Raw genomic sequence first — 57,671 nt, 5'->3', positions numbered from 1 at the left:
ATGCGCGCCACGGGAGCCTATCAGGTCCAGGAACACGGCCAACAGATCGCCATCTCCAACGCCGACGGCGTCGCAACATTCACGGCGTCGAAGGGTGGGGTGTATGAGGTGAAGGGCGTTTGAGCATACGATTCGGCCCCCCCTGCCCCCCAATCCTGGAGGAGGAGAAGATGCCCCCCGGCCCCCACAAGGGGTGTAAACCATAACAACGTTTGCGTGGCAAAGATTTGTCACGTGGACGGATATGAGCTTTTACCCCTTTGGGGGCCAGGGGGATTCTTGATTCCTCCCCCAGGATTGGGGGCAGGGGGCCGTTCCTGCTCTCCCCAGGATTAGGCAGGGGCCAAACTGCATGAGTATCCATCAATAAACCAGCCAGATTCGCACTTGTGGGCCGCAGGAGGCGGTGATATACTTGTGAGAGTACTTATCATACACTCCCAACGAAAACCCAGAGGAAAGAACTTATGTCAACACATCGTCAACAAGGCTTTACGCTCATCGAACTGCTCGTAGTCATAGCAATCATTGCAATCCTTGCTGCGATCCTCTTCCCCGTTTTCGCCAAAGCGCGGGAAAAGGCGCGTCAGGCGTCCTGCGCCTCCAATCTCAAGCAGATCGGTCTGGCGATGATGCAGTACATTCAGGACAACGACGAAAACTATCCATTCGGCGGCACGACCACGATCGAGGGCCGTCAAGTTAACATGTTCTACGGCCTGTATCCGTACACTAAGAGCGTCGGTGTGTTCGCCTGCCCGAGCAACCCCCTGAACCAGTCGGCCATCGGCTACGGCAACCGGGGTCAGATCCCCGATGACCTCCCGGTTATCCCGGCGTCTTACTCCACGCCCTACCAGCTCTTCAGCGGTTCGTTTGGCGCCCCGCACTCCATCGCGTGGCTCCAGGAGCCGGCGGCGAAGATCATGGTTGCCGAATGCCGCCAAGCCGCCAGCTTGAACGAGACCAACCTAGCGTGGGATGACTGGAACGGCACGCAGTTCCAGATCCAGGGCTTTGCGGGCCACACCGGCGCGATGAACGCCCTGTTCTGCGACGGCCATGTGAAGAGCGTGCGCCCGGAGAGCACCGCCGGCGCGAACGGCGTCCCAAGCATGTGGGGCAAATTCGGCGATACCCCCACCGACTCAACCTGCGCCGCCGGCGTCGCGTCCAGCGACGAGTTCAACTGCAACGGCTACTCCGCCGGCGCCACCAAAGCCCTCGCGCTTCTGAGCGCCAAATACAAATAGCGCGCGTCCCCACACGCAGTCAGCGCCCCATCGCCGTCTCCTTGGAGTTTGGCGGTGGGGCGCTTTGTCATTCCCTATTCCGTTCTATCCTATCCGGCTCGGCGGCGGGGGCCATGTTTGTGTCGCGATCGGACGCTTGGGATCTTCCCCTCGTCGGTAGGAGCGGGCGGCTTCCAGGAACTCGTCCATGAGCGATGGATCGCCAAAGGAAGCCTTGGGAATGATGAAGCCCTGCGTGGGCGCCCACATGAACACCAGATAGTTCTGGCTTTGCGTGATTTCCGTCAGCGAACTCCATGGCGTATTTGTCGTGAACCGAAGTTCTCGGATTGCAATCGCTTCCGAACTTATCGTGACGGCGAAGTCTCCGATGGCGCCTGGACTGTTCTTGATCGACGAAATCATGCCTGCTCGCTCAAAGCCCCTCACTAAGCCAGCCCAGCATTGCGCCGAAATGAAAATGATCCCGAGTGATTTGCCCAATGGGCAATGCGCGATGGCGAGGATAATGGCGACCACGACGGGGAAAAAAATCACGAGACCATGGAAGCGCTGATACCAAGGCAATCGCGAAAGCAAAATTTTATGGAATTTGAGATAGTCGTCTAACTCTAACCGATAATTGTGCGTCATGAAGCGGCCTTACAATCTCCTTCGATCCGGCGGCGGGGGCCACGCGGTGGTTCCGGGAGTGTCAATATGGTCCGTGTGCGTTCCCGCCTGATATGCCAGCGCCGTATTGAAAAACGCGCGTGCGTGCTCCTCGTCTGCAAACGCTGTCTTGGGAATCACGAAGCTGCGGAGCGGAAGCAGCATAAAGATGAGGTGCCGAGGACTTTGCGTCACGTCAGTCATCTTCTCCCAGCGGGCGCTGATCGCGTAAGTCGGATTTTGAAAGCGAAATTCCTCTGGCGTGATGGAAATCGTGCAGACCCCCGTCATATCGGTCGCATAGCCGTTTTTGAATCCCTGGTAGATGACATTCGTCTGGAGCAAATACGAAATCGCTCCGACAACAGCGACGATGGGGATCGCGAACAATAGGGGGATTTGATCGAAAAAGCAAACGCCAGCGGCGATCAGCGGCATGAGACTACGCCGAACGATACGAATAAACTTCCAGCGGGGGCTGCGATTGACGAGATAAGTATTGATCTGAAGGTAATCCTTGATCTCCACGCGAAAGGCTTGTTCCATGTTGTGATGGTACCTGATATATGTGGCGGGCTAGGGGATAAACCTACGTGCGCCGAGACCCTGTGAGGAAGTAGAAGTAGACTTCCAGCACGCCGAACACGACCCAGGCGGTCCCGAAGATCCAGGGGGTGAGCAGGGCGAATTTGAGGCTGCGGACGTGGATCTCGTCGATCTGGGGATCGACGATCTGGCGCTGGAAGCGGGCGAAGAGGTTCTGGTTGATGGCGCGCAGCCAGTTGTAGGGCCGACCACGCACGACGTAGTAATCGTCGAGGGCGTCTTCGTGCGAGTCGGCGGAGGATAGGGCGGCGCATTTGTCGCGCCAGAGTCGAATGACGTCCATGGCGCTTGTGACGCCTTGATAGGCGAGCACGGATGTCGCCAGGCCAATGGCGCCGAGGATCAAGGGAAACACCAGACGAAAGAGGTGGCCGTGCGGCGTGGAGTTCGCCAGAGCGAGCACCGTGGCCGAGACGAGGAACGATTGGGAGGTGACATAGGCGTTCACGCGGTTGGAAAGCAGCGCCCATTCGCGCGCATCTTCATCGCGATAAAATTTCAGCTTGGCGATCTTCGAGTTCAGCGTCGAAACCTGCTGCACGTGATCCAGCCGCGCCGCCAGAGCGCTGACCTGTTCTTCGATTGTCTTCTGCTCGGGCGGACTTTCGCTCAAGAGTCGACTCTCCTGCGCTGCGGCGCCGGCGGCCAGTCGTCTGCCGTTGGAGCGTTTGGGCTGGCGATTCCATTTTGATAGGAACGGGCCGTCTCTAGAAAAGCGCGGGCGTGTTCGGCGTCGCGGAAGGAGCGTTTGGGGATCATGCAGCCGGCGTTGGCAGAGATCAGAAATATCAAATAACGGGAATTCTCCGTGATTTGAATGATCTTTTCCCAGCGAAACTGCGTCTCATACGCCGAGTTGGTCTCGATCAGCATCGTCGGCGTGATGGTCGTGGTGAACAGGCCCAGCGTACCGGGGCGCTGCTTTACGGAGAGGACCATAACTACTAACAGGACAAACACCAAAGCGCATAAGATAACCAGCGAGAACATCGCCCAGATGGCAAGCGCGCGCGGCAGCGGCGCATGGGTGTGGGTAAGCGCCGGGATAATGAGCGGCGCCGGCATGAGCAAAATCACCAGCAGCCAGAAAGCAATCTTCAGCGGCTTCTGTTGGAAATAGTAAACATAGAACGCAAGGTAATCCTTGAGATCCATGCGATAGGTTTGCTCCATGATATCATGTTACCTGATTTATCCATGCGCCGGGGCGGCGGAGGCCAGGCGGTGGATGTGGGCGCGTCACTCAGCATTCCGTTCTGGTAGGCGCGGGCGGTTTCCAGGAACTCGTGGGCATGTTCGGCGTCGCGGAAGGCGGCTTTGGGGATCATGCTCCCGTAAGCCGGACTGTATAAAAACACCAGCTGATGCTCGGACTCCGTGATCTCGATAATTTTCTCCCAGCGAGTGCGCATCTCGTGGATTGGACCTTCGATGCTCAGTCGGGTTGGGTCGATCACGGCGGTGAACAAGCCTCTCGCCCCGATGGTGAGCTTGAGCTGGTTCGACATCGTTTTACGGAAGGCCCAGAGAAGATACGGGATCCAGAGCGCGGCGGCAAGAGCGGTGAAGAGAAGGATGGCTTCCCAGGGAAGCCGCAGCAAGCTGGTGGCGACCGCGACGAGTCCTGGGGCGACGAGCATCAACAGATATCGCTGATGTGAGTATTTTGGGTTGCGTTTGCGCAGAAACGCCTGGAACTGAAGGTAGTCATTCACCTCCAGCGTATACGTCTGTTCCATATCTCTCGACACTGCCCTATTCCAAGTATGACTGATAATTGTTAAACGATCGCCTTCCTATGCCCACAGCTAAAGCAGTGGTCTAATCAGGGGTAAGGCGGCTGAAGCCGACTGCTGGATTTCGGATTGTGGCGAATGCCCATCTTCTCCGATCCTTATCTGGCAGCCTGCTTAAGCTGGCTTCCCTCTGATTAGACCACTGCTTTAGCTGTGGGAAGCGAGCGAGAAAGGCTATTCCTTCATGTGCATGTTCGGAAGATCGGCGGAACAGAATCCCCACTTGCCGCCCGTCGAGGGCGTCAGCAGGTTCCATTTGCCGGCAAGGAACAGCATAAATTCCGTCCAATTCGTGTCGAAGTGCCAGTAGCGCATCAGGCAGTCATGATCGCCGCTGGAGTACCACTTCTCCTGTGCATCTTTGTTTTGCTTCTTGGTGAGGTTGTTGTGACTGGCGTAATCGAGGTACTGATCCAGGCCGTGGTGCCGGCCGCCGGTCGCGTGGCCGAGCTCATGGGCCGCGCTGAACAGGATGAGCCGGTCCACCAGCGCCGGCTTGCGGGCCTGCATGGTCGCTTCGGCCTCGGCGACATCGATATGACCGTCGGTACAGCCCTGCTGCGCGTCGGGGAACAGGCTCTCCATCGGCGTGTTGGCCGGGAGAACACCAGCCCAATCATCGATTTCATGCGTGATCGCAGGCCGGGAAATGGCGATGCAGTCGGTCGTCATGGGACACTGCGGTCGAGCTTCGTCACTGCCGGCGACCGGGCGGGTAAACGCGGTCTTGTCGGGGAGGTGCAGGTCCATCATCCACACGGCGGCCTGCGGAGTGCTGTAAGGCGTAGTGTTGAAGTTAATCCAGCGTGGATTGAACGTTCCTCCGATATCTTTCAGCCGCGCTCGCTGATGAACGTAGTAGACATCGACGCCCGAAGCGTTCGCGTATAAGTCAGCGCCCTGACGGTAAATTTCCCGGTCATCTCCGGTGGGGAAGACGAACAGCTTGCGCTTTTCCTGGCCCAGCCGCTGGAATGTCTCGCTGTGATCCGGATTGTCGATCAAAAACCCCCGGTATTCTTCGTAAAGCGAAAAGCCGTCGCCGGGCGTTTTCCAGCCGGCGGGTTTATCTTCTTCATCCCAGTTTGCTCCCAGCTTACGGTCGAAGATGCCTTTCTCGATTTCGTATTGGTCGGCGATGTTGTTGAAATCGTCGTCGAGCGGGATCGACAGAAACGTGTCCGTGTTTCGTACGCACTTCGAATCCAGGCCCAGCGTCTCGCACTTCGCGTCGATCTTGCCGTAGGCGCCGGTGTCGCGGGCGCACACATTCACTGTCGCCTCCCGCGCGGTAGCGCTGGTGGTTTTGACATGCTGCTCGTCCACGCGGACAATGCCGGGGGGCTGATCGGCCGGAAAGAACAGGCCCTTTTTTGCGGGACTGTCGGCCGGGAAGTCCATGCAGACGCCCTTCTGATCGCTGACATCATGCAGATAGATGTCGATCAGGCCGCCGATCTGAGTGTTCGGCTGCGTCAGACCGCCGTCGCTCTTTGCGGTCGGCGGTTTCGAGGCGTCGTGCATCACAATATGCACTGCGAGAGGTTTGGGATCGCCAAACAGCTCCGGATGGCTCGTGTCGGTGGCGTCCGGCATCGGCTCCCAGGCTTCGTAGAGCCGTTTGTTGACGGGTTCGATGAGAATATCCATCGGCTTGGGACGAAGCGTGATGGAAATGGAGCTTTGGGCGCTGTAAGTCATTCCGCCGACCGACAAGTTCGAGGCATTCTCATTGCCCGTGATCGTGGCCGTCGCTCCCGATTTGATGGCGGCGACGAGCGCCCGGTAAGACAATGTCATCTTCGGGATGGGAGTGGATTTGCCTGGGCCTAGCAGGACGTTTTCAGCGGCAAACGGCACGGAGAGACCACCGCCGCTTCCGCCGGGGTCGTTAGAAGTCACGCTGCGGTCCTTATCATACGTGGTGGTTGTCCCCTTCGCCACGCCGCCGCCGCCGCCCGATGGGTAAAGTAAGTCACTCTTGCCCGTGGTCACCAGCTGCATGCTGAAGATACCCTGAGTAAGCGTTCCCTTCGAATCCGAGCCGTTTCCCTTGTTATCCTTCGAGCGAAAATGGTACGATCCGCCGCCGGCCTTGGCGATCGTCGCGCCGCTGGCGGCCGCGAGCGGCTCGAACCGGAACGAGGAGACCTCGGCGTTGGGGTCCATCATGGTCGCCCAGTAATCGCCTGTTCCGTTCAGCCTTGGGTACAGCATCGCCCTGGCTGTGTAATTCGTCTGATATTCTTCGCTGCTATTCTCACTATGCCCGCTGTAATTGGCGGAGACATGGATCGTGCAGGGGATTCCTTCCTGCTCGCCCCGCTGCGCCGCCGCCTGGCTGCCGGGCGCCGTTCGTGTGGGAGGCCGGTACTGCGATCCGTTGCCCACCTGGCCATTCACCTTCTCCACAAGCTTTTGCGACCAGGCTTGCAGCTTCGCGATATCCGCTCCTGTCGGCCGCTTGCCAGCCTGGACCTTGCGCATGATCGCCGCGATCTCCGGAGGCGTGCCCGGCGGGACATTCGAATCCACGCGCCCGTCGGCGCGTCCGATCGAGGGGCAAAGCGCGGCGCAAACGGCGGCGAGGGAAATGGCGGTGAGGATTGCGTGGAAAGAGCGTCGTGTGCGACTGCCGTTCATAGAGTTCTCCGATAACAACGTTGAGTAGTGCGGCCGGCGCGCCGGTCGGCGGGATAGGGGAGAACATAAACCGATATCCACGAGTTTGGCGACAGAATCCGCAAATAAGTTCCCTCGTGCTATTTATAGTGGTTTATGTGGATAATATTACAAAAATATCGTTCACTTGTTTAATCTCAGCAAAATGGTTTTCGCAGCGGTGATATTGCGCCGCCTGCAAAATTCAATCATCCGTGGTAAAGGAGTGTAACAATGGCGGCCAGGAAAAAACGTGGCGTGAATACGGGAAATTCGGGAGATGCAAACGCGACTTCGACGGAGCCGGAAGGCGCCGCTTCGGACACTCCCGAAGTCGGCGTCGTGAAACCTCAAGGCCGCCTTGGCGGAGCAACACGCGCGCGCGGCCGGCACAACCGCGGCGGCATTTCCGAGACGAATCAGCCCACCGGCAATCCGAATACAGCCGATGGATCGAAGCGATGAACGCGCTTTCTCATTCGACTCACCGCCTTGGGAGCGAGCAGAAGTAGAAAGAAAGACAATCTTTTGTTCCTAATCGAAACGTTTGCTCCTTGGCGTTATCGTACCTGATTTATCTCATGCGGCGCGGCGGCGGAGGCCAGGCGCTGGCGGCGGGCTCAGGCGCATCCAGCAGCATTCCGTTTTGGTAGGCGCGCGCGGTTTCTATGAAGACATGGGCGTGTTCGGCGTCTTGAAAGGCGCCGATCGGAACGATGTAATAGCCGTAGCTCCCCATGACGAAAATCAAATGCTTGTCGCTTTGCAGCAATTCACTGAACTTTTCCCAGCGGACGCGCATCTCGAACATCGAGTGTTCGACGCAAACCCGCTCGGGTGAGATCGCAATCGTGTTGACGCCTTTGTAAGCGACGGAGGCCTTCTTCAGCGCCATCCGACCGACCCCTCTGAGAAAGAAGAGCCAGCCGATTTCGAGCGCGATAAGAATGGAGGCATACATCCAGAACGGCAAGTGCAAGGGGTAGAGCTCGACACCTGTCAGCCCCGGGATGAGCACCCATCGAATGATGAAGAACCGGATCGGAGTCGGGGTGCGCTTGACGAGGAATGCGTTGACCTCCACAAAATCCTTCATCTCAAGACGGTATGTCTGCTCCATCGAAGCGTGTTTCATGTCCAACCAGTATAACACACTTGGCGATTCCACACAAAACGCGCCGGTGCGCCCGTTTTGTTGCCGGCGAAAATAATTGCAATTTTCTAATGACTTGGCGCCCATTATGCATTATTATGGATGGATCACCGTCGACCACCCACCTACCCACTTGTTCTTTGGTAACGCGATGTCGATTGTATGCTTCCTATACTCTAAACTCTGCCCAGGAAACGATATGCAATCAAAGAAAAATACGAGCGCTGCGCTGGCGTTCGCCTTAATGGCCGGCGTCGGCGCTCTGACCGCCGCGCCGTCCCACGCGGCCACCACCATATACGTGCTGCCCGACATCGGGACGTTTCCGTATCGGACCGAGGGCAACCTGGCCGCGAAATATTCGGGCGACGGCTTTGTCAATTACTACGGCGATGTGGCCGGCATTCAGGAATTCTCCCATGAGTTTTCGATCAACTACGATTACTCCAAGGTGAGCGTCCAGGTCGACATCTCCGGCCTCGCCGGCCAGAATATCAACAACGCCAGCGTCAGCTTCGATCTGCTGGAAGGCTACACCGGAGTGAAGACCATCGGCGTCACGTCCTTCGCGGACCCGACCGGCCAGCTCGGTTACGACTTCTTCAGCACGCCGCCGGTTCTCGGAACGACCTCCTTCACAACGACCGGCAATCTAGGCTCGCAGTCCGGCGACATCACCGCGCTGCTGCAATCGGCTGTCGCGAACGGCGATCAATACTTCGCCTTCCAGCTGGCCGATATCAACCCGTTCGAAGCCTACCAGTACACCGTCGACTACCACAGCGCCGGCGAACCGGGTTACCCCAACGACACCTATCTCTTCGACGCTCCGAAGCTGCGCCTGACGGTCAACTCCGCCCCCGCCGTCCCCGAACCCAGCGGCTACGCCGCCTTCGCCATCGGCGCCCTCGCCCTCGGCAGCCTCCTCCTGCGCCGCCGCCGCGCGACCACGCTCTAAAACACAAAACCCCGGAGACCTTGGGGAAGGTCTCCGGGGGCGTCCCACAGCTGGAAGGCTGTGGGCTAAGCTGAGGCAAAACCAGCTAAAGCAGGTTAGGATCAGGATAACGAGGGCGTTACCGTAGTCCAGGAGTCTGCTTTAGCTGACTTCGCCCCAGCATAGCCTACAGCCTTCCAGCTGTAGGGACAGGGCGGCTTCCGTCTCCGTACAGATTCCCCTTTACAACCCCATTCCCCCCGAAACCTCAATCCTCTGGGCGTTCACCCATCGGTTATCCTCACTCAATAACGAGGCGACCATTGGGCCGATGTCGTCGGGCAGGCCGGCGCGGCCGAGGGCGGTGTGACTGGCGACGAGCTTGTTGATTTCAGGGTTGTCGCGGACCATGCCGCCGCTGAAGTCGGTGGCGATGGCGCCGGGGGCGACGGTGTTGACGGCGATGCGGCGCGGGCCGAGTTCCGCCGCCAGGAAGCGTGTCAAGACCTCGACGGCGCCCTTCATGGAGGCGTAGGCGGAGCTTCCCGGATACGACATGCGGGTGAGGCCGCTGGAGATGTTGACGATCCGACCGCCGTCGTTGATCACGGGCAGGAGTTTCTGCGTCAGGAAGAAGACGCCTTTGAAGTGGACATTATAGACGGTGTCCAGCTCTTCTTCGGTCGTCTGATCGAAGGCGTTGTGGAGCGATGTGCCGGCGTTGTTGACGAGATAGTCGAACCGGGCGGCGTCCATTTCTGTCAGCGCCTCGCGCACGCTGTCGACAAACAGGTCGAAGGCGGCGATGTCGCCCGTATCGAGGCGAAGTGAGACGGCTTTGCGGCCCGCTTCGGCGGCGAGGGCGGTGACTTTTTCGGCTTCCGCCAGATTTGAGTGGTAGGTAAAGATGGTGTCGACGCCGCGCTGGGCGAGGCTCAGAACGATATTGCGGCCGATGCCGCGGCTGCCTCCCGTGACAATCGCGATCTTATTTTGTGTGGACATTGCTTACTCCTGGCGATGTTTTGCTGGAGTTATCGTACCTCTGGCTCACCGGGAGAGCGGGCGCCCGATCTCGCCCATTTTCTGCCTATTCCTGCTCGGGCGATGGTTTTGCCGGGCTGGAAAGGTATGGTAAGTGGAAGAAGGGAGACGCCAAGATGTCCGATGCATTGCGGGAAGCCGTCACGCGTTATACCGACGCCCAGCCAGGGGCGAGCCCGTTCATCACGCCCGTTCCGGGCTTGACGATCCTTCGGTCCAATGAGGAAAAGCTGCCGAGCCATCTGATCTTCAAGCCCGCGCTCTGCCTCGTTGTGCAGGGCGCGAAGTGGACGATATTTGGAGACACGCGGTTTGACTACCGGGCGGGGCAGGCGCTGGTGGTCAGCGTGGAAATGCCGGCCTTCAGCCGAATCGCCCAGGCCAGCCCAGACGAACCATATCTCGGCGTCATTATCCAGTTTGATCTGGCCATCATGCGTGAAGTCCTAGAGGCGCTGAATACACCGCTGAAGACGAGCGCCGAACTTGGAATGGGGGTGTTCGTGCGGGACATCGACGGTCCCCTGGCGGACTGCGCACTGCGCATGGTTCGGCTGCTCGGCGAGCCGGAGGCCATCCCGATCCTTACGTCTTCGATCATGCGCGAGATCTGTTACCGGCTGCTGACCGGCCCAAACGGCGCCGAAGTCGCCCGGATCGCGCTGGGGAACGGCCACGCGCAGGATATTATTCGCGCGATCCATGAACTGCGTGGCCGCTTCGCGGAAACTGTCCGTATTGAAGACCTGGCGCTCACGGCGCAAATGAGCCCATCGGCGTTCCATCGGCAGTTCAAAACGCTGACGTCGATGACGCCGCTGCAGTACCAGAAACAGATGCGCCTGCTCGAAGCGCGCCGCCTGATGGTGACCGACGCCGCCAATGTCGATAACGCTTCCTATCAAGTTGGCTATGAAAGCTCATCGCAGTTCAGCCGCGAATACGCCCGGATGTTCGGCGCGCCGCCCCGGCGCGACATCGCCCGATTGCGGGCGATCGCGGACGACTGGGAACGCTCTTTCACTTAAGCCGCCGCCTCCGTAATCGCGAGGGAGACGCAGTTTCGGCCTTGCGCTTTGGCGGCGTAAAGGCCGGCGTCGGCTGTCTGGATCAGGACTTTGGCGTCGCCGAATGTAGCGCGCTGGGTGGCGACGCCGAAGCTGGCGGTGATTTTTCGATGCGGGAATGACGCTGCGGCGATACGCCGGCGGAAACGCTCGGCGAGGGCGAATACGCCCTCCGCGTCGGTCCGCGGCGCCAGAACCACGAACTCCTCGCCGCCGTAGCGCGCCACGCAGTCGATGTCGCGCGCGCCTTCCATCAGCAATATTCCCACTTGCTTCAGCACCTCGTCGCCGGCGGGATGCCCGTAGGCGTCATTGTAATTCTTAAAGTAATCGATGTCCAGGAAGATCAGCGACAGCGGCGCCCCGTGGCGCTGCGCTCCCCGCCACTCGTGTTCCAGCGCTTCCTGAAAGGCGCGGTGGTTCTTCAGGCCCGTCAGGCCGTCCGTCGTCGCCAGGCTTTCCAGACGGGCGTTGGCGCGCGCCAGCTCATCGTTCTGCGCTTCCAATTCCGCCTGCGCGTCCTGAAGCTCGGCGTTCTGGCTCATTACCTCACGCCGCATCAACTCCAGTTCCTGTTCCACTTGCTTGCTCTCGGTAATGTCGATGGCGATCCCCGTCAAGCGCCATTGGGTGGGCGAGACATGTTCGACCGCAACCGTCTCCGTCAGCCAGCGGATGTCTCCCGTCCGCGTCCGCACTCGAAACTCTTGTGAGTACCCCGGAAGTCCGCCATACAATGCATTCGAGCAATTGACGTGGCAGATCTCGCTGTCTTCCGGCGGCCGGGCGCAGGTGATGGCCGTGCTGAAGTCCTGATTGTCATCCACAGCGATCGGAAGCCAACTGAGCGCCGCCTCGGCATAATCCGACCGGAAGCGCCAGTCGTTGGCGAACCCCGGCTCCGTTTCCGCCACGTCCGCATGCCAGATCAGCCAGCGTCCGCTGCGCACCAGCACATCGATGTCGTCCTGGACATCCTGAAGCCGGCTCTCTAAAATTTGATTTTGCTCGATCAGCGCGCTGTTTTGCTCGGCGAGCGCGATCGTAAGATGCTTTACCACGTTTTTTCTCATCCTGCCGGCGACGTTAGCGGTCGCCTTATCGATATTGTCGGCAGAATAAGAAGGGCGCTGGAGAGGGACGCGCCATCGATTTGCTCCTCGAAAGCATGATCATATTCGAGTGCTTTTTGATATCTTGGGTAATCCCGATGCGGGCATATTCCCCAAACGCCTACTAGCATTTTCAATCGGTTTACGCTAAGATATGTGACATCCGCCATCACCGAACCGGAGCCCCATTCCCATGAAGAAACCGGAACCCACACCCATCGTCTCGTTAGAAATCGCCGATGACGGCCTTGGCCCGCTCGTCGCCCAGGTGCGTTCTCTGCTGCAATCGGCCCGCCGAACCGCCGCTGTCAGCATCAACTCGCTTCAGGTCCGCACGAACTACGAGATCGGGCGCTTGATCGTAGAGCACGAACAGCAAGGCCATCAGCGCGCGGCTTATGGACAAGCGCTTGTCAAGGAACTTGCACGCAGACTGACGACTGAAGTTGGCCGAGGCTATTCTTACCAGTCACTTTATGTGATGCGCAACTTCTATCTCGCCTATCGCACTTCGATCCAGGCAATATTCCAGACACCGTCTGGAATATTGCCGAATAATTTGCCTGCTGAGGTTTTCACACTCAGCTGGTCGCACTATGTATTGCTCATTGGCGTTCGTGATGAGAACGAGCGCCGATTTTATGAAATTGAGGCGGGGCGGAACAGCTGGTCGTTGCGTGAGCTTCAGCGTCAAGTTGGCTCTGGGCTGTACGAACGCTTGGCGCTCAGCCGTGACAAAGTCCGGGCTCAGCAGCTGGCGAACGAAGGGCAGATTGTCGCCACGCCCGCCGATATCATCAAGGACCCTTATGTTCTGGAGTTTCTGGGACTGGACATTAGCCCAGGGTATTCGGAGAGCGATTTGGAAAGTGCGATCATTTCCAAGCTGGAGCATTTTCTGCTGGAGCTTGGCAAGGGTTTTTTATTTGAGGGGCGGCAGAAACGCTTCACATTCGATGAAGATCACTTTTACGTCGATCTCGTGTTTTATAACCGACTGCTGCGCTGTTACGTGCTGATCGATTTGAAGCTCGATCAATTGACGCATCAGGATCTGGGACAGATGCAGATGTATGTGAACTACTTCGATCGGTATGTGAAGGCGCCCGAGGAAAATCCGACCGTCGGCATCGTACTGTGCAGGCGCAAGAAAGACGCCCTGGTCGAGCTGACCTTGCCGAAAGACGCCAATATCTTCGCGGCGGCTTACCAGCTTTACCTGCCGACCAAGGAGGATTTGCGGTCGCGGCTGATGGAGTGGATTGAGGAAAGCGGAGACGCCGGGGAGGCGTCTCCGGATTGATCCCAGATGGGGAGCTATTGTACGCTGGCCGTTTTCGGCGCCTGGGCGGCGGCGATGGCGGCTTCGAGGACATCGGTTTTGCCGTTGAAGCCGGGGATGGCTTTGACGACGTTTCCATCCGGGCCGATCACGAAAGTAGTCGGTGTGGTCGCGATGTGGTAAAGAGAAGAAGCGACGTCTTTGCCCTGCGGGCTGGGATCGATCGCGAATCGGATATCCGGGTAGTCGTGCTTCTTGATCCAGGCGTCGAACCCCTTTTGACTGTCCCAGATCGCGACGGCCAGCGTCACGGTGTTCTTGTCTTTATTGGCATGCGAAATGGCTTGAGCGTGCGGGAGCGATTGGTTGCAGGGCCAGCACCAAGTCGCCCAGAACTCCAAAACGACGGTCTTGCCTTTGTAGTCCGATAGCTTGACCGGGGCGCCCTGCGCGTCGCGCAGCGTGAAGTCCGGGGCGGGCGCGCCTTCCGCGAGCTGAACGCCGCGCGGCGTTCCGTCCAGCGGGGTAGCGTCGGCGGGCGGCGCGTAGGCGAATGTCGATGCCGGCGCGGGAGCGTTCACCTGAATGTTACGCAGGTTCCATTCCTTGGTGGCGATCCCTTTGGGAGTTTGAGTAGTAAAGACAAGACGGTGCACGATCGAGTCGTCGCCGAGATAGGCGCGGGCTTTCGAAGCCCGGCCGCCTTCAGAGCCGACATCGTATGTAACGACATGGTACTTTGCGCCTTCCCAGGTCTCGTCGGCTTCCAATACGGTCGGGCCGGACTGGCTGGGGAGTGCGGCGTCGCCGGTGGCGAAGAACGCCGTGAGCGCCGGCAGTTGCCTCAGAGCGGCGCGCGGAGTGGCGCCGGTGAATGCTTCCTGACGCGTCTGCGTGCTGTTGGGATGCAGAAAGGCGTACCAGTAAGTCTTGCCGTCCGAGACCGCGAGGGTGTCGTTGCCGGACGCCGCCCAGGGTTTGTCCGCATCCACACGCCGGAAGCGATGGATATCGACGCGCAATTGCCCGGGCCTCGCCAGCGTCGCCGTTCCGCGCTGGGCGAGATCCTTGAACGGCTCGGGGTACGAGTCGATCTCCTCGAAGTCGGCCTTCAATGAGGCCGCCGACTGGAGCGCGGCGGTGTTCTGACGGATCAAGTCCTCGGCGGACGGAGCGGCCATGGCCGGCGCGCACGCGGCGGCCAGCGTCAGAACAATCAAACTAGCTTTGGTTGGGATCTTCAATGAACCATCCTCCCGCGTTCGGATACGCGCTCTGCCGCCACACAATGTTTGAGGTCGCGGTGACGGGGGTGACCGGGTACCAGGTCGAACCGGTCGGCGTAAAGCTCGCGCCAGGGCCGTGGAACCACTTCACATGACCGTCGCCGAAGAGATAATTGGAGCCGCCAGAGTGTCGAAGGCGAGCACGCAAGTAGATCGCCTGCGTAGAACCGAAAACAGCGGCGGTCTGGCCAGGAATGACCGGAGACGTATTCACATCGTCGCCATAGGTGAATATCCGTGAGCCGCCCGCAGCTTCGCCAATGAGGACCACTTGAGCGGGAGATCGCAGCGCCGCAAGAGTAACCGGCGGATTGGTGGCGGCGGTCTGGCCGGTTCCGGTAATCCACGCCGGCATGATATTGGCGTTCGCAACGTAGCTATGCGCAGGAGTCGCATTCGCTGTCACTGCGGTCGCTGCATAGTCGGGGCAGGTAAATACACTGCCAACACTGCTCCCTGTCGCGGCGGCTGCGTGTGGATAACCAGCCTTGACGTACGAGTCAATAATGAACATCCATGTCGACGGGCTTGCCGGCTGTAACGGATCGTTGTAGTTCGATGGAGGCAGCGCCTCATCGTAGTCCTGGGTGTATTGCAGAATGGCGATGCCGATCTGCTTCTGGTTGGATACGCAGGTGATTTGCCGGGCCTTTTCACGGGCCTGGGCGAAGACGGGGAACAGGATCGCGGCGAGAATCGCGATGATCGCGATCACAACGAGCAATTCAATGAGTGTAAAGCCAAACGAGCGGCGGTTATTCACGACGGTTCTCCTAGAGTGCGGCAAAGCGCGAAATCGCATCCACGGGATGCGCTTCGCAGCAATGGACGTTCACCTCTAGTTGTCTAGTCGGTCAAACTTCTTTTGTAATAAACTTACTGTCAATATTGATGTTGTCGAAGTATACCCTGGCGTGTGAGCATTGTCAAGGGGGCGTCTCATGAAATTTTGAGTTGATTAAAACGCCCATTCGTCCCTATTCCCCCGGCGCTTTAGCGCGCTTCCCCCTTTTTCCCAACAAGCTGCTTCGCAGGGTAAAAGGGGAGCCAATCATTGATTTCCTTGCACGCTCGACAAGTAGATGTGAAGAAGTTTGGCGTCGGCTACAAACTCCTCATGGGCATGTGACGAGTGAATGGATGGTAATTATTAGCACCCCTTTTACCCTGCGAAGCAGCTTGTTGGGAAAAAGGGGGAAGCGCGCTAAAGCGCCGGGGGAATAGGTCACCCCAGCCAGTCCGGATTGTGCGCCGTCCCATCGAACCTTGTCGATGTCTTGAATAACTCCGTCGAGCCGTCGTCGGCGGCGGTTTTTGTGCGGCCGAGCAGCGAGGCGACTTGTGTTTTGCTGAGGGGCTGGAAGGTGCGGGCGGCTTCCAGGGCCTGTTCCAAGATCTCCATGCGTTCGATGCCGGTGACGACCACGGAGACCGGGAGCGTCATGGAGTAGTGGAACATCTCGATGGGTGTCGCGAGCTTGTCGGCGAGGACGCGGTCGAGGATGAAGTGGTCGCCGAAGGTCTTCATGGCGATCACGCCGATTCCCCTTTGGCTGGCGATCGGCAATACCTGACGCGTGAAGCTGCGGAAGTGAGCATCCATGACGTTGATCGGCATTTGCAATGTGTCGAGATGGAAGTTGTGGCTGTCGGCCACTTCCAGCATCCGGCGATGCACCAGGGGGTCTTTGTGACCGGTGAAGCCGATGTAGCGGACTTTGCCCGCTGTTTTGGCTTTTAACACGGCTTCCAGAGCGCCGCCCTTGCCGAAGATGCGGTCGGGATCTTCCATACGCAGGATCTCATGGAACTGAAGCAGGTCAATGTGATCCGTCTGAAGTCGCTTCAGCGATTCATCGATCTGACTGGCGGCCGACGCGCTGGTGCGGCCGTCGATCTTGGTCATCAGAAACGCCTTGTCCCGGTAGCCGCCCTCGGCGAGCGCCTTGCCCATGCGCGTCTCGCTGCCGCCGTTGTGGTAGTCCCAGCAGTTGTCCAGAAAATTGACGCCCCGGTCCAGAGCCGCGTGGATCAGCTTGATTCCCTCGGCGTCGCTGTCCGGCGAGCCGATATGGTATCCGCCCAGACCGATCAGCGAAACCTCTTCGCCGGTGCGTCCCAGCATCCGGTAAGGCATATCGCCCTTGCGCGTCGTCTTCGGCGTCGGCCCCGGCTCCATCCCCGCGTCCGGCGCGATATCGACGCGCGGATCGCGCTTCTCCGCCGCCCTCGCCCCCGGCAATCCCGTCACCGACATCGCCGCCGCGCCCGCCGCAAGCGTCGCGCCCGTCTTGAGAAAATCCCGTCGCGTGGTCATAAGCTTTCTCCCGCCATTCGTTCTTGCGGGAGTCTTACCCACTTTTAGGGCCATCTCAAGACGTGAATATGTTCGCCGTTAATCGCCTGGAAGAGCGACCGTCACTTCCGTCATCGGAGCGCTCTCCGTGAATGCCGGGACGGCGAAGGGCTTGCTGAGACGCACTCGCCCTTTTCCGTCGCCGGCGCTGATTTGATGCGGTCCCGCTTCCAGTCCTTCCAGGCGCACGTCACCGGCCGGGTCCACGGGAAACGTGTCCGGCCAGAGAATATCCGTGAGCGGTCCAGTGGGGCGCGCAACGCGGACGGATTTTACGCCGATGGGCTTTCCTTGGGCGTTCCTGAGATGGACGATTGTCGCCGCGCCGGGGGCGCCGATGTCGAAGTCTAGGTCGGGAAGCGCCCCATTGCCGACGATGACTGTTTTCGTTTCGGACAGCCAAATTCCGTCGCGGGCCGCCTGGATTTTGTACGTACCGGGCGTCAGGCCGCTCAGGTCGAACGAGCCATCGGCCTGCGCGGTTGTATCCACGTTCAGAAAGACATTCAGTTTGCCGCGTCCCTGGTACGCCGCCAGAATGCGAAACGTGGAGTTGAGGCGGCTGACAGATTCCTCGCCGACGGTGATCCGGCCATGTGTGGAGATGGGAGCGGGAAGGACGATGTCCTGGCGGCTCACAGGCGAGTAAGGGAGGATCGCCGCTCCTGCATTTCCTGGCAGCCACGCAATGACAACGGTCTCGGTGGGATCGCCGCCCGGTTTTAATGCGGCCGCCGGCCCCATCCCGAGAAAACGCGATTCGTAGCGCGGGGACAGGTGACCGGCGGGATCGGCTTGCGACCAGATCGCTGGATCAACGCTGTCCGGAGTGAAGACGGCGATGTGGGCGCCCCAGGCGGGCGTGACGCCGTCGGAGAGGAGGATGCGCGGCGAAAATTGCGTGAGCAGCGGGGGCGCAGGTGTATTTCGTTCGGTTTTGAGGGTGACATGGACGACCTGTCCCGGAACAACCGTCACCGGCCAATTGCGCCCCGACGATTGGGCATCGCCCGAAGCGCCTGTCACTCGCTGCACTCGCAATGGGACTTCGCCCTTCGGAAACGGCCCCGCGATAAACTCGCCCGTGTTCCGGTCATAGTGAACTGCGGCTGGATTTTGCTCGTAGTGGTTTATGTAGACATTGTAATTTTTAGGATCATCGGCATCGGCGATCTTGCCACGGATATAGCCTTCGGGCGTGGGGTGTATATCCACGCGCGCCTCATCGCCGGAGGAGACCGACGCTTTAGTGGAAATAAGCACGGCGACATGCTTCAGCGCATTATCCGAAGGCAGAGCATCTCCGTCTTTGCCGATATTCGGCGGCGTGCTGCCGTTGGAATACGCTTGAACGGAATAGTTTCCCGAAGTCAAATCCGAAAACAAGACTTCACCGCTGGCGTCGACCGATCCGGCGAAGGGAATTTCGAAAGGCCATGTCCGAATGACAACGGAGCCGCGCATGGCTTGGCCGTTCGCGTCGAATAACCGCACACGCAGTCGGCCTGCGGGATGCGTCGAGGTGCGGATCGGCACAAGATTTGGCATGGGAATTGCCGGCGACACGGCGGAATAGACAATTCCTATATCGTATGGTCCCACGTTTTGCGGAGCGCCGTTGCGCAATGGATTATGGTAGATCGCGGAAACACGCCATAGGCCATTCTGGCTGAGATCGACAGTCCGATTTCCGTGCTCATCCAATGGCCCGCTGAATCCCCCTCCACTTGAACGGGATAATAGTTCGATGCCAAATCCCACGGAGCCAGGATCCGGGATTTGCCCACTCGGCGTGAGCACATGGTAGGACGACAGTTCTGGGGTGGGGGCGACATTCATCGTAAATCGCCGCATGGTGTCGCCGCCAACGGCCACGGCTGACCCCACTCCCTGGTAACTTGGGCGGGGGGCGGAGTCCGCCAATTTACGCATCTCCGTAGACGACGCCGTGATATCCCACAGACCTGGTGTGAGGTTTTCGAACCTGGCTTCGCCATTGGCGTCTGTGGTTGCCGTCGGCGCGATTATTTGGGTTAGGTTCGCGGATGTCCCCCGGGACCCGATGGCTTCATCAAACCAGCCTTGTTCGAGATGGCGCGTCGCACGGACGGATGCGCCCCCCATCGGTTTTCCATCCTGAAGCACACACACAACGAGTCCTGAATGGCCATCCGGCACGATCAGATTGCCGTGGAATTTCTTCGGGGTCGTGATTGGAGTCGTCCCCGCGTTGGGCTCGGCAGGCGTACTGGCGAGCGGATGACCGGCCTGAAATGCATAAAGCATGACGACGGAGCCGTTGAGTTCCTTGGGCAGATCTACGATGGAAAACGCGCCATCGGCGCCCGTCTTCGTCGTGAGCGTCTGCTGACCGATCCGATGACCGTCGTAAGATTGATAAAGCGCGTAAACGTCTGCATTCGCCACGGGGTGACCGGCAATATCCGTCACATGACCGCTGACAGCAGAAGAGGGATCTTCGGACGCATCAGCTGCGGGCGTGAACACGCCGCCCAGAAGCGCGACTGTGGTGGGGGCGGCGGGAGACAGCTCCCATGGCTGCATCTCAAATTTAACATCCGGAACGATCTCGCCGGGATGTAAACGGACCGATCGCTGGATGGTGTGTCCATTGCCGTGGATCGTGAACTCAATCTCACCGCCTGGGATATCCGCGAGCGTGAAGCGTCCCTGGGCGTCAATCGGACGCTTGGTTTGCAGCCAGGCAAATCCCTCACGACTGGAGCGCTGGAGAGATACGATTCCGGCGGGGCCGCGCAGTTCTTGGGCGACGGTTCCGGAAATGCGCCCGAATGGCGCAAGTGGCGGAAGAAGCGGGGACGTTATCGTATTCGTCGGCGCATCGAAATAGCCGGTGAAGACATAGCCGACACCCGGCGCGGCGATCTCCAGACGCTGCAATCCTGGATATTGAAGCATGCGAAGTCGCCCCAAGCCATCGGTCACTCCATGGTAAATGAGTGCGCCGCCCTGGTAGCTGAGATTATCATTGGGCGCCACGACTTCGACAGCGTGGTTCGCCAGCGCCTTGCCATTGGGATCGCGCAGCGCTATGACGATGGACGACATTTCCGGCGCGACCAATGAGATGGACGGTTCCTCGCCGCCCGTCAGCCATTTCGTAACACACATCTTCGAGGAACGCGACAAAATGTCTTGGACATTGGAGTCGAAATTGCCGCCCGCATCCGGCAATGGCGACGCCGTCCACGAAGCATTGTCCAGTGGCAGCATCATAAAAGTCGGTCCGGGCTTTCCGGGCTCGGCGATCATCAGGTGGCGCTTCGCCACACGCCTCTGAAATCGCCCTTGATCGTCTGTCATGACGATGACATCGCCGCCTGTGTTGACGTTTCTGTCTCCAGGGGGGCCATAGAGAAACAGACGTGTCCGCGCCAGCGGCTGCCCGGTCGCTGTGGTCGCCACGCCATGAATTACCCGAACTAAGACATTGTCCTGTGCAGATGCGGGCGGCGTGAAACATGGCGTCGCGATCGCGGCGGCTGCGGCAATTACAAAATATCGATGATGCATCTGCATTCTTCTCCAAAAGTCGCTTGTTTCGTTATCAGTCACGTTTTGAGAAGCGTGAGGCTTACCTCGCGCGCTGTCCCGTCCGTGTATGGCGGAACGGTGAATTCGACATCCTTGCGACTGTCTTCCAGGTGAATGGTCTGTCGCCCCGCTTCTAAGCCTTCCAGATGCAGATCGCCGGCGACGTCCGTGGTGAGCGTCTTCGGCCAGTCAGCGTCGGTGAGCGGTCCCTTCGGGCGCGTGACGGATACTTTCCGATTGGCGAGCGGTTTGCCGTGGCCGTCCGTGAGGTGCAGGATCATGGCCGCGCCGGGCGCGCCGATGTCGAAGTTGAGATCTGGGAGCGGTCCATTGCCGACGGTGATTGTTTTCGTTTCGGAGAGCCAAATTCCGTCGCGGGCCGCCTGGATTTTGTACGTTCCGGGCGTCAATCCTGTCAGGTCAAATGTTCCGTCGGACTGGGCCGTTGTTTTGACCTGGAAGAGCAAGGCGATCTCTCCACGCCCTTGATAGGAAGCCATGAGCGTGAATGACGATGTCAGGCCGTCAATGGATTTGCCGGCGACGGTGACGCGGCCATGGATGGCGGCGGGGGCGGGGAGGGTGATCGCGATGGTCTTGCCGGGTGTGTCGGGGACGATCGATGCGCCGTTTGAGCCCGGCAGCCAGGCGACCAGAACGGGGCGGCTGATCTTGTCGCCGACAGACTGTGTGGGAAAGTCGGGCGAAATATCGTTGTAATCAGGGATGCTGGCGCGGCCCTGCGCGTCCGTGCGGGTAATTTTCAGGGGGCGCCAACTGTTTGGCGCCATGAGCGCCACGCGTGCGCCCCAGGCAGGGGTGACGCCATCGGACAGGAGCACACGCGCGTCCAGCGGCGCCTGAGCGTCTATGGCCTGCGGGGTGAGGTCCGGTTCGTCCGGGTCTGGCGTCAGAACGATGTTCGCGACATGGTCCTGCGAAACCGTGACGGTATTTGTCGGTTCCTTTGTACTGGCCCAGCCGGCGCCGGGCGGCGTTCGATAAAGCTGCAAGACGGTGGGGCCGACCGGCAGCGGCCCGAACAAAAACTCACCTGTTTCGCGCTCATAGTGGAACTGCGCTAACGAATCCCGAACATTCGGCGCCGTGACTGCGTAGTTCTGTGTCTTGCCGGGCGCCGCGATCCGGCCGTGAATATAACCCATCGGCATCGGCCGGAAGGTCACGAGTGTTTCATGGTCCGGCGCTGTGGTGATCATCGTCGGCCGGATATCGGTGACGCCGATCAGCGTGTCGTTGCCCGGAAACGGCTGTCCTGGGCTTCCCACAAACGGCGCCGCCGGCTGTCCTGGGAGAAACGCCGCCACGCGATGGGGGCCAGTCGGAATGTCTGAAAAGATGGCTTCGCCATGTGCGTCCAAACTGGCGGAGTAGGGCTCCGACCCGTAATCGAAATCTACTGCGGCGGATCCGGCGGCGCGCTGCCCCTGCGCATTCTCAAGACGGACTCGGATGCTCCCAGGTTCGCGCCGCGTCGTTCGGATGATCGCGGGGGCTGTCTCCACCAGATCGGGCGACTGGGCGATCAACCCGGCGTCGCCGCTGTATGCGAGTTCGGGCATGTTTCCATTATTCGGATCCGGCAGGTCGGAATAGTGCGCGGAATACAAAACCAGCCCTGATGTCCAGGGCTGAAACGACGCGATCCCGCTGCTGTTCGTATCGATCCGCTCCTGGCCGGCCGGGTTCGCGTGTGGCGGCAGGGCCAGGCTCAGCAGGAGCTGTTTCTTCGCCACGGGCCGCCCGTCCGCCGCGAGCGCCTGAAAGGTGCGCGTGGCGAGGGGATCGTGCAGCGTGAGCGAAAACCGGCGCGGCGCTCCCACGGCGACAGCCACGCCTTCCGCAAGCACGAATTCGCGCGGTAAGTTCCGGTCCAACGATGCTTGACGGGTTCCGTCCGCAGGACGGACAATTGCTGATATCGTCCAGGCGCCGGGAGCGATGTCCGTAAATCGGGCGTCACCGTTTGCGTCGGTGACCATTGCCGGCGTCACCGCGTCGCCTGCGGGGTCATTTGGCGTGTCGCTCCACATCATGGTGAAGTAGTCTGCACGTCCCGGCATTGTCAGCGTGACGCCCACGCCAGCGGCTGGCGCTCCGTGGCGCAGGACGTGGACGGTGAGCTCGGTATGGCCCGTCGGGAGGACTAGATCGCGCTCAAAGCGCGGCTTGGCTTTGGGAAACAGTATGGCGCTTCGGATGGCGGCCTCGTGAGACGCGTCTGGATAATTGCGCGCTGCGGCGATGGCTGCGGGAAAGCCCGGCTTTTTGGCGACAACGGTGACGTAGGTCCATCCCTGCGCGCCCTCGCTCTCGATCCGATAGGCGCCATTGGCGTCGGTTTTCGTTGCGAGCATCGGCAGACGGTCCCCCAGAGGACGAAAGTTGGCGTATTGGGGTATGGACACACGCGCGTAAACATCGATTCCCGCCGCCGGCTTTCCATCGGCGTCCATTACATGCCCGGTCACGAAGCTGTGCTCGGGCGTCGCTGGCCGCTGCGAGTAGATCCTCGGAGTGCTCTGGCGGATCAGCGTGACGCCCCGTCGATCCTCGCCCGGCTTCAGGGTCGCATTCACCCGCGCGCTCCCGCCATCCGGCGTGGATGCGACAAGCGTGTTGCCGCCGGGAAGGAGGTCCGTCAGCGTAAATGTCCCGTCGGGCCCGGTCGTTGTCTCCGGCTGATACCAGCGCCAGTTCTCGGCATAGACCGTCATACCCGGCGCCGCCAACGGCGCTTCGATCTTGCCGGACACCCGCGCGAACGCCGCCAGTCGTGGCAGCGTGCGCTCCACATCCTGACCGGGCAGCACGAGCAGCGAACCTGTCCAGCCGACCCCAGTCCCCGGAACCACCACCTGAAATCGTGTTTCGCCAGGAAAACATCGCAACCGAAGCCGGCCCTGTTCGTCTGTTCGGCCCTGATATACCAGAGCCCCCGACACACCCGCCCATTTTGACACAGCCACGGACACCGGATGGTTGGCCACGATTGCGCCATCCGGACCGCGCAGCTTCAAAGTGACTGTCCCCGGCGTCGGCGCCACGACCGACAGAATCGGCTCCGTCCCGTCATGTGTCACATGCGTGACGCATAGACGTGTCGCCTGCTCCAGCATCCGATGAAGTTCGTAGACGCGATCCGACGGAGCCTGATGCGTGATCGGCGTCACGGTCCAGTCGCGTGCGTCCGACGCCAGCGCATAGCAGCTCATTCCATCGTATGGCTGCTGAAACACCTGCGAATCCTGACCGGTCTCATCCCATGTAAAGCGTCCCTGATCGTCCGTCGTCACGGTATCCGCCGGCGTCACCTGCTGCCCGCCCTGGGTCGGCGGCAGCGCTTTCATATACAGTGTCGCCCGCGCCAGCGGCTTGCCGTCCGCCGTCGTCGCGACGCCATGGATCACATGAGGCGCCCCGGGAGTCTGCGCGTTCGCCGGCGCGAGGAGCGCGCTCGTCAAGACCATCGCCGAGCCTATGAGGTTTCGATAATACATTCTTAAATTTTCTCTTTCGCGAATTTTCCGGGAACGAGAACCGTCACGTCGCGCGCCGGATCGCCGGCTTCAAACGCCGGTACGAGGAAGGGTTTGCTCAGCGGGCTTTTGCCTTTGCCGTCGCCAGCGCCTATTTGATGCGGCCCGGCCTCCAGCCCTTCTAAACGCACGTCCCCGGCGCTGTCCACCGGGAACGTGTCCGGCCAGAGCAGGTCTGTCAGTGGTCCGGCGGGGCGCGCGACATGGATCGATTTGCCGATGAAAGGTTTGCCCTTCGCGTCCCGCACATGGACGATCGTCACGACTCCGGGCGGCGCGATGTCGAGTGTGAGGTCGGGGAGGGGGGAGGCGCCGACGGTGATGGTCTGTGTCTCCGAAAGCCAAATCCCGTCGCGGGCGGCCTGAATGCGATACATTCCGGGCGTGAGGCCGGCAAGATCGAAGGAGCCGTCGGCCTGGGCGGTGACATCGAAACTGAGCGGCGCGTTCAATTTGCCTCTGCCCTGATAGGCGGCCATGATACGGAACGAGGAGGGGAGGCCCTTCACGGACTTTTTGCCCGCCGTCACGCGCCCGTGGATCGAGACGGGCGCCGGCAGGACGAGCGATTTTGTTTCGCCGGGTGTGTACGGCGTGATCGAAGCGCCGTACGATCCGGGCAGCCACGCGACTACCACCGGCTGTGTGGGACTGCCGGGAGGAACGGGAGTGGGCGTATCGAACGACATCCACTCCTGCCGGTCCGTGATGCGCCCGCTGGCGTCGGTTCGGCCTGCAAAGATCGCATTTTGGGCGGGCGGCGTGTACACGGCGACGCGCGCTCCCCAGGCCGGCGTGATCCCGTCCGGCAGAAACACGCGGTCGTCGAGCCGCCACAGCGGCTCCGTGAGGCTGGGCGCGGGGGAAGCCGGCGGCGGGTAGGGGGCCGGTTCGAGGATGAGCTGGGTGACTTTGCCCGGCGTGACGTCCACCGTCTGGTAACGGTCGGCGCCGGCGTTGTTCTCCATGTCTTTGGTGATCCGCCGCACCAGCAGCGTTGTCTTTCCACGCGCGAACGGTCCCGCGACAAACTCGCCCGTATGGGCATCAAAGTGAATACTCTCGATGTTCGGAGGATAGAAGAACGGCAGCAGTACCCGGTAATTTTTAAGGTCGTCCACGCCCGTGAGCCGGCCCCGGACATACCCAAGCTGATCCGGCCTCATTGTGGCGACTGTTTCCTTGCCGGACACAACGGCCACCACCCGAGACATCAGCATTCGGGTTTCGGCGAGGGCGGCGTCCGTAGGAAATGGCCCCCCTTCGGCCCCGAGCGAAATCGGGGTTTGCGGCCGGGGCCAATCGGTTTGGATGGTATAGTCGCCGGAAGGCAGATCGGAAAAGACCGCTTCGCCGGCGCTGTCGATCGACGCGGCGTATCGTGTGTTGGGTGTTGGGCCGACGACCACGGCGGAGCCGGAAGCCGGCCACCCCATGGAGTCACGCAGCCGCACGCGCAGGCGCCCGGATCGCTTCCGAACCATACGCACATCCGGCGGCGCGTAATGGAAGAGGGCGGGCGACACGGCGCAGTAGGTCACGCCTTCGTAAAGCGGTTCCGTCGTGTTGGAAAGGCCATCCTGAGGCAGGTCTCGAAAACGCGTTGTCACGCGCCAGAGGCCCGTTTGCGGCAGCGTGAGGGAGGCTTTGCCATTGCGTTCCAGCCCCAAGCTGGTATTCGATCGAGCGAGACCGGAGGTCAGCTCAAAGTCGAAGGAGATGGGTGACGACGCCGGCGGAACACCATTCGATCCCAGGACGCGCAGCCGCGTGTCCGGCATGGCGGCGCCAACGTTCACGGAGAAAAAGCGCGCCCGCGCGCCGCCGACCGCCGCCCCGATCGCGCCGCCCGTCAGCGGCTTGGGGTAACCTCCCGTCGCGGCGGTATCCGTACCAGTGGCCGCGATATTCCACAGGCCAGGCTCCAGGTTCTCAAAGCGCGCTTCGCCTTGAGAGTTCGTCTTCGTGCTTGGCGCCAGCAGCGCGGTCAGAGCGGCAGCGCCGTCACCTGTGGAGTTGTCGGAAAAGAACGGCGAAACGGCAAATTGCGGTCGAATTTGCACGAGCGCGCCCGGCAATGGTTTGGACCCATGGAGCACGCGCACGATCATTTCTCCAGAGCTGTCCGGGATGACCAAATCCCCCTGGTATCGGCTGGCTCTTTCGCCGGGAAGCGCACTCCCCGCGACCGCTTCCGTGGAAGTCCGGGCCAGCGGCCGGCCGGGCTGGACGGCGTACAGTGTGAGCGCGTCGTAATTGCGCTCGCTGGGCAGATTGGCGATGGTAAATCCGCCCGCCGCGTCTGTCTTCGCCGTGAAAACCTTCTGCGCGCCGCCATGCCCGTCGAAATAGGCGTAAACTGCGTAGACCTGGACGTCACTCATCGGGCGCCCCGCCGTATCCGCCACATGGCCGCTGACGGAGGGAGGGACGCTGCTGGGCTTAACCACCACAAAAGGATCGGGCTGGGATGCACGGGATTCGATCCGCGCGTTCAGAATCTCCTCGCCGGGTCGGACGGAAATTTCCCGCAGCAGCGCCTCACCCTTGCCGCCGGAAACGCTCAAATAATACCGGCCGGGCAGCGTGTCCCGGAGCGTAAAGCGTCCGGTGGGGTCAGCGGCGACTTTGGGCGCGCGCCATTGAAACTCCCCAAGTCCATAACGTCCTGGCTGAACCGTCGCGCCCGGAGCAATCAGAGAGGCATCGACGGTCCCTGAAATCTGAGCGAAGCGGGCCAGGGGAGGGATCGCCGGGGCGGCGGCATGGCTGGGATGCGCCTCAAAGTATCCGGTCGAGCCGAATCCGGCGCCCGGGGCAGCGATCAGCATCCGCAGCAAGCCCGGGTAAGCGCGCATTTGCAGGCGCCCCCGCGCATCGGTTACACCGTAATGGACGAATGAGCCTGAATAACTCCACGGATCCGCAAGAACCACTTCGGCCTTGTGGTTCGCGAGTGGCTTGCCATCAGGCCCTCGCAGCGCAAGCGACACCAGCGCCATGTCCGGGGCCACGACCGAGAGCGCCGCCCCGTTCGCGCTCCACGTCGTCTTACAAAGCCGCGTGACGCGCTCCATCATCGACCGCGTATAGAAATCCGCGCTGTCCGCTGAGGACAATACCGCTGCGGCCTTCCAGGAGCGCATGTCGTCCGGCAGCGCGTAACAGTTCGGTCCGGACTGTCCAGGAACCGCGAAAAGCCCCGCCGCCGCTGGAACGCGCCATATGAACTTCCCCTGGTCATCCGTCACCACCACCGGCGGCCCGTCCGTCATGCCTGCATATTCGCTGGGCGTCAGTCCAAAAAGATACAGCCGCGCCCTCGCCAGCGGCTTGCCGTTCGCCGTGACAGCCGCGCCATGGATCACATGAACCGGCCGCATCTCCTGCGCATCGGCAGACGGCGCAATAACCACGCTCGCCAGCGCAACTGCCGCGATCCAATAATATCGATGATGCATCTCGCTTCTCTCTCGTTCCCCCGCTATGCCGCACATGCGTTAAGACCCGCGCTTCATGAAATACTTCGAGAGTTGGGAGGGAGAAAAGTTTCAGTTTTCAACGAATGTTCTGATTTTGCCCTCATCCGGATTCGTCCCCCGGCCTCCAATCCTGGGGGAGGAGAAGATGCCCCCCGGCCCCCATAAGGGGTGTCGGCCATAAAATCGATTGCGTGGCAGGGGGGGCGAATCCGGGACAAAGCAGGATTCTCAATCGATTCCACGAACCATAGGGCAAGCAACCCAGGAGTACCACAATGAAGTTATCCGCCACTCTTCTGACCCTCACCGCTCTTCCTATTCTTGCCGCCGGCCCCACACTCGCGGCCGATCCATCCCCCATGTTTCCCTTCGTTCTCCCCTGGGACGACGCTACCCACGGCGTTATCACCGATGTGTCGTTTTTGAACGATGGGCCGGCGGGAGCGCATGGCAAAATCGTGGCGAAAAACGGGCATTTTGTGGAGTCCAAGACGGGAAAACGGATTAAGTTTTTGGCGACGAACTTTGTGGCGAAGGGCGCGTTTCCGTCGCATGCGGACGCGGAGAAGGTGGCGCGGCGCGTGGCGAAGCTGGGGATTAATTTAGTTCGCTTCCATCATATGGACAACAGCGACTGGGGGCAGGAGTCGAGTATTTGGGATTACAATGTTACAGATCGGCGACATATCAGCGCGTCGCAGCTGGACAAATTGGATTATCTGATCGCGCAGCTGAAGAAGAACGGCGTGTATGTGAATTTGAATTTGCATGTCAGCCGGAAGTTTTCGGAAGCCGATGGGTTTCCGGCGAGCGTGTCGCAGATAACCTTCGGGTTTGATAAGCGGGTGGATGAGTTTGACCGGACCATGATCGCGCGGCAGAAAGAATACGCGCACGATTTGCTGACGCATGTGAACCCGTATACGAAGCTGTCGTATGTGAAGGATCCAGCCGTCGCGGTGGTTGAGATCAACAACGAGAACTCGCTCGTCGGCGATCCGTGGGCGACGCTGGGCGCGGACTTAGACACGCTGCCTGATCCCTTTAAGAGTGAGCTGACGGAATTTTGGAACGCGTGGCTGGCGAAGAAGTATGGGACGGATGAGAAACTCAAGGCGGCGTGGCTTGCGGGCGTGACGCCCGTCGGCTTTGGACTGCTGACCCTGGCCTCGGAATGGTCGTACGAACATCAAGGGGCGTCGCAGGCGGATTTCGGTCCCACGAACGAAGGCGCGTTCAACCCTCCGGGAACGTTTGACGGTCCCGCGCCGCGCGAAGCGCAGGCGATTAAGGCCGAGGTACGCGCGGTCGATGGCGTCGATTGGCATGTGCAGGCGCATATGACGGGGCTCGATCTGGCTAACGGCGGGACTTACACTGTGACCTTCCGGGCGAAATCCGACGCGGCGCGCACCGTGCCCGTGGCGGCGTCGCTGGATCAGGACGATTGGCGCAATGTGGGGCTGGGCGCGAACGCGGCGCTGACGACCGAGTGGAAGACGTTCCGTTATGTGTTTACCGCCCATGACGCCGTGGCGAAGCATGTTCGCCTCGCCTTCACGCTGGGCGGCCAGACGGGGACGGTCTGGATCGCGGGCCTGCAAATCCACTCTGGCGCAGACGGCGCCGGCTTACAGCCGGGGGAATCGCTCGCGGCGAAGAACATCGCTATTCCCTCGTCCGCCCTGAAAGCGCAGCACGATGACTGGATCGCCTTTCTCGCCGACACCGAACGCGCCTACGCCAATGAGATGCGCGCCTACCTCAAGCGCGATCTGGGAGTGCAGGCGAATATTATCTGCTCGCAGATGGGATACGGCGGGCTGACCAGCATCGGCCGCGAGGCGGCGATGGATTTCGCGGACAACCACGCCTACTGGCAGCACCCCAGCTTCCCGCACAAACCGTGGGATTCGGTCGATTGGAACATCGGCAACACCCCGATGGCCGCCGACCTCGCCGCCGGCAAGGATGGGACCCTCCTGGGCCTCGCCCGCTACCGTGTCGCCGGCAAGCCGTACTCCATCTCCGAATACAACCATGCTGCGCCCAATGATTTCCGGGCCGAGACGCTCCCCGAACTCGCCACCTTCGCCGCCTCGCAAGATTGGGACATGATCTATCTGTTCGACTACGGCGACTACGGGACCGGCGCCCCGAACGATAAGATCGGCGGCTTCTTCGGCATCGGCTCCGACCCCGCGAAAACCGCCTTCCTGCCCGCCGCCGCGATGATTTTTCGGGCGGGAACGTTTCTCCCGTCGGCCTCCGCCACCACGATCCCGATCCCCGCGCGGCTTCTGCATACCGCGAGCATTGAGAGCGTGTGGCGCGATCCCAGCCTCAAGTTCCATCCAAAAGACCCGCTCAACGAGCGTTTAGCCATCGCGCCCGGAGCCGCCGCCGTGCGCCGGGAGAAACCCGTCACGCCCGCTGCCGCCAGAGGCAAGGCGCGCTGGGTTCGCTCATCCTTCATCACCGCCTTGGCGACTAACTCCCAGTACGTCGCCGACAGCCCCGGCGCGCAGGCGTTCGCCGGATACTACGGCGGCCACGCGATCGATCTCAACAGCGTCTTCTGGACAAACTCCATCCACGGCAAGCGTCCCGCTGGGTCCGAGTCCCAGGTGACGCTCCAATTCCCGACCTTCGGCAATAACTTCGCCGCCGGAACCCTCACCGCCATGGACGGCAAACCCGTCAGCTCTTCTCATAAACTGCTCCTCACCCTCGTCGGCAAAGTCGAGAACCAGGAGATGGGCTGGAACGCCGACCGCACCAGCGTCGGCAATCAATGGGGCCACGGCCCCACCATCGCCGAAGGCGTCCCCGCCACCATCACCATGACCCCCTCCGCCGCCCGGCGCGTCTGGGCGCTCGACGCCACCGGCAAACGCCGCACGCCCGTCCCTGCCACCTACAAAAACGGCGCGCTGACCTTCACGGTCGGCGCTCGGTACAAGACGGTTTGGTATGAGATCGGGCAGTAGGGGAGGCGGCAATGAAGCAAGACGTTGTCGCTTCCTGTTAAGCACATTCGGGGCTGTCATCGCGCCCCAGATATGAAATCCGTGTTGGCAATCGTTCCCCGGTTATAAAAACCGAGTCTGTGAAGTCGCTTCGCGACTAATTGTCCGTGCCGGACAAACAAACGATGGATTATCGACCACAAATATTTGTTCGTCCGGCACGGACGGTTAGCGTTTCGCTTCCCAGACCCGGATTTCATATCCGGGGGACGACGGCTGCGATTCTTATTTGGATTTTATTAGGTTTTTCTATGGATTTTGCGTATACGTATGATCTTGACACAATGGAGGTTCTTTGATATAATCGGAACGGTTCGAGCTAAAGAGTTTGTTTGTGTGGCTTTTGTTTGGATTTGTTGGTTTTGGTGACATTTGCCATCCAGTAGCGTCTTTAGACGGATCCGCGTCCACAAAGGGCGCAGTCTCATTTTTCGGCGACGGAGAGAAAAGGAGATATGCAGGGCATGAATACTCAGTTAGATTGCAATAGAAGCAATACCATTCTTAGGAAACGCCGAAGCTATCGCATTGCACGGACGGCGGCGCTGGCTGCGTCCGCACTGGCGCTGCTGGGGATGGGGCAAACCTCTCACGCGCAGGCGCCCGGCGGCATGGGCCTGGTCTGGGCGGATGAGTTCTCCGACGCGCGGCTCGGGGCGACTCCCGCCGGCGTCTACTGGAACTACGATACCGGCGGCGGCGGCTGGGGCAACAACGAACTGCAAAACTACACCAGCAACGCGGACAACGCGCATGAGGTCTTTGACGGCTCGGGGACGGACAGCTCGGTCATGCAGATCAAAGCGACGAACTCCGGGGGAACCTGGTACTCGGCGCGTTTGAAGACTGCCGGGAAAGTCTCCATGGGACCTTATGGCTATTACGAGGCGCGCTGCAAATTCCCCAACGGCGGCAAGGGCTACTGGCCCGCGTTCTGGTTCCTGGGCAACAACATCGGCTCGGTCGGCTGGCCCACCTGCGGCGAGATCGATGTCGCCGAGGAGATCAACGGCCAGTGGGAAAACCACCAGAGCCTGCACATGCCCGGCTGGGATCCGACCTTGCAGACCACGCCCAACAGCTCCACCACGACATATCATAACTACGGCGTGAACTGGCAGCCCGGCTACTGCGCCTTCTACGTCGACGGCGCCTTCACCGGCCAGTTCAACCAGGGCGGTGGCGGCAACTGGGTCTTTAACAACCAGACCATGTACATGCTGCTCAACCTTGCCGTGGGCGGTAACTGGCCCGGCAACCCGGACGGCAGCACGGCGGGCACGGCCTACTTCAACGTGGACTACGTGCGCCAGTATCAGAACGGCGCGCCGGCCATCCAGGACGGCGTCTACGAAATATCCGCCTCCACCACCGGCAACACGCTCGACTGCTGGCAGGCGGGAAGCGGGAACGGTACGGTGATCAAAATCGACACGTACCATCAGGGAAACAACCAGCTGTGGCAGGTGACGAACCTGAACAACGGTTACTACTCCATCCGAACCGTCAACGGCGGACGCAGTCTGGACTGTACTGGCTGCAGCCCGAACGATGGAACACAGATCGAGCTCTGGGACTGGAACGGCGCGGCCTGCCAGCAGTGGCAGATCTCGCAAACCTCCGGAGGCCGCTTCGTGATCGCCACGGCGGGGACCAAAAGCAACGGCCAGCACGATGTCCTCGACGGCTCCGGATGCTCCGGCGCCGCCGGCGCCAACGTCCTGCTCTGGAGCTGGGGCGGCGGCGGCTGCCAGCAGACCTGGGACTTCATTCGCAGATAATCGTGCGTTCGATGGAAGCTCTCGCTGGGCTTTCGTTCTCAGCGTCCGCGCCATCAGTTGCCCCCGGCCCTGTAGGGGCCGGGGGCATCCAAATCAGTGTGTTTCGGAGAATTGGCGCCGCCCGCGCCCGGCGCGCTCCCGCAGCAGCACCAGGCCCGCACCCAGCAAGATGGGAAAGAGGGTGTCCGCCTGCCACTGAAGATAGGAGACAAGCGTATGGGGATGCAATGAGGAGTGAAATGCGATTTCTAACGGCAGCTCAATCGTGTATCCGAACAGGAGCCCGACTATGAAATACGATTTTGCCTTCTCTGAGTAAGTGGAGGCCCAGGCGAGCGCCGGAATCATTTCGAGAATGCGAATGGCGGCCAATTCTGTTCCCGGCTTGTGCGTATGCATTCGCAGAAAGACGATCGGCGCTATGAATACAAGCAGGCAAAACGTGCGCATCGCCCATCTTCGACACCGCCGCGGATCGCCGGCGCCGGCGTCCGGGTCGTAAAAGAAGGCCTGGAATCCCTTGCCGAACGAGGCGCTTGCTCGCGCCGATGCTAAGTGTTTCATCGTGAATTATCCGTTCCCGTTTCGAGGTTCAGTCTCTTTGCTGCTCGCTTGCGCCCGCCGCGCGCAGGAGATCGACCATGGTCGTGTCGCCGCTGATGTCCGCGAGACGGATCGCCATCGCCAGCGGCGTTTCGCGCTTGAGGCCCTGGTTCTCGGTATTTGCGCCGGCGTCCAGGAGCGCCTGGGCGGCGGCGGCGCGGGATTTCAGCACTGCGAACATGAGCGCTGTCCTGCCTCCGCCGCCGTTCTCATCGAGATCGTTGACGACCTCCGTGTCTGCGCCCCCCGCAGCCAGCATACCGATGGTTTCTTCGTTTCCGAAGAGAGCGGCCAACATCAGGGCGGTCACACCCTGATTGTTCCGATGATTGACGCTGGCCCCGGCTTCAATCAATACGCGCACGCACTCGTCCGTCCCGCGCTGTGCGGCGACCATCAGCGGCGTGAAGCCGAGGTGATTTTTGCGGTCGATCTCGGCGCCGGCCGCGAGGAGCATCCGAGCGAAATCGGGGCTGCTATGGCAGCGGTGCAGCGCGACGCCCTCGGTGATATTGGCGGCGTTCACATCCGCGCCGCGATCGATCAGCAGTCGTCCGATGTCGATCCGATCGCAATACGCCGCGCGCATCAGCGCTGTTTCGTCGCGAAGGGACTGAGCATCAACGGGGACGCCAAGCTCCAGCATTCGCGTCACGACCCCAATCCCGCACGATCCGGCTGCGTTCCAGAACACCTGCGCCATCTCGTCGCTTTGTGGATCGGGCGCCTGCTCCAGCAATTCCATCATCTGATCATTGTCACCCATTTGTGCGGCTTCGATGAGTCCGACGGCGGCGCCGGCCTCTGTCAGCGCATCGATAGCCGCCTGATGGTTTCGTCCGCCCGCCGCAATTTCCAGGGCCGTGCGCCCGGAAGCATCGCGCAGATTGAGATCGGAGCCATGGCGAATAAGCATCTGGATAATCTCAAGATTTCCGCTCATCGCCGCCCGCATCAGCGGTGTGGTTCCGGGCCTCCCAGTTTCCTGAGGAACGTGCCGGTAACGAACGCGGCAGTCGACATTGGCGCCGGCGTCCAGTAGGATTTCGGCAATCTCCAGGCCGCGCGGATTTCTCGGAGATACTGCGGAGTGCAGCGCCGTCTGCCCAGCGCCGTCCAAAGCTTCCTTATCCGCGCCGCGAGCGAGCAATATCCGGACCAGTTCTGGGTCAGGGCGGCGCACGGCGAGGATCAGCGGCGTCAGGGAGCCTCGCGCCGCGAGCGCATTCACATCCGCGCCATGCTCCAGCAGCAGCGCCACCGTTTCGGGGTTCCCGAACTGAACGGACGCAAAAAAAGCGTGCGTGACTGTGGCGTTCGATGGGGGCGGTACGCCCTCCAGCATTTCCTGGAGCTTATCTGTGTCGCCCAGCAGCGCGGCTTCGGAAAAGCCGACCGGGGCGCCCGCTTCCAGAAGCGCCTCGATCACCTGCGCGCGTCCGTAAGCGGCGGCCATCTGAAGCGCCGTTTTACCATCTCTGTCCCGCAAATCAAGTCTGGCGTGATGGCGAAGGAGCAGTCGCACGATCTCCAAGTTTCCTGCGCTCGCCGCCTGCATCAGCGCGGTGCGTTCGGTGTGGAAACCGTAGTCCTCACGAGAAACCGCGTCGACATTTGCGCCGGCGGCAATCAGCCTTTCGGCAATCGCGATATCTTTGGCATAAGATAGGGGAGGAGCAATCCCCTCTGGCGGCGCCGCGTTCGCGCCCGCCGCAAGAAGCAGTTCGATCATCTCCCGTCGGTTGTGCGATGCGGCGTGCGCCAGCGGCAGATGTCCCATGTGGTCGGGGACATTCGGATCGACGCCCTGCGCCAGCATCCGGCGCAGCTCGGAATAATCACCCGTATGCGCGGCAAAAAAGGGCGTACTGCCCCAGGGATTGTTTGGTTTCATCAGTAGTTAAGCGGCGGAGTGTCCAATCGAATGTATGACTGTATGGCCAGTCGTGTCAGTACAATTAGCGCCAGCAGAGACGCAGCGTTATCGCCGCCTTTGCCGAGAGCGGCGTTTGCTCCTGCCGCGAAAAGCGCATCCATGCTACGCTATGTCTTAATGATGACCGAACAAGTGCGTCATTCGGATAGCAGTCGATGCAAGGGGGCCTAATATTATCAGTGCGGCTATCCCAAACGCGACGCCTTGCCCCAGTGGGTGGCGTCGAGCGGCGATCCCGAGACCCAGAGCAAAGCTTAACAAGATCGAAATCGGCAGCATCAGCGCTGTGCCCCATTTGCCATGTGATAGTATCGCCATTGTGACGCCGCCGATACTGCACGCCGCGAAGAAAAGCGCCAGTAAGGCGATCGCAAATTCGCGTGAGGGATTGACGGGATCACGCCGCTGTTCTTCCTCCGCGAACCGAAGCAGGCGCAGGGAGAGCGATCGACCTGTAACGATGCTGATCGTAAAGACCATCAGCCGGATATCGCTGCGGGCGAGCGTCAGGAAAATGGCAAGAATGATCGCCACTTGAATGACCCACATTTGCAGTGGGTTTGCCTGATCATAATTTCGTATTCGTTCTGCAAGAGAAAAACTTTTCGTCACCAATCGTAACTCCAGCCGACAGACAAAATCGAGCGTGCTAGTCGCCTTGTGGTGGGCGAACCATCAATGGGCCTCATCGCGTGTTCGTTATTTTACGTCTCCGCGCGCCCCAATATTCAATTGGGCGGGTTCAGCGTGAGGCTCCAGGTCTGATCGAGGCAGTCGCGCGTCATGCTTGTCATGTGGCTGTCGCCCATCAGGACATTGTAGCGATCGTTTGACCGGTCGCCGTGCCAGCTGCCGATGTTGTCGAACAGCACGTTGATCTCCGAAAGGCCATGCGCGGTGTACGGCGGAAGTGGTTCGTAGGCGGCCGTCTCGGAGATCGACTTTCGCTTCAGGCCGAGTTCCGTGCGATAGGAGTAACTGATGCCGAACTGCTCGTAATAGGACGGCCTTGCCGAGAGGGGAATGGCTCCCATTCCGGCGTCCACGAAATCGCCGCCGCTGTCGGAAGGGCAGCGCCAGATCTCCTTGGATTTGATGTAAGGCGACAGCAAGTCCGTCAGCGCCGGCATCTGCTGCACGTCGTTCCCGAAATCGCCGCCCTCCGCCGTATTCCAGATGCTCGTGTTCTTATCGACGGCGTCGCCGCCATGCGGGAAGTACTGGTCGTTGTCGTCGGAATAAAGCGTAAACGCCACGCCCAGCTGGCGCAGGTTGGAAGCGCAGGCGCTCTGCCGCGCCTTCGCCCGCGAGGACGCGAACGCCGGGAAGATCAGCGCCGCCAAAATACAGACGATCGCGATCACCACCAGCAGCTCGATCAGCGTGAAACCCCGTTGACTGCGATTATCAGGATGCATTCCGCCCCAGCCCTCCGATGTCTGTACGACAAGTCATAAAATGGAAAATTGCGCATAAGGTTGCGCAGTGCGTCACGAGCCTATGCTTTCTATTTCCAATTGGTTCGCCCCTATACTTTGGTGATGAAAGCCGCACGCTGCGCGTCCTCTTGATCGATCCTGAGCTGCCATCGGGCTGCGATCACGACGCTCGGCGCCATCAAGAGCGCCGCAATCGCGGCTGTCTCCCAGGCGCGCGTCGAATGAGTCATGTGCAGGACCAGGGCGAGCAGATGAACGATTGCATAGGCAGACACTGCAAAGCCCATCCACACAAATAGGACAAGTATGTGAAGAGTAAGCGGCCTTTTTGCCATCCAAGGCATCGCCACAGCCATCCCCAATGAGAACCCCAATCGCGCCGGCTCAATCGGATGACGCCACTGGTTGGCGAGAAAGAGTTCCGACCCAACAAATAAAACAGCTAAAAGGATCGATCTCACGATCCACTTCACTGCCGCGGCCCGTTTTGTGTCCGATGGCTTCAAAATTAAGGTCATTCGTTTTTACTCAAGATATTATCATCTGACGATGAATGTGACCCGAAATGGCTCAGAAAGTTGCGCACAAAAGCTCTGTCCTAATCGCCGTCGAACTTGAGATAATATCCGGGCTGGCTCGCGCACTTCTCCGCGAGCTTTTCGACACGCGCCAGGAAGTCGCGGTCGTCGGGCGTCTCGGCGTTTTCCATCAGGCGGCGCCATTCGATCAGAAGCTCGGGCATCTGGTCGTGGGAGAAAAAGGTGAAGTCGCCGGGGTCCATCGCCGAAAGCAATGGATAATCGGGGTCGCTGTAGGGGATCAGGTCGCGGGTGGCTTCCCGGGGAAAAACGACGGTTTCGAGGCGGCCGTGGTCCTGAGTGTGCAGGGAAATATCGACGGGCATGACGCTTGGCTCCTTTGGTGCGAGCGGAGCCAGAGGCTCCAGCCATAGTATGGCATGGAGCCGGCGGGATGTCATGGTTTTTAGAGGGCGGGTGGGGCGAATCTCATGCGTTTTGCTTCGGCGCCAAACAAGCGGCGATTGCGAGGGTGACGGCGGCGACGGCGGAGATCGTGCGGACGGTGTTGAGCGCGTTCCAGGGGGATTCAAACCTCACACGCTGTGCGGCGATCTCGTGGGCGGTGGCCGTGTGCAGCGGAAAGCTGTTCAGGGCTTCGTTGAGCGGGATGTTACCCGCGACTGACACGCCGATGACGCCGACGGCGTAGGCGACCGCTGCGGCGGCTAGCAGCCAGAACCGGGGGCCAGGCGCGGGGGCGTACTGCATCGCGGCGGCGATCGGCAGGAGAAAAAGCGCGCCGAAGAAGCCGGCGAAGAAGACCGGGTTCTGGATCGCGATGTTGATAGATTGCATCGCTCCCAAATACTCTGCATCAGGAAGCCGCCCCAGTCCCGCCGTGATTGAACACGACCAGGCGTAAAATAAGCCCGCCATCAGCGACGCGGAGATGGCCGCGCAGACCAGAACAATGTTCTCCAATGTGATCATCTTGCCGCTCCCTTTTGCGTTATGGATTTGCATGGTTGGATAACTTTTGAAACTCCTGGGGTGAACATCCGGCGAACTCCTGAAACGTCCGGATGAAATGCGATTGGTCGGCGTAACCATTGTCGAAGGCGACATCGGAGAGGCTGTCATAACGACGAAGGCGCATCTGCGCGAGCGACGCCTGGAACCGGCAGACGCGCGAAAACAGCTTCGGCGGGATGCCGACCTGCCGTTCAAACCGTCGCTCGAAGGTCCGTTCGGACAATTGCAGATCGTCTCGAAGGTCCTTGAGCGCAATGGCCCCCGACGACTCTTCCATCCGTGCGACGGCGTACCGCGTGACGGGATCGGCCTGGGCTCGCTCGTTCTGAAGCTGGGTGAAAAGATGACGCGCTAGCAGATCGACTTGTCCCTGCACGGTCTCGGTTTCGGCAAGCTGTTCGGGCAAATGCGCGTGGCTCTTCGAGAGCAGGAGGCGAAAGTCCAGGCACGAATCCGTCAGCTCGCGGGCGTGAAATCCAAAGAGCGACTTTAATGCATCGGGTGCAAAACGGACCCCGATTAGCGTCACCTTGCCCGACGCAGACAGCTCGATGTGCCGTGTCGTTTGTCCGTACAGAAACGCCTCCGGCAGCGGCTTGTCCGGGTGACCGCCAAACGCGCCGCCGCGCGGCTGCTGCACGATCAGCCCCGGGCAGCCATCCACCAATGGGCCGAGCGACTGCGGCGCATCCCCATCGTGATCCATCGTCCAGAAATCTCGAACGATCTCCCGGAGATACGCCGGCGGTGGTATTTGCTGATAGGTCATCTCGGTTTACCCTCGCGTCACGGCTGAACTTTCACGCTCGTTTCTATTATACACCGCCCCAATAGAACAAAACCGACATGAGCGGCAGCGCGCCAAACCCTACTTTCCCGCCGTCACGAGATCGGCAAGCGCCGGGAGGGCTTGGGGGGCTTTGGAGCCGTCCAGAACGAAGTTTTCCGCTTTCGCTTGTGAGAAACGACGGAGGCTTCGGATGACGCCTTCCATTGCTTTCGCGGGACCGTAGCTTTCCAGAATGATGAGCGGAACGTTCTGATAGGTCCGTGCGGTAATCAGGGCTTCGGTCACCAGACCGTTCGTGTTGGGCTTGCCGTCGGGGCCGGGGATCGGGATGAGTTTGGCGGCGGGCTGCGGCTGTGTCCAATCGTCCCACGAACCGTACTGACCAATGTACAATGACTCGGACCCGACCGGGGGAACGAGGATAGGGGTGTGGTTCGGACCGGGAGCGTAGGACGCCGGCAGGGCGTCGAACAGGGCGTTCTTGAACGTGTGCTCCGTGCTCGCGCGCAGCGCCGCCCAGGCGTCGTAAAGTTTGCCTTCGACCGGAGCGTCTTCGCCGAAACCGGGGAGGCTGATGTTCGCGCGTGTGGCGCCGTGAAATGGGGAATGGATGTCCAGCGGGTCGGCGTGCAGCGTGCGCAGAGCGGCGAGACGTCCCACGAGGGTATAACCGAGCGCTTGACTGCCGCCCTGAAGCATGCCCTCCACCTCATAGCCGTGCGGGGTAATATCGGTCCAGAGCATCCCCGCGACGCCGGGAATGCGCGACGCCCTGCCGATGAACGCCGCCATTCGGCCGGCGGTTTGCGGGTCGAACGGCGTGACGGTATTATGAGCGCCAGGGCCGCCCTGCTGAGTCACGGCGAATTCCTGCTCGGTGGTGCGCCCCATGACGGTTCGGTCCAGCAGATCTTCGGGAACGTCGGCGCCCCAGGCGAGCACGCGGACGGCGGGGATCAGCGCGATGCGCGCCGCCTGGGCGGATTTCGCGGCGTGGGCCAGAAGCGCGAGCGCGGCGGCGTCGCCCGCGCCGCGAACGCCGAGCGAGACGCGCAGCCAGAGTTCGTTCAGGCCGAGCGCGCGCATGGCGGCGATATTCTTATCGATCTCCTCGGGCGTCTTCGCCTCCAGGAGCACGGCGCGGCGGCGGAATGTTTGGGCGAGCGGCGGCAGAGCGCCTGGCGGCTCGTCGGCCGGCGGCGGTCCGTCTTGGGCGTCGGGATCGCCAAACGGCAGGCCCGGCGTCATGGGCGCATCGACGCCATCAGCGTCGGGAGCGTATGGGAGAATGCGTTCGTAACTTTGGAACATCAGCACCGGCGCGTCGAGCGAGGGGACGACGAACTGGACCATCGGCTCGCATTGCAGGGTAATATCGGCGTCCAGCGTCGTCTTGATATGGTCGCGCGTGTTCGCTTCCTGGATGTGGCGCGCCGCCGTCTGCTGCTCCGGGCTGAGCTGGGCGAAGGGAAGCTTGATCCTGAGCATGTCCCCGCCCATCATCGCCATGGCGTTCGTGTTCGTCTTTAAGTATTTGGTCCGCTGGGGTTCTGTCAGACTGACAGCGTCGGCGGTGAAGGGAATATCGGCGACGGTGTAGTGGACGCCCTCGGGCTGCTTGACGGCGTCGTACGATTTGCCGCTGGGCGCCAGCGCGGCGGCCTTCGCTTCAAACTCTCGCCACATCTCGTGCTTTACGGCGAGGCCGGTCCGATCGTTGGTCAGCACCATCGCGTCGCCTACTTTCCTCCAGGCGCCGCCGACGCAGAGCGCGAGGGCGCGCATGACGTCATAGGTGCGATGAGCCGTCAGTGGGCCGCGCATTGTCACGGATTTCCTGCCGTAGCGGGGATCAGCGTACACGTCCCGGTGCGTTGCGGCGGAGATGACCCGCGCGGCGTCGTCCACGGTTTTGATCGGATCCATGGAGATTTGGACGCGCCATGCGGGATCGTCGTCGCTCAAGTCGCTGGGCTTGAGCGTGTTGGGGATCGTCTCGCGAACGGTCGCGCCGAACTCCCTATCGACAGCGATGCTGGGCGAGTTCATCATGTAGTAGGGCGTGGGCTTGTCCGGCGGCTGGTAATCGTTGGCGAAGACTTCCGAGCCGGGACTGGCCGGGTCCGGGAGCGCGATGCCGGTCTTGTATGCAAGACGCAGGCGCGACTTGCGCAGCTGGTCGGCGGCGATCGTGGTCCGTGGCGCGTCGGGCGTAGCGGCGTCGGAACGTATTATCTCCAGCTTTCCCTCGGGGAAGAGCGCCTCGAACAGACGCTTCTGATCGTTGCGCGTGAGGCTCTCGTAGCCGACGCCGTCTTCGCTCAGAAACGCTTTCCACTGGTCCGCTGAATACGTCGCCGCAAGCAGCTTCACGATCTGCTTGGGCGGCATGCCGTCGTAGATGTTGGGCGTTTCCGGAGGAATGTCGATCACCGTCACCGTCGGCGGCGCGATGGCGTCCACGTCTCCAAAACCACCGATCTTCCGGCCATACACCGTGGCGATCTGCGACGCCGTATCGCCCGCCTCCGCCGGAGCCGCATCCTTTGGCGGCGGGATTAAGTCGGCGTCCACCGCGATGTAAAGGTCCGACTTTGGCGGCGCGGCCTGCGCGAGCGCCTGCGCCAGCGTTTGGGTCGGCGGCTTTGGGGCGTCGCCCTCGGCGCGCGCGATGGGCGCGAGAAGACATAAGGCGGTCATAGCTGCGGTGATGCGATCTGGGGACATGGATTTTCTCCGCCTTTGAATAGATACTCACGAATCCATAACGAGGAAAGCCGAATTTGGTTTCGCAAACGATAAGTTTATGTGTTACTGTTTGGTTGTGTATTTAGCAAATAAATATTTGTAATATTGTTGACTCTTTTGTGTTTTTGGGATATACTTCTGACGAAAGTTGCAAAGAGCCCATCCGCTTCGGCAGGGATGTCGCACGTTCTGTCCTTCTTTTCGGGGAAGTTAAACGATCGAGTGATGTCTTGCCGTCTCTGACGATGGCCGGCGTTTTTCGTGTCGCCCTTCCTCGCATCGAGGAAGGGCTTTTTGCCGTCCGGCAAGTCGCGAAGAACGTTATCCATCGGAAACAACGGAGGCTCACATGGTAATGGTCGCAGATGCTGTCACAGCGACAGTCACAAACTTGCAGCCGGTGCTGGACAACCAGCCCTGGAACGGTTATTCTTACGGCGACGGGCTCAACGTCGCCTCGGGCGCCACGGCGGAGAGCGCCGTGGAGCCGATCAAACTGGGGGCGTTCCCCTCGGTCAATGTCACGCAGAGTTATCAGTATATCTCCACACAGGACGATTACGACAGTCTCGTTTCCACGGAGGTTTCCGGCGCCTACAACAGTCAGACGATCGAAGTCTCGGCGTCGGCTTCATTTATGCGGAGCGTTTCCTACTCCGACACGTCGCTCACGATCGTCGCGTTCTATGAAATCATCAGCAACGGATACGCTCCGCCGGCCACGCCGTATCAGCTGACGGCGTCGGCGCAGAAGGTGGCCGACGCCGACCCCGTGCAGTTCCGCAATCAATACGGCGATTACTTCTGCGCCACCGCCACGATTGGCGCGCGCTTTATCGCGACGTATACGTGCAGCACATCCACCAGCGAATCGCTGATGAAGTTCTCGACGGAGGTCAAGGCGAACAACGACATCATGTCCGCCGCCGGCGCTGCCGCCTTCGAGCAGTCGATGTCGTCGAACAGCGTCAGCGTCAACTGCAACGTCACCATGATCGGCGTTTCCGGGAACCCGCCGCCGATCAACGATTCGCCCGCGAGCATCCCGGACGCCGTGGCGTGGTTCCTCGCCAATAACAGCGCTTCCTCCTTTGTGCCTCAGCGAGCGCGCTTCATCCACTATTCCTACCTCGACAGCAAGATTCCGATCACGCTGCCGATCGACCCGGACAACTTCGCGCTGGTTCAGCAGCTCGGCACGGCGCTCTGGCAATTGCAGTCAGTGATGAACACCCTGCCGGATTACTACCAGACCGCCGCCTACACCGGGGTTCCGCCCGCCGTCACCTTTGGCGGCGCATACACCTATCTCGCCAATGAATTCACGGATTCCCAGGGCGCTCTGCCCTACGATCCCGCAACGACGAACAAGTTTCTGGGACAGGCCCAGGCGCTGGCCGCCGCGCTCCAGGGACCGCTGGCGGTTTACAACTTCTATCTCGGCATTGCGCCCATGGCGGCCTCGGAGCCCGGCGTGGGATCGGGCGGCGACAGCACGCAGGGCTTTGGACTGACGTCCACCACCACGCCCGGCTTGACGGTGCAGTCCGCCAGCGATAACTACAAGGAAGAGTATCATGTCGGCCATCGCGACCATACGTTCCACTGGCCGTGGGCGCCCTACGACGCCTCCAATGTCACGGTCGGCTGGTCGATGCAGGACAACTGGGGCGACGGCACGAACGGCTCGTGGGCGCAGGAAAGCGCGCCGATCATCAATGGGAATACCGCCAGTACAAGCATCCACAGCGAGTACGACCGCGGCTTCAACTGGACGTTCGTGATCTACTTTATCCCCAAGAGCAGCTTCCCCTGGCTGTAGGATAACCGCAAGACCCGTTCGCCGCGAGTTGGGGGCCGGCGGTTGAACGCCCAAAGGGCTCCCGGCCTGCAAGAGCGCGGAAACCCACCTGCGCGGGTTACATTGTCGGAGACATGAGCGTCTTATGTGATATCATATGGGATAAGCATCCGTTTCAGATTATGTAGTCCCCGCAGGGGGACTTCCGCGTTCTTGCAGGCGCGGTTTTTAACCGCCGGCCGCTAACTCGCGGCGTTCTCATTTCCCCCATCATTTCTGATTTTTATCCTGCTTGGCGTCTGCTTTCGCGCGCGCCGCCTCGGCGTCTCGGAGCTGCGTGAGCAGGGCGGGGCGCCGGATGGCGTCGAAGACGACGCCGCGTTCGCCTAATGGGACCAGCTGGCGCAGCGACCCGGCGATGGCGCGGTCGAGAGATTCGTCCTTGGTGTTGGCCGGCATGTAGTCCGGAACGACCCGATATACGAGCGCGCTGGGCATGTGCTCGGGGCTAATCGCGCCCATAATGGGCTGACCGCTGGAGTCCACGGGAGATGTGTACTCGTCGCCAGGCGGCGGCTGGGTGAGATTGTCCCAGGAGCCGTAAAGCACGGAGAGGCTAGTATTGGACGGCGGCACGATGATTGAGAGACGATGGGGACCTGGGGCGAAGACTGAAGGCAGAGCGCCGGCGAGCCAGCGGATTATGCCCTGGCCGCAATCAGACCGCAGTTTGCGCCAATCCGTGTAGAGCGAGCGCTCCAGCTTGAAATCGTCGTCGAAGCCGGGAACGCTCACGTGGGCGCGCTTGTCGGTAAAGTTATTGTTGTGCAGGTCGATCGGGTCGGCATGCTCCTTGCGCAGAAACGCCAGGCGGCCGGCCACGGCGTAGCCCAGCGGCAGGATTGAGCCGCCCATGTCGTCCTCGTTCGCGTCGGCGCGCGCGTACCCCAGGGGGAACGCGTTTTCCCAGACAACGCCCGCGATGCCGCGAACATTCGCCAGCTTGCCCAGCAGCGCCGCAAGGCGACGGCCGACTTCCGGATCGAACGGCGTGACGGTGTCGCGGACATCGGCCATATGCATTTCGCCGATCGCATTTTGCTGCGTCGTCGTGCGCCCCGTCACGGCGCGGTCGATCAAGTCGTCCGAAACGTGATCGCCCCAGGCGAGCAGCGACAGATCGGGATAAACAGCGATGTGAGCCGCCTTGGCTTGTTTCACCGCATCCCCCAGCAGATTCACGGAAGCGTCGTCCTGGGCATTCGCGCCGGGCGTAATCGCCAGCCATAGCTCGTTGATCCCCAGCGCCTTCATTGCCGCAAGGTCTTTTGTCAGTTCGTCCGTGGAGTGCGGCGCCGCGCGAACGGCGCGCCTTGCGAACGCCGTCAGCGTTTTTGCGATGGGGCTGAGGTGTTCGTCCAGTCGCGGCGGCGTCCACGCCTGCAGCAATGGCCCCCAGCGTTTCGCCGTCGCCGCCGCCTGTTCCTGGGGAGTCGCCTTTGGAGTGGGCAGGAGGCCGTGAAGGCTGTCGAGCATCAGCACCGGCGCATCCAGGGAAGGAATGACGATTTGGATCATCGGAGCCGCCTGCATCATCACATCGCCGTCCAGCGATGTCGCCTCATGCTGTTTCGTATTCTGCTCTTGAATCTTTCGGGCGGCTTCCTGCTGCGCGGGAGTCAGTTTGGCGAATGGGAGATAGACCTGGATCATGTCAGTGCTGGGCTCCATGCCATCCTCGCGCCACTTCTTCCAATAGGCGTCCTGCTGGCTCTGCGTGAGCGGATAGGAATCGGCCGTCCATGGGATGTCTTGAATGGTGTAAGGATTAGCGTCCGGGGCCTGTCTGGAAACGGACGCCTCCCCGGCGTCCTGAGCCGCCTTCGCCTTTTCCTCAAACTCCTTCCAAAGCTGATGCTTGGCGCCCAGACCGACGAGATCGTCCGTCAGGACATACGCGGAGCCGACCTTGCGATACGTTCCGCCGACGCAGAGCGCGAGCGCCCGCATCAAATCCAAGGCCCGAACGGACTGCGACGGTCCTATCACTGTCAGCGTCTTTTTCGCATAGCGCGGATCGGCGTAAATCTCGCGGCCTGTCGCGGCTGCGATAGCTCGCACGGCCTTGTCCACAGTCGCAAGTCCGGCGCTGGATACGGCGGCGCGCAGGGCTGCATCGTCCGCGCCCAGGTCATTCGCCTTGAGTGTGTTTGGGATCGTCTCGCACACGGTCGCTCCATACTCCTTGTCCACATTCCCGCTCGGCGAGTTGGTCATGATAAATGGCGTAGGCTGGTCCGGCGAAAAATAGTCGTTGGAAAACATGTGCGCCCCGGGCTGGGCCGGAAGGGAGAGCGCCATGGTAGTCTTGTACGCCAGCCGCAGGCGCGCGGGCTTCAGCGCATCGCCCTTGACATATTGGGCGCCCGAGCCATTCGGAGAAAACCGCTGCACCGCGATTTGCTGATCCGGAAACAGCGCCGCAAACAGCGCGCGCTGACGGCTTGTCGTGAGGTCTGAATACCCCACGCCGGTCTCGCTCATAAATTCCTTCCACTGATCGGCGCTGAAGCTCCCAGAGAGCATTTGGATCAGCTTCTCCGGCTCCATGCCGTCATAAGGATCGACCTTGTCCGGCGGAACGTTCACCACGGTGATCGTCGCCGGCGCAATGGCGTCCACATTCCCGAAACCGCCGACCCTGCGCCCGAACACAGTGGCGACTTGCGTCACGCTGTCTCCCGAAGCCGCCGGCGTGATGTTCTCCGGCAGAGTGACCTTCTCCGCATCAACGGTAATGTAAATCTCGGATTTTGGCGGCGCGGCCAGCGCGAGCGCCTGGGCCAATGTTTGGACTGGCGGCTTGGGCGCATCACCCTCGGCGTGCACTACCGACGCCAGCAGAGAAAGGGCGAGGATCGTGGTAGGATAGCGTGGAATCATAATGGTGTTTGATGCTTGCTTGCTGGTTTTACTTCGCATTTTTTACGGCGTCGGCGAGGCGCGGGAGGATGCGTGGGTCGGCGGCGGTGAAGACGATATTTGGAACCTTGTCGTCGAGCCATTCCTGGATTTGTCGGGAGACGTCGCGCAGGACTTCTGGGGGCGCGGTGTCGTCCGGCTCTCCGAGGGATACGGAGTGATAGACGGTTTCCGACGCCATGGACTGCACGCCGGATCCGTCGGCTGCGGGTTTGCCGTCGGGGCCTGGGAAGGGGATCACGGTGACCGCCGGCTGTGGCTTCGCAGTGTCGTCCCAGGAGCCGTAGACGCGGTAAAGATCGCCGTCGGCGGGCGGCGTGATGATCGGCGATGAGTGCGGACCGGGGCTGTACGAGGCGGGCAGAGCGCTGGCGATGGCGGCGACGAAGGCGCGACGGGCGGTGACGCGCAGCTTGGACCAGGCGTCGTACATCTGGGCGTTTGTTCCGTTATCGCCGAAGTCGGGCAGGGTGATGTTGGCGCGCATATCGAGGCCGTGGGATAGTGTCAGGTCGAGTGGGTCGGTGTGTGAGGCGCGCAGGGAGGCGAGGCGGCCCGGCGCGGCGTAGCCCAGGAGGGGCGGGTTGTAGAGCGAGCGTTTGTCGGTATAACCTGGCGGCGCGGAATCGGTCCACAGCATGCCCGCGACGCCGGGGAGGCGCGCGGCTTTGCCGACGATCGCCGCCATTCGCTGGATTGCCTCCGGCGCGAAGGGGGTGACGGTATCGTCCGTGGCGCCCAGGATCGTGCGGTCTTTCAAACCTTCTGGCGCTTTGTCGCCCCAGGCCAGCAGGCGAAACGCGGGGTAAAGGGCGATGTGCGCCGCCTGCGCGCCTTTGGCCGCATGGCGCAGCAGATCGAGCGCCGTGTCGTCACCCTCGCCGTCCGCGCCGAGCGGGACACGCAGCCAGAGTTCATTCAGGCCGAGCGTTTTTAGCGCCGCAATGTTCTTGTCGATTTCTTCGACCGTTCCTGCTTCCACGAGGGCGGCGCGGCGGCCGAATGTATGGATCATCGCGCGCATCTCGTCGGCGGTCGGCGCCTTGTCCGGCAGGGGGGGTCCGGCTTTGGCGGCCTGCGATTCGGCTTCGTCGCGCTGGGCTCTGGCGATCGCCGCATCGGATATGGCCAGGTAGGGTAGGAGGATCTCGCAGGCGTTCGGAACAATCACCGGGACTGGGATCGACGGCATGAGGATTTCCACCATCGGCTCGGACTGGATCATCACATCGCCGTCCAGCGTCGATGCGATGTGATCCTTCGCATTCGCCTCCTGAATGTGGCGCGCGGCGTCCTGCTGCACGGGCGTCAAGTCGCGGAACGGAAGCGTCAATTGGATCATATTCGATCCAGACATGGAGCGCGTATTGTCTTCCTCGAACTTCTTCCAGTACATCTCCCGTTCTTTGTCAGAGAAGGGAAAGTCGTCGCCGGTCGAGGGAATATCCTTCACGGTGAACGCCGCGCCATCCGGCTGCGTTGCCGGCGTGTAACGGTCGCCGGTGGGCGCCAGCGCCTCGGCTTTGGCCTCGAACGCCTTCCACAGCTCTTGCTTGACGGCGAGTCCAATACGGTCGTTGGTCAGCACGAGACTCGGGCCCACCTTGCGCCACGCGCCGCCGACGCACATCGCGAGCGCGCGCATGAGATCGTAGGCGCGGCGCGGAGCAGCCGGCCCGGCCATCGTGACGGTCTTCTTGCCATAGCGTGGGTCTGCGTAGACCTCGCGCTGCGTAGCGGCGGCGACGGCGCGCGCCACATCGTCCACGGTGCGCGCGCCGACGAGCGGGACGAGGGTTTTCCAGGCTGCGTCGTCGCTGTCCAGATCGCTGGGTTTTAAAGTATTGGGGACCGTCTCGCGCACCCATGCCCCAAACTCACGGTCCACATTATTGCTTGAGGAGTTCGACATTACGTAAAAGCCCGGGCTGTCCGGTGGAGTGTAGGAGCCGGCAAAGACGTGCGAGTTCGGCTCACCCGGTACGGAGAGCGCGATGTCGGTCCTGGTGGCGAGGCGCAGGCGGGCGGCGCGCAGCGAATCCCCGCTCAGCTCCGTGGGCGATTGCTGGGCGCCGCTGGGATCGAATCGGACCGCCAGCATTTTTCCATCCGGAAAGAGGGCTTCGAATATGCGCCGCTGATCGTCCCGCGTCAGGCTGGCGTAAGCAAGTCCGTCCTCGCTCAAAAACGCCCGCCACTGCTCCTTGGAAAATGTTCCCGCGAGCAGCTTGACGATCTGCTTCGGCTCCATGCCGTCATAGACATTGGGCGTGTTCGGCGGAACGTCCACGACCATGACCGTGCGCGGCGCGATGGCTTCGACATCTCCAAAGGCGCCCACGTTTTGGCCGAACGCCTGCGCCGTTTGCGCCGCCGATTCGCCGTCAAACAGCGCCGGCCCATCCTTGGGCGGCGTCACCTGATCGGCACCCACGGCAATATAAAGTTCAGACTTCGGCGGCGCGGCTAAAGCGAGCGCCTGCGCCAGCGTCTGCGGCTTCGGCGCATCACCAGCGGCGCGCGTTGTGGGAGCGGCTAGAACGAAACAGCAGATTAGCGGCGCGGCGGAGCGTCGATAGTTCATGAAATTTGCCCTGCCAATTGTTTGTGATACGAATATTATAACGAAGGAGAGAACATTTCGTTTCGCGGTCTCTTGGGAAATTATTGATGAGTCGGGGGGCCCCTAACCCCCCAACTCGCTAAGGCTCGTTTCCCCTCTTCCCTGCGAGCCGCTTCGCGGTGGGAAGTGGGTGCTGATCACTTGAGACGACATGGCTCTTGACATAGGGCTACCAAGACAAGCGTATCTGTTCTCTTCTTCGTTGACTGCGCCAAGAGCTATGTCGTCAGTAATTACTAGCTCCCACTTCCCACCGCGAAGCGGCTTGCAGGGAAGGGGGAAAGCGCGCTAAAGCGCCGGGGGGTTAGGAGCCCTCGTCTCAGTATATTTGAACCCATTATGGCGCCTATGGATTCCATTTATGGTTTTTGATGGTCCAAAAAGTGATTGACGGATCGTGTTACTTTTGCTATAATAGCTCAGCTTAACCGGTTAGGTTGTTCTGGCGCGGTTACCACGGCGGTAAGCAAACGAGTCTCGTCGTTGCAACGACCCTATTGATGTGTTTTAAAGTTACTATCGCTGTCTATGAGGACATATGAAGGAGACATCTCGAATGAAACATTGGAGCTGGAAACAGGGGGCTTGCGCGGCGGCGCTTTCCTTGGGGATATTGATCGCCGGCGCGAGCGGGGCGTCGGCCTCGAACACGGGCGTCTTCGGTGGCGGGCCGCTTTACATCAATGCGGCGGCGCATATCGCGGAGCTCAAGAACTCGGGCTTTACGGAAGTGGTCGTTTGGAATATGGCGGTTTCGACCGCCGGGGATCTGAACTTCAATGGAGAATTTCCCGTCTGCGCGAACGGCGCCTATACCGGCGGCGCGACCCACTCTGACTTCGCGGGCAATATGGCGATCCTGAAGCAGGGCAGTGTGCGCAGGGTCACGTTTAGCGTGGGGTCGTCCAATGTTGGCGACTTCCAGCACATTCGAGATTTGATCAATGCGCAGGGAACGGGCAGCACAAGCGCGCTTTACAAGAACTTCGCTGCGCTCAAAGCCGCCATTCCCTCGCTGGACACCATCGATCTCGACGATGAGAATTGCTACGACACGACAACGATGGTGAAGTTCTGTGTGATGCTGTCAGACCTGGGTTACACCGTGGCGCTCGATCCGTACCAGAACAGCGGGTTCTGGACGGGCGTCGCGTCGCAGGTCAACAGCCAGCGGCCGGGGACGATCGACTCCGTTCACCTCCAGTGCTATTCCGGCGGCGGCGGCAACAGCCCGTGCTCCTGGAACTTCGGCGGCATTCCCGTGTATCCCGGCCTGGACAGCGGATCCCAAAATCCGTCTCAGGTTTCTTCGACCCTGGCGGGATGGAAGAGCACGTGCGGGATTACTGGCGGCTGGATGTGGCTCTATGACGGCTTCCAGGGCAATGCGGCGGCCTACGCCTCGGCGATCAATAACACCATCGGCGGTCCGCGGCAATACGCCCCGTACTTTATGCTCGTCAATCAAAACAGCGGCAAGTGCCTGGACCTGAGCGGCGGCAATATGGCCAACGGTGCCGTCACCAACCAGTGGAGCTACGACTACAACGGCGCGAACGAGCGCTGGACGCTCATTCCCACGGAGAATAACGACCACTTCAAGATCGTTTCCTGGGTCAGCGGCAAGGCCGTTTCGGTGTCCGGCGACTCGACGGCGAATAGCGCGCAGCTCGTCGCCTGGGACTACAATAACGATTCGAGCCAGCAGTGGGATTTGGTGGACGCGGGCAACGGCTGGTACAACATCAAAAACGTGCGCAGCGGCCTGCTGATGGATGTTTCCGGAGGCAGCACCGCCGACAACGCCAAGATCCAGCAGTACGCCAACACCAACACCGCCGCGCAGCGCTGGCGCTTCCAGCCGTGGGGAACCTACAATATCGAAGGCTTCAGCGGCAAGTATGTTTGCGTCCAAGCGGGTGGCAGTGCGAACGGCGCGAAGATCGTTCAATATCAGTACCAGAGCAATCCCTGGTTCCGATGGAGCTTCACGGGTGAGGGCGACGGATTCTACGGCGTCTTCAGCCAGAACGCGACCACCCGCGCGATCAGCGTCATCAACAGCTCCAGCGCGGCGGAAACGAAAACACAGCTCTGGGACTACAACGTCAATAACATCGGTGACCAGAAGGTACGTATCATTCCCAAAACGAACGGCCATTACCGGTTCTTCTTCAAGCACGACGATATGAGCTGGGATATCGCCGGGGGCCTCCCCGGCAACGATGTCCCGCTTCAGCAATATCCCGACAATAATTCCATCGCGCAGGAGTTCTCCCTGGTGCGGGTTCCGTAACGGTCCCGCGTGCTCAATAGACAACGACGGCGGGCGGGAGTATTTTAGATACTCCCGCCCGCTTTCGTTTGCGCCTGCATGGTAACAGTCTAATTTAAATATGGTATCAGATGGTCCAAATAATTGTTGACGGATTGAACTTCGTTTGCTATAATGGCGCATGTCGCCTAATCGTATAGACAGAAAGTGTTCTGTTGCGATTATTGCAGTATTGATAAAAATGTGTAAAGACGATTATCGCTGTCTATGACGACAAGCCTCAGGGAGACATTACTCATGAAACATGGTCTTTGGAAACAAGCGCGCGCCGCGCTGTCGGCGGCGGCGTTCTCGGGCGCCTTGCTGATCGCGGGCGCGGCGGCGCCGAACGCGGCGTCGGCGGCTCAGTCGGGTGTGTTTGGCGGAGGGCCGCTGTATATCAACGCCGCAAGCCACATCACCGAACTCAAGAACTCGGGATTTATGGAAGTGATTGTGTGGAACATCGCCGTTTCCAGCACGGGAGACATGAACTTCAACGGGGAGTTTCCGGTCTGTTCGAACGGCTCCTACACAGGCGCTTCCACCCACTCCGATTTTGCGGGCAACATGGCCAGTCTGAAGCAGGGCAGCGTCAAGCGCATCACGTTCAGCGTCGGGTCGTCCAATGTCGGCGACTTCCAGCACATCCGGGACTTGATCAACGCGCAGGGGACAGGCTCAACCAGCATCCTTTACCGAAACTTTGCGGCGCTCAAGGCCGCCATTCCCTCGCTGGATTGCATCGATCTCGACGATGAGAACTGCTACGATACCAGCACGATGGTGAAGTTCTGCGTGATGCTGGGAAATCTGGGCTATAAAGTCGCGCTGGATCCGTACACGAACAGCGGTTTCTGGACGACCGTTGCGTCGCAGGTCAACGCCCAGCGAGGCGGCACGATCGATTCTGTTCACCTTCAGTGTTACTCGGGCGGCGGTAACAACAACCCCTGCTCGTGGAACTTCGGCGGAATTCCCGTCTATCCCGGCGTGGACAGCGGCAACGGTTCCGCCAACACGCAGACGCTGATGACGAACTGGAAGAACCAGTGTCAAATATCCGGTGGCTGGATGTGGCTTTACGACAGTTTCCAGGGCAACGCGGCGGCCTACGCCTCGGCGATCAACAACGGCATCGGCGCGTCCACCATCCCGAACGGCGTCTATGAGATCGCCGCCGCCACCACCGGTAACGCCCTGGATTGCTACGGCAACGGCAACACCAACGGCACAGTCATTCAGCTCTGGCCATACGCGAACACCAACAATCAGAAGTGGCAGGTCAACAGCCTGAACAACGGCTACTACTCGATCCGCACGATCAACCCCGACGGCACGATCGGCCGCAGCCTGGACTGCACCGGCTGCAGCCCGAACGACAATACGTATATCGAGCTGTGGGACTGGAACCGCAATTCCTCCTGCCAGCAGTGGGCGATCACACCGACCACCGGCGGCAAGTTCAAGATCAGCACCGCCGGAACAAAGAGCGACGGCACGCACGACGTCCTCGACGGCCAGGGCTGCTCCGGCGCCAACAACACCCGCATCCTCCTCTGGAGCTGGAGCGGCGGCGGCTGCCAGCAGGAGTGGTTCTTCTACCTGCGGTAAGGGGTAGGGGGGGCAAAGAGGCGAATGATGCATTTTGCTTGTCAACATGCATCATTCGCCGGCTATCCAGATCATCTAACGTCGTGTACGAGTAAGCCTCATACCTTACCCTGGCTTCGACCGCCCGGTAAACCCGACGATGGCGGCGGCGAGCATTCCGATGAACGGGGCGCAGCTTGTGAGGAGCGTCCCCGGCAGACCCGCCATATCCCCGCTGTCATGAGCCTGCTCGTATGACGAGAGGAAGTATCCAATCAAGCCGCTGACAATCGCCGCGCCGACGCCCGCCGCCACCGCCTTGAGCACGACGGGCATTCCCTTACTTTTCTGTTTGTTAGTCGTCACGTTAGATACCGCCGTTCCTCTCCAATGATCGTTACAAATAATCCTTCAGCGCTTCCAGAAACACGTCGCCGGCGTCCCAGATCTGCTGCACCGGACACGTCACCCGAATCATCGTCTCCGCCGACGCGACCGCCACCACGAATAGCCCCCGATACTCCGTCACCGCCGGCACTTCCATGCCCTCGGGATTGGCCCACTGGTTCTCACTCGCCTCCGCCTTCCGCTGCGCCTCAATGAGCGCGATCGCCTGATAAGTCTTATGATCGATCACCAGCACCGCCGGCCGCAATCCCGCTTCCTCCAGCGACTCCTTCTGATCGTCGATCACACGCACCGCCATCCGGACAATCTTGATTGGGTCTTCCATACTTGCTGCTGCTTACTTCCTGTCGTGTCGTTCTCTTCTAATCCGGCTGCGCCTGTCCATAAGCGTAAATCAACTTATTCGCAATGCCTCGAAGTCTCTCACGCTGCGTATTCAAGCCGATATTGACTGTTTCCTGTTGATGGAGATGATCCATCAGACGCTCGACATCGGCGCCGCCATGCAGAAGTTTGAGGATACCCGGCGCATAGCCGTCGTATTCGTCCAGCGCCAATGGTGGTCCGAACACGCCGATCGGGTCCCAGTCGACAATGAGTATGAGTCGAATGACCCCAAGCTGGGAGGCGAAGGGCGTCCAGTCCGTGCGAAATTGCTGTTTACTCAATATTCTCCATCTCAGTATTGTCATATTCGCCGATCCAGACCATTTCGATCCATGTCGCCAGATCGTCCCATCGATCCGGCGCTGGTCCGTTGTGATCCCAATACACCACTTCTGGAGAATCGCCGAGTGCGCTCATGCAGAAGTAGTTACCGTTGTCCGGACAGAATGGGAGTAAAGTTCTGGGTAATCCATGCTCCCAGGCATTCTCAGCGTTGAAAATTAACGAAAGGTAGGGCGCTTCGTGCAGCGCGAATGGTTCCATAGAGCCGTATGTCAAGAGCTTGCTTCCATGAGGAACCGTCGATAGTCAGGATGAAAGCACACGTTCAATCGCTGTTCGGCGTTTGCCGCATCGTCCGGCGTGGGGGCGAAGAGTGATGTCGGCGTTTCTTCGTGTACGCGGCGCAAGTGATCGATGGCTTCGGATATGTTCATATGGCTATGCTCTCGGGATATCGATCGGAAAGTGCTCCGCGTATCCGTGATCGTTTGATCATTGGAATAGTAATATTATGACTCCTGACAGGCAGGTTTCGCCTTGACGTATGCTTCAAGAATCTCCTGCGCCTCTGCGACATCAAGCGTCAAGCCGTTTTTCGATGGACTCCAGCCGACGTCGAGCGCGCCTTCGATCAAGCACGCAACGAGCTTTGGCGTGATGGCGCACGCTCCCCAGGCGCTTTCCAGCATCGTTATGGACATCTCGGCGAATAGCTGGTTTCCGAGATGTTCAGCTGGAAAAACCTGTAACTGTAGTAGGTCGTAGAACGCGGTGCTGCGCATCGGCGCATCTGGCCGCGTACTGGATGCGACGAGAAAATATGTGGTTCCGTCCCCGATATTATTCAGACGCCAAACGTAATTTTGTTCGCGGACAAAGATGCGCCGCCCGGCGCGCTTTCGTGTGAGTGTCATGATTTTTCGTTCGATTCTTAGCAATCGAGAGAAAGCTGATTAGGACGATGTCACTTCCCCTGATCTGTCGAGATAATAATCTTCACACCAGTAAAAGACGAAATCCCCTTGCTCCTGCCGTATTCGTATATCTTCCTGCAACTCCGCAAGTTCTTCTGCATCGAAGTTCTCGGGATTACGTAAAACCTCCAAATAGTGATCAGGTAAATCTTGAATGCCAACCCAGATATCTTTAAGGAAAAACTGCTTTACGGAAATTGTCGCTGGCGTAATCCCCAACTCTGCACGCCAACTTTTCAGGTGCTCGGACAATTCATCGAAACTCAGATCCGGTGGGAAGTCCTTCACCACAACTTCCACATAATTTCCATCGGCGTCAAACTTCACCATAAGCAGAGTGGGCATTTGCACGCCAAGTATAGCTTGGCCGCCATCTGATAGGCGCCCAGTGTGGAAATAGAATGTATTGTTTTGAATACTGTAGGAATGCCGCGCTGAGTTTGTGTTCATGATCTCTTGAGTGTCATAATATCTATATCGATTCTATCGTACTTTTTATCAAATTTACGAGTTCTGGAACGCATTCTTTTTCGGCGCAATCACTTCAGCAGGAATATTATGGCGCCTTGCAAACACAAAGCGGGCGCTTTCCGTCATGGAAAGCGCCCGCCTTTTAAATCTCGCCGATATTGAGTTTGTGTCGCGTCGTATCCGTCAAATCGAGTTACTGGTTCTGCTGGTTTTGCTGGCGAGAGTTGCCGGCGTTTTGCTGATTGCTATTGTCGTTTCCGCTTTGATCCTGCTGATTGTCGCCAGCGCGGCCAGTGTCGGCGTTCTGTCCCTGGTCGTTGCGGCGGGTGTTGTCCGCGCCCTGCTGCTGGTTGGTGTTTCCTTGGGCCTGGTCCTGCTGCGAAGCTTGGTTCCGCTGGTTGTCGTCGTTCTGCTGCTCGTTGTCGTTGGAATTAACACCACTGTTGTTGTTTGCCATGGGTCTGTCCTTTCGTCGCTGAAATTCGCAGAGATGCAGGGACGTTTGCTGTTCCCCACAACCGAGTATAGCCAGGACGAAAAGGGACTAAACGAGGCAGGCGTAAGTTATTTGCGCATTGGAACGAGATGTCTTCGTTCTTTAGGCGATCTCAGCTTGTGTTTGAGAATAATACGAAGCCTCATGAAGGCGAAGTATTGCCGAGCGCGCCAGAACTCTCCCTGACAGATTATCACGGTCGGAACGCGAGCACACTCACTCCTGTCGCCTGTTCCAAATTTCGGCGCTGCGTTCCAGTGAGAGGATTGCAAAAGACGACAGCATCTGCCTGTAACTGGCCGACCAATTCCACCAGCTCGGCAGCTTTGCCTACTCCAATGCAGGTCGAGGCGCTGAGAGGCGATCGAAACTTCTTCGATCCGCCCGGCCTTCGTGCGCGCGATACGCCGCGACGCTGAATCAGCGTTCCGACGATCATGGCTCCCCTGGCTTCGACAGCGGCGGTCACAGCAGCCACGAGCGGCTGGTCTTCATCACCCTTGGCCGGAACCAGGGCCGCGATGATGACACGCACGCCAGGCTGTAAGGTGGTGATAAATTGTTCGGCGTTGGTGCGCTTCTGTGTCGGTGGTGTCACTCTGGATGAACTCCATTTCGGCGTTACCGTCACAGATAATATCGCCTCGACTTGCCACTACAGCAAAGGATCTGAAATTTTGTCATAACATGTGTCGATCTATGCTGCCGAGGGACATTTATCTGAGCCGCAGCCGCGCCGCGAGCACCATGGGGAACTCGTGGAAGTTGCGCATGTCCAGGGATCGTTTGTCGGAGGCGGCGCTCTCGAACGCTGGCTCTAAGAGGCCGTCAAGGGCAAAGCCGTGTTGGAAGGCGGGGGCGAGGAGGGCGCTCAGGGGGCGGTGGAAGGTGTACTGCGTGCGGGGCTGACCGACGATGCCGATGGCCTGTGTGGGGGCGAGACCGTTGTACTTCATGACGCGCATGGAGTGCTGGACGACGATCTCGCCATTCCGGTCGGCTTGTTCAGCGGTGCGAACGCAGTCGTTGGTGTTGAAGCTGGGGTGGCAGATCGTGAACACGAAGCGGCCGCCGGGTTTGAGCGTTTGGGAGAGCGCATGAAAGAGGGGGGCGATCTCGATCATATCGAACAGGGCCATGTTGCACACGGCGGCGTCGAACGCGGCGGCGGGTAGCGTGGCGAGCTGATCGGCGTCGGCGGCGTCGAGCTGCTGGAACTCGATCTTGTCATTCGCGCTCGTGAACTTTTGGCGGGCCAGCCGCACCATCTCCGCGCTCACATCGGTGGCGAGCACGTGCGCGCCGAGCTCTACCAAGCGGCGGGCGAAGAGGCCCGTGCCGCAGGCGATTTCCAGCACGCGCTCGCCGGGCTGGATTTCCAGCAGACACTCGGCGGACGGCGCGACCAGCTCCTGGTGGAACGTGTTGCCCTGCTCGCCCATATGCGCATCCCAGAACGCGGCGTTTGCCTCCCAGACATCGCGAACATCGTTGTGAGTGATCTTTTCCATAGAGGATTTTCGCTTCTGCCTGCCCTGATCAACGCTGCCTAACCCCCCGCCGAAGTAAACTTCGACTTCCCCCTTCCCTGCAAGCCGCTTCGCGGTGGGAAGTGGGAGCTAGTAATTACTGACGACAT

The 57,671-nt window shown here is 60.3% G+C and carries 47 protein-coding genes (1 of these 47 running past the window's edge); 11 read left to right on the top strand and 36 right to left on the bottom strand.

What is annotated here, in order from left to right; genetic code table 11:
- Window positions 1–123: part of a glycoside hydrolase N-terminal domain-containing protein coding region (locus ABIZ35_RS12095; RefSeq protein ID WP_348220160.1), annotated on the top strand (this coding region is incomplete at its 5' end). 2,906 nt of the annotated region lie to the left of the window's left edge; the window shows 123 of its 3,029 annotated nt.
- Between the two features lie 344 nt (window positions 124–467).
- The gene (locus tag ABIZ35_RS12090) at window positions 468–1,253 is read left to right on the top strand and encodes a DUF1559 domain-containing protein (protein ID WP_348220159.1); all 786 of its coding nucleotides are present in this window, start codon (window positions 468–470) and stop codon (window positions 1,251–1,253) included.
- An 84-nt stretch (window positions 1,254–1,337) separates the two neighbouring features.
- Here ABIZ35_RS12090 and ABIZ35_RS12085 read toward each other — a convergent pair whose 3' ends face one another.
- The 6 genes from ABIZ35_RS12085 to ABIZ35_RS12060 all read right to left on the bottom strand — a co-directional run bounded on the left by ABIZ35_RS12085 (window position 1,338) and on the right by ABIZ35_RS12060 (window position 6,949).
- Window positions 1,338–1,886 (bottom strand): YcxB family protein, encoded by a 549-nt coding sequence (locus ABIZ35_RS12085; RefSeq protein ID WP_348220158.1) that lies wholly within the window; start codon window positions 1,884–1,886, stop codon window positions 1,338–1,340.
- A gap of 9 nt (window positions 1,887–1,895) precedes the next feature.
- On the bottom strand, window positions 1,896–2,450 hold the full coding sequence (locus ABIZ35_RS12080; protein ID WP_348220157.1) for a YcxB family protein: 555 nt from the start codon (window positions 2,448–2,450) through the stop codon (window positions 1,896–1,898).
- A 43-nt stretch (window positions 2,451–2,493) separates the two neighbouring features.
- The gene (locus tag ABIZ35_RS12075; RefSeq protein ID WP_348220156.1) at window positions 2,494–3,123 is read right to left on the bottom strand and encodes a hypothetical protein; all 630 of its coding nucleotides are present in this window, start codon (window positions 3,121–3,123) and stop codon (window positions 2,494–2,496) included.
- Window positions 3,120–3,665: a YcxB family protein gene (locus ABIZ35_RS12070; RefSeq protein WP_348220155.1), complete on the bottom strand. Its 546-nt coding sequence runs from the start codon at window positions 3,663–3,665 to the stop codon at window positions 3,120–3,122. The genes ABIZ35_RS12075 and ABIZ35_RS12070 overlap by 4 nt, the downstream gene beginning before the upstream one ends.
- Window positions 3,608–4,249, bottom strand: a complete 642-nt coding sequence (locus ABIZ35_RS12065) for a YcxB family protein (RefSeq protein ID WP_348220154.1) — start codon at window positions 4,247–4,249, stop codon at window positions 3,608–3,610. Before ABIZ35_RS12065 ends, ABIZ35_RS12070 begins: the two co-directional genes overlap by 58 nt.
- A 231-nt stretch (window positions 4,250–4,480) precedes the next feature.
- The gene (locus tag ABIZ35_RS12060; protein WP_348220153.1) at window positions 4,481–6,949 is read right to left on the bottom strand and encodes a hypothetical protein; all 2,469 of its coding nucleotides are present in this window, start codon (window positions 6,947–6,949) and stop codon (window positions 4,481–4,483) included.
- Window positions 6,950–7,225: 276 nt separating this feature from the next.
- On the opposite strand from ABIZ35_RS12060, the gene ABIZ35_RS12055 reads away from it, so the two are divergent.
- Window positions 7,226–7,432 carry a hypothetical protein gene (locus ABIZ35_RS12055; RefSeq protein ID WP_348220152.1) on the top strand — a complete coding sequence of 69 codons (207 nt, stop codon included), beginning with the start codon at window positions 7,226–7,228 and terminating at the stop codon, window positions 7,430–7,432.
- 109 nt (window positions 7,433–7,541) lie between these two features.
- Here ABIZ35_RS12055 and ABIZ35_RS12050 read toward each other — a convergent pair whose 3' ends face one another.
- On the bottom strand, window positions 7,542–8,087 hold the full coding sequence (locus tag ABIZ35_RS12050) for a YcxB family protein (protein ID WP_348220151.1): 546 nt from the start codon (window positions 8,085–8,087) through the stop codon (window positions 7,542–7,544).
- A gap of 232 nt (window positions 8,088–8,319) precedes the next feature.
- Here ABIZ35_RS12050 and ABIZ35_RS12045 point away from each other — a divergent pair, with 232 nt between their 5' ends.
- A complete protein-coding gene (locus ABIZ35_RS12045; RefSeq protein WP_348220150.1) occupies window positions 8,320–9,078 on the top strand; it encodes a PEP-CTERM sorting domain-containing protein in 759 nt (252 codons plus the stop codon).
- A gap of 222 nt (window positions 9,079–9,300) precedes the next feature.
- Here ABIZ35_RS12045 and ABIZ35_RS12040 read toward each other — a convergent pair whose 3' ends face one another.
- The gene (locus ABIZ35_RS12040; protein WP_348220149.1) at window positions 9,301–10,062 is read right to left on the bottom strand and encodes an SDR family oxidoreductase; all 762 of its coding nucleotides are present in this window, start codon (window positions 10,060–10,062) and stop codon (window positions 9,301–9,303) included.
- Between the two features lie 155 nt (window positions 10,063–10,217).
- Between ABIZ35_RS12040 and ABIZ35_RS12035 the strand changes: the two genes are divergently transcribed.
- Window positions 10,218–11,129, top strand: coding sequence for an AraC family transcriptional regulator (locus tag ABIZ35_RS12035; protein WP_348220148.1), 912 nt, complete (start codon window positions 10,218–10,220; stop codon window positions 11,127–11,129).
- Here ABIZ35_RS12035 and ABIZ35_RS12030 read toward each other — a convergent pair.
- On the bottom strand, window positions 11,126–12,229 hold the full coding sequence (locus ABIZ35_RS12030; RefSeq protein WP_348220147.1) for a diguanylate cyclase: 1,104 nt from the start codon (window positions 12,227–12,229) through the stop codon (window positions 11,126–11,128). The genes ABIZ35_RS12035 and ABIZ35_RS12030 overlap by 4 nt on opposite strands.
- A 244-nt stretch (window positions 12,230–12,473) precedes the next feature.
- On the opposite strand from ABIZ35_RS12030, the gene ABIZ35_RS12025 reads away from it, so the two are divergent.
- Window positions 12,474–13,583 (top strand): PDDEXK nuclease domain-containing protein, encoded by a 1,110-nt coding sequence (locus tag ABIZ35_RS12025; RefSeq protein WP_348220146.1) that lies wholly within the window; start codon window positions 12,474–12,476, stop codon window positions 13,581–13,583.
- Window positions 13,584–13,597: 14 nt separating this feature from the next.
- Here the strand turns inward: ABIZ35_RS12025 and ABIZ35_RS12020 are convergent, their stop codons facing one another.
- From ABIZ35_RS12020 to ABIZ35_RS11995, 6 genes are all read right to left on the bottom strand, one after another.
- Entirely contained in the window at window positions 13,598–14,806 is a 1,209-nt protein-coding gene (locus ABIZ35_RS12020) for a redoxin domain-containing protein (protein ID WP_348220145.1), read from the bottom strand.
- On the bottom strand, window positions 14,784–15,611 hold the full coding sequence (locus ABIZ35_RS12015; RefSeq protein WP_348220144.1) for a DUF1559 domain-containing protein: 828 nt from the start codon (window positions 15,609–15,611) through the stop codon (window positions 14,784–14,786). The genes ABIZ35_RS12020 and ABIZ35_RS12015 overlap by 23 nt, the downstream gene beginning before the upstream one ends.
- Before the next feature lie 462 nt (window positions 15,612–16,073).
- Entirely contained in the window at window positions 16,074–17,165 is a 1,092-nt protein-coding gene (locus tag ABIZ35_RS12010; RefSeq protein WP_348220143.1) for an aldo/keto reductase, read from the bottom strand.
- Between the two features lie 78 nt (window positions 17,166–17,243).
- Entirely contained in the window at window positions 17,244–20,759 is a 3,516-nt protein-coding gene (locus ABIZ35_RS12005) for a carboxypeptidase-like regulatory domain-containing protein (protein ID WP_348220142.1), read from the bottom strand.
- A gap of 38 nt (window positions 20,760–20,797) precedes the next feature.
- Window positions 20,798–24,301 carry a carboxypeptidase-like regulatory domain-containing protein gene (locus tag ABIZ35_RS12000; protein ID WP_348220141.1) on the bottom strand — a complete coding sequence of 1,168 codons (3,504 nt, stop codon included), beginning with the start codon at window positions 24,299–24,301 and terminating at the stop codon, window positions 20,798–20,800.
- Window positions 24,302–24,303: 2 nt separating this feature from the next.
- Complete coding sequence (locus ABIZ35_RS11995) at window positions 24,304–27,801, bottom strand: carboxypeptidase-like regulatory domain-containing protein (RefSeq protein ID WP_348220140.1); 3,498 nt, start codon at window positions 27,799–27,801, stop codon at window positions 24,304–24,306.
- A gap of 296 nt (window positions 27,802–28,097) precedes the next feature.
- On the opposite strand from ABIZ35_RS11995, the gene ABIZ35_RS11990 reads away from it, so the two are divergent.
- Both ABIZ35_RS11990 and ABIZ35_RS11985 read left to right on the top strand, forming a co-directional pair.
- A complete protein-coding gene (locus tag ABIZ35_RS11990) occupies window positions 28,098–30,812 on the top strand; it encodes a carbohydrate binding domain-containing protein (RefSeq protein WP_348220139.1) in 2,715 nt (904 codons plus the stop codon).
- Between the two features lie 503 nt (window positions 30,813–31,315).
- Window positions 31,316–32,632: an RICIN domain-containing protein gene (locus ABIZ35_RS11985; RefSeq protein ID WP_348220138.1), complete on the top strand. Its 1,317-nt coding sequence runs from the start codon at window positions 31,316–31,318 to the stop codon at window positions 32,630–32,632.
- A 93-nt stretch (window positions 32,633–32,725) separates the two neighbouring features.
- Here the strand turns inward: ABIZ35_RS11985 and ABIZ35_RS11980 are convergent, their stop codons facing one another.
- From ABIZ35_RS11980 to ABIZ35_RS11940, 9 genes are all read right to left on the bottom strand, one after another.
- A complete protein-coding gene (locus ABIZ35_RS11980) occupies window positions 32,726–33,196 on the bottom strand; it encodes a hypothetical protein (RefSeq protein WP_348220137.1) in 471 nt (156 codons plus the stop codon).
- 28 nt (window positions 33,197–33,224) lie between these two features.
- Complete coding sequence (locus tag ABIZ35_RS11975; protein ID WP_348220136.1) at window positions 33,225–35,129, bottom strand: ankyrin repeat domain-containing protein; 1,905 nt, start codon at window positions 35,127–35,129, stop codon at window positions 33,225–33,227.
- 156 nt (window positions 35,130–35,285) lie between these two features.
- Window positions 35,286–35,720, bottom strand: a complete 435-nt coding sequence (locus ABIZ35_RS11970; RefSeq protein WP_348220135.1) for a hypothetical protein — start codon at window positions 35,718–35,720, stop codon at window positions 35,286–35,288.
- Between the two features lie 179 nt (window positions 35,721–35,899).
- Window positions 35,900–36,589 (bottom strand): type II secretion system protein, encoded by a 690-nt coding sequence (locus ABIZ35_RS11965; RefSeq protein WP_348220134.1) that lies wholly within the window; start codon window positions 36,587–36,589, stop codon window positions 35,900–35,902.
- 110 nt (window positions 36,590–36,699) lie between these two features.
- Entirely contained in the window at window positions 36,700–36,885 is a 186-nt protein-coding gene (locus ABIZ35_RS11960) for a hypothetical protein (RefSeq protein ID WP_348220133.1), read from the bottom strand.
- 323 nt (window positions 36,886–37,208) lie between these two features.
- On the bottom strand, window positions 37,209–37,514 hold the full coding sequence (locus ABIZ35_RS11955; RefSeq protein WP_348220132.1) for a hypothetical protein: 306 nt from the start codon (window positions 37,512–37,514) through the stop codon (window positions 37,209–37,211).
- A gap of 103 nt (window positions 37,515–37,617) precedes the next feature.
- Window positions 37,618–38,121: an anthrone oxygenase family protein gene (locus ABIZ35_RS11950; protein WP_348220131.1), complete on the bottom strand. Its 504-nt coding sequence runs from the start codon at window positions 38,119–38,121 to the stop codon at window positions 37,618–37,620.
- A gap of 19 nt (window positions 38,122–38,140) precedes the next feature.
- Window positions 38,141–38,932 (bottom strand): helix-turn-helix transcriptional regulator, encoded by a 792-nt coding sequence (locus ABIZ35_RS11945; protein ID WP_348220130.1) that lies wholly within the window; start codon window positions 38,930–38,932, stop codon window positions 38,141–38,143.
- Window positions 38,933–39,031: 99 nt separating this feature from the next.
- Window positions 39,032–41,680, bottom strand: coding sequence for a hypothetical protein (locus tag ABIZ35_RS11940; RefSeq protein ID WP_348220129.1), 2,649 nt, complete (start codon window positions 41,678–41,680; stop codon window positions 39,032–39,034).
- A 370-nt stretch (window positions 41,681–42,050) separates the two neighbouring features.
- Between ABIZ35_RS11940 and ABIZ35_RS11935 the strand changes: the two genes are divergently transcribed.
- Window positions 42,051–43,523 carry a hypothetical protein gene (locus ABIZ35_RS11935; RefSeq protein WP_348220128.1) on the top strand — a complete coding sequence of 491 codons (1,473 nt, stop codon included), beginning with the start codon at window positions 42,051–42,053 and terminating at the stop codon, window positions 43,521–43,523.
- Between the two features lie 249 nt (window positions 43,524–43,772).
- Here ABIZ35_RS11935 and ABIZ35_RS11930 read toward each other — a convergent pair whose 3' ends face one another.
- Window positions 43,773–46,445 (bottom strand): hypothetical protein, encoded by a 2,673-nt coding sequence (locus ABIZ35_RS11930; protein WP_348220127.1) that lies wholly within the window; start codon window positions 46,443–46,445, stop codon window positions 43,773–43,775.
- A gap of 28 nt (window positions 46,446–46,473) precedes the next feature.
- A complete protein-coding gene (locus tag ABIZ35_RS11925) occupies window positions 46,474–49,068 on the bottom strand; it encodes a hypothetical protein (RefSeq protein WP_348220126.1) in 2,595 nt (864 codons plus the stop codon).
- Between the two features lie 595 nt (window positions 49,069–49,663).
- Between ABIZ35_RS11925 and ABIZ35_RS11920 the strand changes: the two genes are divergently transcribed.
- Window positions 49,664–51,403 carry an RICIN domain-containing protein gene (locus tag ABIZ35_RS11920; RefSeq protein ID WP_348220125.1) on the top strand — a complete coding sequence of 580 codons (1,740 nt, stop codon included), beginning with the start codon at window positions 49,664–49,666 and terminating at the stop codon, window positions 51,401–51,403.
- 276 nt (window positions 51,404–51,679) lie between these two features.
- The gene (locus ABIZ35_RS11915; RefSeq protein WP_348220124.1) at window positions 51,680–53,035 is read left to right on the top strand and encodes an RICIN domain-containing protein; all 1,356 of its coding nucleotides are present in this window, start codon (window positions 51,680–51,682) and stop codon (window positions 53,033–53,035) included.
- A gap of 105 nt (window positions 53,036–53,140) precedes the next feature.
- On the opposite strand, the gene ABIZ35_RS11910 is transcribed toward ABIZ35_RS11915, so the two are convergent.
- The 10 genes from ABIZ35_RS11910 to ABIZ35_RS11865 form a co-directional block, all read right to left on the bottom strand.
- Window positions 53,141–53,380 carry a hypothetical protein gene (locus ABIZ35_RS11910; RefSeq protein WP_348220123.1) on the bottom strand — a complete coding sequence of 80 codons (240 nt, stop codon included), beginning with the start codon at window positions 53,378–53,380 and terminating at the stop codon, window positions 53,141–53,143.
- 31 nt (window positions 53,381–53,411) lie between these two features.
- The gene (locus ABIZ35_RS11905; RefSeq protein ID WP_348220122.1) at window positions 53,412–53,747 is read right to left on the bottom strand and encodes a hypothetical protein; all 336 of its coding nucleotides are present in this window, start codon (window positions 53,745–53,747) and stop codon (window positions 53,412–53,414) included.
- 37 nt (window positions 53,748–53,784) lie between these two features.
- Window positions 53,785–54,090 carry a hypothetical protein gene (locus tag ABIZ35_RS11900; protein ID WP_348220121.1) on the bottom strand — a complete coding sequence of 102 codons (306 nt, stop codon included), beginning with the start codon at window positions 54,088–54,090 and terminating at the stop codon, window positions 53,785–53,787.
- Entirely contained in the window at window positions 54,083–54,352 is a 270-nt protein-coding gene (locus ABIZ35_RS11895) for an SMI1/KNR4 family protein (protein ID WP_348220120.1), read from the bottom strand. The genes ABIZ35_RS11900 and ABIZ35_RS11895 overlap by 8 nt, the downstream gene beginning before the upstream one ends.
- A gap of 11 nt (window positions 54,353–54,363) precedes the next feature.
- Window positions 54,364–54,525 carry an SMI1/KNR4 family protein gene (locus ABIZ35_RS11890; RefSeq protein WP_348220119.1) on the bottom strand — a complete coding sequence of 54 codons (162 nt, stop codon included), beginning with the start codon at window positions 54,523–54,525 and terminating at the stop codon, window positions 54,364–54,366.
- Between the two features lie 75 nt (window positions 54,526–54,600).
- Window positions 54,601–55,005: a hypothetical protein gene (locus ABIZ35_RS11885; RefSeq protein ID WP_348220118.1), complete on the bottom strand. Its 405-nt coding sequence runs from the start codon at window positions 55,003–55,005 to the stop codon at window positions 54,601–54,603.
- Window positions 55,006–55,044: 39 nt separating this feature from the next.
- The gene (locus ABIZ35_RS11880) at window positions 55,045–55,515 is read right to left on the bottom strand and encodes a hypothetical protein (protein WP_348220117.1); all 471 of its coding nucleotides are present in this window, start codon (window positions 55,513–55,515) and stop codon (window positions 55,045–55,047) included.
- Between the two features lie 214 nt (window positions 55,516–55,729).
- Entirely contained in the window at window positions 55,730–55,993 is a 264-nt protein-coding gene (locus tag ABIZ35_RS11875) for a hypothetical protein (RefSeq protein ID WP_348220116.1), read from the bottom strand.
- A gap of 232 nt (window positions 55,994–56,225) precedes the next feature.
- Window positions 56,226–56,630, bottom strand: coding sequence for a hypothetical protein (locus ABIZ35_RS11870; protein WP_348220115.1), 405 nt, complete (start codon window positions 56,628–56,630; stop codon window positions 56,226–56,228).
- A gap of 118 nt (window positions 56,631–56,748) precedes the next feature.
- Complete coding sequence (locus ABIZ35_RS11865) at window positions 56,749–57,543, bottom strand: class I SAM-dependent methyltransferase (protein ID WP_348220114.1); 795 nt, start codon at window positions 57,541–57,543, stop codon at window positions 56,749–56,751.
- Window positions 57,544–57,671: the final 128 nt, after the last annotated feature.

The organism is Capsulimonas sp. (assembly GCF_039929585.1).
Lineage (GTDB): Bacteria > Armatimonadota > Armatimonadia > Armatimonadales > Capsulimonadaceae > Capsulimonas.
The sequence above is the reverse complement of the archived record's forward strand: the minus strand, read 5'-3'. Positions and strand labels throughout refer to the sequence as shown.

Excerpts from the sequence above, each read along its gene's own strand:
- ABIZ35_RS12090 (WP_348220159.1), top strand. The coding sequence starts at position 468 with ATGTCAACACATCGTCAACAAGGCTTTACGCTCATCGAACTGCTCGTA.
- ABIZ35_RS12085 (WP_348220158.1), bottom strand. The coding sequence starts at position 1,886 with ATGACGCACAATTATCGGTTAGAGTTAGACGACTATCTCAAATTCCAT.
- ABIZ35_RS12080 (WP_348220157.1), bottom strand. The coding sequence starts at position 2,450 with ATGGAACAAGCCTTTCGCGTGGAGATCAAGGATTACCTTCAGATCAAT.
- ABIZ35_RS12070 (WP_348220155.1), bottom strand. The coding sequence starts at position 3,665 with ATGGATCTCAAGGATTACCTTGCGTTCTATGTTTACTATTTCCAACAG.
- ABIZ35_RS12065 (WP_348220154.1), bottom strand. The coding sequence starts at position 4,249 with ATGGAACAGACGTATACGCTGGAGGTGAATGACTACCTTCAGTTCCAG.
- ABIZ35_RS12060 (WP_348220153.1), bottom strand. The coding sequence starts at position 6,949 with ATGAACGGCAGTCGCACACGACGCTCTTTCCACGCAATCCTCACCGCC.
- ABIZ35_RS12050 (WP_348220151.1), bottom strand. The coding sequence starts at position 8,087 with ATGGAGCAGACATACCGTCTTGAGATGAAGGATTTTGTGGAGGTCAAC.
- ABIZ35_RS12045 (WP_348220150.1), top strand. The coding sequence starts at position 8,320 with ATGCAATCAAAGAAAAATACGAGCGCTGCGCTGGCGTTCGCCTTAATG.
- ABIZ35_RS12040 (WP_348220149.1), bottom strand. The coding sequence starts at position 10,062 with ATGTCCACACAAAATAAGATCGCGATTGTCACGGGAGGCAGCCGCGGC.
- ABIZ35_RS12035 (WP_348220148.1), top strand. The coding sequence starts at position 10,218 with ATGTCCGATGCATTGCGGGAAGCCGTCACGCGTTATACCGACGCCCAG.
- ABIZ35_RS12025 (WP_348220146.1), top strand. The coding sequence starts at position 12,474 with ATGAAGAAACCGGAACCCACACCCATCGTCTCGTTAGAAATCGCCGAT.
- ABIZ35_RS12010 (WP_348220143.1), bottom strand. The coding sequence starts at position 17,165 with ATGACCACGCGACGGGATTTTCTCAAGACGGGCGCGACGCTTGCGGCG.
- ABIZ35_RS12005 (WP_348220142.1), bottom strand. The coding sequence starts at position 20,759 with ATGCATCATCGATATTTTGTAATTGCCGCAGCCGCCGCGATCGCGACG.
- ABIZ35_RS12000 (WP_348220141.1), bottom strand. The coding sequence starts at position 24,301 with ATGTATTATCGAAACCTCATAGGCTCGGCGATGGTCTTGACGAGCGCG.
- ABIZ35_RS11995 (WP_348220140.1), bottom strand. The coding sequence starts at position 27,801 with ATGCATCATCGATATTATTGGATCGCGGCAGTTGCGCTGGCGAGCGTG.
- ABIZ35_RS11990 (WP_348220139.1), top strand. The coding sequence starts at position 28,098 with ATGAAGTTATCCGCCACTCTTCTGACCCTCACCGCTCTTCCTATTCTT.
- ABIZ35_RS11985 (WP_348220138.1), top strand. The coding sequence starts at position 31,316 with ATGAATACTCAGTTAGATTGCAATAGAAGCAATACCATTCTTAGGAAA.
- ABIZ35_RS11980 (WP_348220137.1), bottom strand. The coding sequence starts at position 33,196 with ATGAAACACTTAGCATCGGCGCGAGCAAGCGCCTCGTTCGGCAAGGGA.
- ABIZ35_RS11975 (WP_348220136.1), bottom strand. The coding sequence starts at position 35,129 with ATGAAACCAAACAATCCCTGGGGCAGTACGCCCTTTTTTGCCGCGCAT.
- ABIZ35_RS11970 (WP_348220135.1), bottom strand. The coding sequence starts at position 35,720 with ATGTGGGTCATTCAAGTGGCGATCATTCTTGCCATTTTCCTGACGCTC.
- ABIZ35_RS11965 (WP_348220134.1), bottom strand. The coding sequence starts at position 36,589 with ATGCATCCTGATAATCGCAGTCAACGGGGTTTCACGCTGATCGAGCTG.
- ABIZ35_RS11955 (WP_348220132.1), bottom strand. The coding sequence starts at position 37,514 with ATGCCCGTCGATATTTCCCTGCACACTCAGGACCACGGCCGCCTCGAA.
- ABIZ35_RS11950 (WP_348220131.1), bottom strand. The coding sequence starts at position 38,121 with ATGATCACATTGGAGAACATTGTTCTGGTCTGCGCGGCCATCTCCGCG.
- ABIZ35_RS11945 (WP_348220130.1), bottom strand. The coding sequence starts at position 38,932 with ATGACCTATCAGCAAATACCACCGCCGGCGTATCTCCGGGAGATCGTT.
- ABIZ35_RS11940 (WP_348220129.1), bottom strand. The coding sequence starts at position 41,680 with ATGTCCCCAGATCGCATCACCGCAGCTATGACCGCCTTATGTCTTCTC.
- ABIZ35_RS11935 (WP_348220128.1), top strand. The coding sequence starts at position 42,051 with ATGGTAATGGTCGCAGATGCTGTCACAGCGACAGTCACAAACTTGCAG.
- ABIZ35_RS11930 (WP_348220127.1), bottom strand. The coding sequence starts at position 46,445 with ATGATTCCACGCTATCCTACCACGATCCTCGCCCTTTCTCTGCTGGCG.
- ABIZ35_RS11925 (WP_348220126.1), bottom strand. The coding sequence starts at position 49,068 with ATGAACTATCGACGCTCCGCCGCGCCGCTAATCTGCTGTTTCGTTCTA.
- ABIZ35_RS11920 (WP_348220125.1), top strand. The coding sequence starts at position 49,664 with ATGAAACATTGGAGCTGGAAACAGGGGGCTTGCGCGGCGGCGCTTTCC.
- ABIZ35_RS11915 (WP_348220124.1), top strand. The coding sequence starts at position 51,680 with ATGAAACATGGTCTTTGGAAACAAGCGCGCGCCGCGCTGTCGGCGGCG.
- ABIZ35_RS11905 (WP_348220122.1), bottom strand. The coding sequence starts at position 53,747 with ATGGAAGACCCAATCAAGATTGTCCGGATGGCGGTGCGTGTGATCGAC.
- ABIZ35_RS11895 (WP_348220120.1), bottom strand. The coding sequence starts at position 54,352 with ATGGAACCATTCGCGCTGCACGAAGCGCCCTACCTTTCGTTAATTTTC.
- ABIZ35_RS11890 (WP_348220119.1), bottom strand. The coding sequence starts at position 54,525 with ATGAACATATCCGAAGCCATCGATCACTTGCGCCGCGTACACGAAGAA.
- ABIZ35_RS11885 (WP_348220118.1), bottom strand. The coding sequence starts at position 55,005 with ATGACACTCACACGAAAGCGCGCCGGGCGGCGCATCTTTGTCCGCGAA.
- ABIZ35_RS11880 (WP_348220117.1), bottom strand. The coding sequence starts at position 55,515 with ATGAACACAAACTCAGCGCGGCATTCCTACAGTATTCAAAACAATACA.
- ABIZ35_RS11875 (WP_348220116.1), bottom strand. The coding sequence starts at position 55,993 with ATGGCAAACAACAACAGTGGTGTTAATTCCAACGACAACGAGCAGCAG.
- ABIZ35_RS11865 (WP_348220114.1), bottom strand. The coding sequence starts at position 57,543 with ATGGAAAAGATCACTCACAACGATGTTCGCGATGTCTGGGAGGCAAAC.